Origin of the sequence: Myceligenerans salitolerans (assembly GCF_017349295.1) — a bacterium.
GTDB classification, from domain to species: domain Bacteria; phylum Actinomycetota; class Actinomycetes; order Actinomycetales; family Cellulomonadaceae; genus Myceligenerans; species Myceligenerans salitolerans.
The window spans coordinates 1-56433 of the sequence record NZ_JAFMPK010000028.1; the positions used below are offsets into that span (position 1 = coordinate 1).

General features: G+C 71.7%; 52 protein-coding genes and 1 tRNA gene (1 of these 53 only partly in view). 25 read left to right on the top strand and 28 right to left on the bottom strand.

The window, feature by feature from the left end; translation table 11 throughout:
- The coding region (eda, locus tag J0911_RS07210; RefSeq protein ID WP_207274784.1) for a bifunctional 4-hydroxy-2-oxoglutarate aldolase/2-dehydro-3-deoxy-phosphogluconate aldolase at positions 1–621 on the top strand (621 nt) is incomplete at its 5' end.
- Positions 622–729: 108 nt separating this feature from the next.
- Positions 730–1836, top strand: a complete 1107-nt coding sequence (locus tag J0911_RS07215) for a sugar kinase (protein WP_207274452.1) — start codon at positions 730–732, stop codon at positions 1834–1836.
- Between the two features lie 141 nt (positions 1837–1977).
- Here J0911_RS07215 and J0911_RS07220 read toward each other — a convergent pair whose 3' ends face one another.
- The gene (locus tag J0911_RS07220) at positions 1978–3072 is read right to left on the bottom strand and encodes a TFIIB-type zinc ribbon-containing protein (protein ID WP_207274785.1); all 1095 of its coding nucleotides are present in this window, start codon (positions 3070–3072) and stop codon (positions 1978–1980) included.
- Positions 3073–3086: 14 nt separating this feature from the next.
- The gene (locus J0911_RS07225; protein WP_207274786.1) at positions 3087–4202 is read right to left on the bottom strand and encodes an SPFH domain-containing protein; all 1116 of its coding nucleotides are present in this window, start codon (positions 4200–4202) and stop codon (positions 3087–3089) included.
- Positions 4203–4366: 164 nt separating this feature from the next.
- Between J0911_RS07225 and J0911_RS20205 the strand changes: the two genes are divergently transcribed.
- The 4 genes from J0911_RS20205 (at position 4367) to J0911_RS07240 (ending at position 8938) form a co-directional block, all read left to right on the top strand.
- Complete coding sequence (locus tag J0911_RS20205) at positions 4367–5332, top strand: helicase domain-containing protein (RefSeq protein WP_242636418.1); 966 nt, start codon at positions 4367–4369, stop codon at positions 5330–5332.
- Entirely contained in the window at positions 5301–6380 is a 1080-nt protein-coding gene (locus tag J0911_RS20210; protein ID WP_242636419.1) for a helicase domain-containing protein, read from the top strand. The genes J0911_RS20205 and J0911_RS20210 overlap by 32 nt, the downstream gene beginning before the upstream one ends.
- 202 nt (positions 6381–6582) lie before the next feature.
- Positions 6583–7212 (top strand): hypothetical protein, encoded by a 630-nt coding sequence (locus J0911_RS07235; RefSeq protein WP_207274787.1) that lies wholly within the window; start codon positions 6583–6585, stop codon positions 7210–7212.
- Positions 7213–7342: 130 nt separating this feature from the next.
- Positions 7343–8938 (top strand): vWA domain-containing protein, encoded by a 1596-nt coding sequence (locus J0911_RS07240; RefSeq protein WP_207274788.1) that lies wholly within the window; start codon positions 7343–7345, stop codon positions 8936–8938.
- A 108-nt stretch (positions 8939–9046) separates the two neighbouring features.
- On the opposite strand, the gene J0911_RS07245 is transcribed toward J0911_RS07240, so the two are convergent.
- On the bottom strand, positions 9047–11104 hold the full coding sequence (locus J0911_RS07245; protein ID WP_207274789.1) for an anthranilate synthase family protein: 2058 nt from the start codon (positions 11102–11104) through the stop codon (positions 9047–9049).
- Positions 11105–11629: 525 nt separating this feature from the next.
- Here J0911_RS07245 and J0911_RS21030 point away from each other — a divergent pair.
- Entirely contained in the window at positions 11630–13285 is a 1656-nt protein-coding gene (locus J0911_RS21030) for a nucleoside/nucleotide kinase family protein (protein ID WP_307864959.1), read from the top strand.
- A 56-nt stretch (positions 13286–13341) separates the two neighbouring features.
- Here J0911_RS21030 and J0911_RS07260 read toward each other — a convergent pair whose 3' ends face one another.
- The 5 genes from J0911_RS07260 to J0911_RS07280 all read right to left on the bottom strand — a co-directional run bounded on the left by J0911_RS07260 (position 13342) and on the right by J0911_RS07280 (position 16951).
- On the bottom strand, positions 13342–14196 hold the full coding sequence (locus tag J0911_RS07260) for an anti-sigma factor family protein (protein ID WP_207274790.1): 855 nt from the start codon (positions 14194–14196) through the stop codon (positions 13342–13344).
- Positions 14193–14696, bottom strand: a complete 504-nt coding sequence (locus J0911_RS07265; RefSeq protein ID WP_207274791.1) for a sigma-70 family RNA polymerase sigma factor — start codon at positions 14694–14696, stop codon at positions 14193–14195. Before J0911_RS07265 ends, J0911_RS07260 begins: the two co-directional genes overlap by 4 nt.
- Before the next feature lie 87 nt (positions 14697–14783).
- A complete protein-coding gene (locus J0911_RS07270) occupies positions 14784–15467 on the bottom strand; it encodes a YceI family protein (RefSeq protein ID WP_307864960.1) in 684 nt (227 codons plus the stop codon).
- Between the two features lie 90 nt (positions 15468–15557).
- Positions 15558–16094 (bottom strand): Rv3235 family protein, encoded by a 537-nt coding sequence (locus tag J0911_RS07275; protein ID WP_207274793.1) that lies wholly within the window; start codon positions 16092–16094, stop codon positions 15558–15560.
- Positions 16091–16951, bottom strand: coding sequence for a LysM peptidoglycan-binding domain-containing protein (locus tag J0911_RS07280; RefSeq protein ID WP_207274794.1), 861 nt, complete (start codon positions 16949–16951; stop codon positions 16091–16093). The genes J0911_RS07275 and J0911_RS07280 overlap by 4 nt, the downstream gene beginning before the upstream one ends.
- A 142-nt stretch (positions 16952–17093) precedes the next feature.
- Here J0911_RS07280 and J0911_RS07285 point away from each other — a divergent pair, with 142 nt between their 5' ends.
- Positions 17094–17648 (top strand): hypothetical protein, encoded by a 555-nt coding sequence (locus tag J0911_RS07285; RefSeq protein ID WP_307864961.1) that lies wholly within the window; start codon positions 17094–17096, stop codon positions 17646–17648.
- 86 nt (positions 17649–17734) lie between these two features.
- Here the strand turns inward: J0911_RS07285 and J0911_RS07290 are convergent, their stop codons facing one another.
- Positions 17735–17944 (bottom strand): helix-turn-helix transcriptional regulator, encoded by a 210-nt coding sequence (locus J0911_RS07290; RefSeq protein ID WP_123815499.1) that lies wholly within the window; start codon positions 17942–17944, stop codon positions 17735–17737.
- 148 nt (positions 17945–18092) lie between these two features.
- Here J0911_RS07290 and J0911_RS07295 point away from each other — a divergent pair, with 148 nt between their 5' ends.
- Together J0911_RS07295 and J0911_RS07300 are read left to right on the top strand one after the other, a co-directional pair.
- A complete protein-coding gene (locus J0911_RS07295) occupies positions 18093–18782 on the top strand; it encodes a CpaB family protein (RefSeq protein WP_207274796.1) in 690 nt (229 codons plus the stop codon).
- A complete protein-coding gene (locus tag J0911_RS07300; protein WP_207274797.1) occupies positions 18779–20179 on the top strand; it encodes a CpaE/TadZ family protein in 1401 nt (466 codons plus the stop codon). Before J0911_RS07295 ends, J0911_RS07300 begins: the two co-directional genes overlap by 4 nt.
- A gap of 175 nt (positions 20180–20354) precedes the next feature.
- Here J0911_RS07300 and J0911_RS07305 read toward each other — a convergent pair whose 3' ends face one another.
- Positions 20355–20855, bottom strand: a complete 501-nt coding sequence (locus tag J0911_RS07305) for a DUF6912 family protein (RefSeq protein ID WP_207274798.1) — start codon at positions 20853–20855, stop codon at positions 20355–20357.
- Between the two features lie 31 nt (positions 20856–20886).
- Complete coding sequence (hisN, locus tag J0911_RS07310) at positions 20887–21672, bottom strand: histidinol-phosphatase (protein WP_307864974.1); 786 nt, start codon at positions 21670–21672, stop codon at positions 20887–20889.
- Between the two features lie 155 nt (positions 21673–21827).
- Here hisN and aroA point away from each other — a divergent pair, with 155 nt between their 5' ends.
- Positions 21828–23135, top strand: coding sequence for a 3-phosphoshikimate 1-carboxyvinyltransferase (aroA, locus tag J0911_RS07315; protein WP_207274800.1), 1308 nt, complete (start codon positions 21828–21830; stop codon positions 23133–23135).
- 16 nt (positions 23136–23151) lie between these two features.
- Positions 23152–24342: a ribosome small subunit-dependent GTPase A gene (gene rsgA, locus J0911_RS07320; RefSeq protein WP_207274801.1), complete on the top strand. Its 1191-nt coding sequence runs from the start codon at positions 23152–23154 to the stop codon at positions 24340–24342.
- Positions 24343–24362: 20 nt separating this feature from the next.
- Here rsgA and J0911_RS07325 read toward each other — a convergent pair whose 3' ends face one another.
- The 3 genes from J0911_RS07325 to J0911_RS07335 all read right to left on the bottom strand — a co-directional run bounded on the left by J0911_RS07325 (position 24363) and on the right by J0911_RS07335 (position 25941).
- A complete protein-coding gene (locus J0911_RS07325) occupies positions 24363–24845 on the bottom strand; it encodes a DoxX family membrane protein (protein WP_207274802.1) in 483 nt (160 codons plus the stop codon).
- Positions 24846–24940: 95 nt separating this feature from the next.
- Positions 24941–25198: a mycothiol system anti-sigma-R factor gene (gene rsrA / locus J0911_RS07330; RefSeq protein WP_307864962.1), complete on the bottom strand. Its 258-nt coding sequence runs from the start codon at positions 25196–25198 to the stop codon at positions 24941–24943.
- Between the two features lie 29 nt (positions 25199–25227).
- Positions 25228–25941 carry a sigma-70 family RNA polymerase sigma factor gene (locus J0911_RS07335; protein ID WP_278186761.1) on the bottom strand — a complete coding sequence of 238 codons (714 nt, stop codon included), beginning with the start codon at positions 25939–25941 and terminating at the stop codon, positions 25228–25230.
- A 166-nt stretch (positions 25942–26107) separates the two neighbouring features.
- Here J0911_RS07335 and J0911_RS07340 point away from each other — a divergent pair, with 166 nt between their 5' ends.
- Positions 26108–26662, top strand: a complete 555-nt coding sequence (locus tag J0911_RS07340; RefSeq protein WP_207274804.1) for a ferritin — start codon at positions 26108–26110, stop codon at positions 26660–26662.
- A 152-nt stretch (positions 26663–26814) separates the two neighbouring features.
- Here the strand turns inward: J0911_RS07340 and J0911_RS21275 are convergent, their stop codons facing one another.
- Positions 26815–26892: a 50S ribosomal protein bL37 gene (locus J0911_RS21275; protein ID WP_372433060.1), complete on the bottom strand. Its 78-nt coding sequence runs from the start codon at positions 26890–26892 to the stop codon at positions 26815–26817.
- A gap of 175 nt (positions 26893–27067) precedes the next feature.
- Between J0911_RS21275 and J0911_RS07345 the strand changes: the two genes are divergently transcribed.
- From J0911_RS07345 to J0911_RS07355, 3 genes are read left to right on the top strand one after another with little or no spacing between them, the layout of a single operon-like run.
- Entirely contained in the window at positions 27068–27955 is an 888-nt protein-coding gene (locus J0911_RS07345; protein ID WP_207274805.1) for a DUF4097 family beta strand repeat-containing protein, read from the top strand.
- Positions 27955–28692, top strand: a complete 738-nt coding sequence (locus J0911_RS07350; RefSeq protein ID WP_207274806.1) for a PadR family transcriptional regulator — start codon at positions 27955–27957, stop codon at positions 28690–28692. The genes J0911_RS07345 and J0911_RS07350 overlap by 1 nt, the downstream gene beginning before the upstream one ends.
- The gene (locus tag J0911_RS07355; RefSeq protein WP_207274807.1) at positions 28689–29492 is read left to right on the top strand and encodes a DUF4097 family beta strand repeat-containing protein; all 804 of its coding nucleotides are present in this window, start codon (positions 28689–28691) and stop codon (positions 29490–29492) included. The genes J0911_RS07350 and J0911_RS07355 overlap by 4 nt, the downstream gene beginning before the upstream one ends.
- A gap of 78 nt (positions 29493–29570) precedes the next feature.
- Here J0911_RS07355 and J0911_RS07360 read toward each other — a convergent pair whose 3' ends face one another.
- A complete protein-coding gene (locus J0911_RS07360) occupies positions 29571–30566 on the bottom strand; it encodes an aldo/keto reductase (RefSeq protein WP_207274808.1) in 996 nt (331 codons plus the stop codon).
- Between the two features lie 175 nt (positions 30567–30741).
- Here J0911_RS07360 and J0911_RS07365 point away from each other — a divergent pair, with 175 nt between their 5' ends.
- Together J0911_RS07365 and J0911_RS07370 are read left to right on the top strand one after the other, a co-directional pair.
- The gene (locus J0911_RS07365; protein WP_207274809.1) at positions 30742–31680 is read left to right on the top strand and encodes an aldose 1-epimerase family protein; all 939 of its coding nucleotides are present in this window, start codon (positions 30742–30744) and stop codon (positions 31678–31680) included.
- 264 nt (positions 31681–31944) lie between these two features.
- On the top strand, positions 31945–32547 hold the full coding sequence (locus J0911_RS07370; protein WP_307864963.1) for a GDSL-type esterase/lipase family protein: 603 nt from the start codon (positions 31945–31947) through the stop codon (positions 32545–32547).
- A gap of 57 nt (positions 32548–32604) precedes the next feature.
- Here J0911_RS07370 and J0911_RS07375 read toward each other — a convergent pair whose 3' ends face one another.
- From J0911_RS07375 to J0911_RS07385, 3 genes are all read right to left on the bottom strand, one after another.
- Entirely contained in the window at positions 32605–36351 is a 3747-nt protein-coding gene (locus tag J0911_RS07375; protein WP_307864964.1) for a multifunctional oxoglutarate decarboxylase/oxoglutarate dehydrogenase thiamine pyrophosphate-binding subunit/dihydrolipoyllysine-residue succinyltransferase subunit, read from the bottom strand.
- A gap of 433 nt (positions 36352–36784) precedes the next feature.
- Positions 36785–37930, bottom strand: a complete 1146-nt coding sequence (locus tag J0911_RS07380; protein ID WP_207274810.1) for a sensor histidine kinase — start codon at positions 37928–37930, stop codon at positions 36785–36787.
- Positions 37931–37934: 4 nt separating this feature from the next.
- Positions 37935–38708, bottom strand: a complete 774-nt coding sequence (locus J0911_RS07385) for a response regulator transcription factor (protein ID WP_242636420.1) — start codon at positions 38706–38708, stop codon at positions 37935–37937.
- A 186-nt stretch (positions 38709–38894) separates the two neighbouring features.
- Between J0911_RS07385 and J0911_RS07390 the strand changes: the two genes are divergently transcribed.
- From J0911_RS07390 to J0911_RS07400, 3 genes are all read left to right on the top strand, one after another.
- Entirely contained in the window at positions 38895–40307 is a 1413-nt protein-coding gene (locus J0911_RS07390; protein WP_207274811.1) for a hemolysin family protein, read from the top strand.
- On the top strand, positions 40304–41386 hold the full coding sequence (locus tag J0911_RS07395; protein ID WP_207274812.1) for a hemolysin family protein: 1083 nt from the start codon (positions 40304–40306) through the stop codon (positions 41384–41386). Before J0911_RS07390 ends, J0911_RS07395 begins: the two co-directional genes overlap by 4 nt.
- 146 nt (positions 41387–41532) lie before the next feature.
- Entirely contained in the window at positions 41533–42399 is an 867-nt protein-coding gene (locus J0911_RS07400; protein WP_207274813.1) for a D-alanyl-D-alanine carboxypeptidase family protein, read from the top strand.
- Between the two features lie 29 nt (positions 42400–42428).
- On the opposite strand, the gene J0911_RS07405 is transcribed toward J0911_RS07400, so the two are convergent.
- The 5 genes from J0911_RS07405 to J0911_RS07425 all read right to left on the bottom strand — a co-directional run bounded on the left by J0911_RS07405 (position 42429) and on the right by J0911_RS07425 (position 46001).
- On the bottom strand, positions 42429–43094 hold the full coding sequence (locus tag J0911_RS07405; protein WP_207274814.1) for a CYTH domain-containing protein: 666 nt from the start codon (positions 43092–43094) through the stop codon (positions 42429–42431).
- Positions 43095–43207: 113 nt separating this feature from the next.
- Positions 43208–43804: an STM3941 family protein gene (locus tag J0911_RS07410; protein WP_207274815.1), complete on the bottom strand. Its 597-nt coding sequence runs from the start codon at positions 43802–43804 to the stop codon at positions 43208–43210.
- 165 nt (positions 43805–43969) lie between these two features.
- Positions 43970–44042, bottom strand: a tRNA-Arg gene (locus J0911_RS07415).
- 178 nt (positions 44043–44220) lie between these two features.
- A complete protein-coding gene (locus tag J0911_RS07420) occupies positions 44221–45447 on the bottom strand; it encodes a hypothetical protein (RefSeq protein WP_207274816.1) in 1227 nt (408 codons plus the stop codon).
- Complete coding sequence (locus J0911_RS07425) at positions 45444–46001, bottom strand: SigE family RNA polymerase sigma factor (protein ID WP_307864965.1); 558 nt, start codon at positions 45999–46001, stop codon at positions 45444–45446. The genes J0911_RS07420 and J0911_RS07425 overlap by 4 nt, the downstream gene beginning before the upstream one ends.
- 235 nt (positions 46002–46236) lie before the next feature.
- Here J0911_RS07425 and argS point away from each other — a divergent pair, with 235 nt between their 5' ends.
- Together argS and lysA are read left to right on the top strand one after the other, a co-directional pair.
- Positions 46237–47898, top strand: a complete 1662-nt coding sequence (gene argS / locus J0911_RS07430) for an arginine--tRNA ligase (RefSeq protein ID WP_207274818.1) — start codon at positions 46237–46239, stop codon at positions 47896–47898.
- A gap of 68 nt (positions 47899–47966) precedes the next feature.
- Complete coding sequence (gene lysA, locus J0911_RS07435; protein ID WP_307864966.1) at positions 47967–49310, top strand: diaminopimelate decarboxylase; 1344 nt, start codon at positions 47967–47969, stop codon at positions 49308–49310.
- A gap of 84 nt (positions 49311–49394) precedes the next feature.
- Here the strand turns inward: lysA and J0911_RS07440 are convergent, their stop codons facing one another.
- Together J0911_RS07440 and J0911_RS07445 are read right to left on the bottom strand one after the other, a co-directional pair.
- Positions 49395–50630 carry a sulfotransferase family protein gene (locus J0911_RS07440; RefSeq protein WP_207274820.1) on the bottom strand — a complete coding sequence of 412 codons (1236 nt, stop codon included), beginning with the start codon at positions 50628–50630 and terminating at the stop codon, positions 49395–49397.
- 113 nt (positions 50631–50743) lie between these two features.
- The gene (locus tag J0911_RS07445) at positions 50744–51502 is read right to left on the bottom strand and encodes a TetR/AcrR family transcriptional regulator (protein WP_207274821.1); all 759 of its coding nucleotides are present in this window, start codon (positions 51500–51502) and stop codon (positions 50744–50746) included.
- 182 nt (positions 51503–51684) lie between these two features.
- Here J0911_RS07445 and J0911_RS07450 point away from each other — a divergent pair, with 182 nt between their 5' ends.
- Entirely contained in the window at positions 51685–52611 is a 927-nt protein-coding gene (locus J0911_RS07450; RefSeq protein ID WP_207274822.1) for an NAD-dependent epimerase/dehydratase family protein, read from the top strand.
- Between the two features lie 273 nt (positions 52612–52884).
- Here the strand turns inward: J0911_RS07450 and aceB are convergent, their stop codons facing one another.
- Complete coding sequence (gene aceB / locus J0911_RS07455) at positions 52885–54564, bottom strand: malate synthase A (protein ID WP_242636434.1); 1680 nt, start codon at positions 54562–54564, stop codon at positions 52885–52887.
- 215 nt (positions 54565–54779) lie between these two features.
- Positions 54780–56156 (bottom strand): isocitrate lyase, encoded by a 1377-nt coding sequence (aceA, locus tag J0911_RS07460; protein WP_242636421.1) that lies wholly within the window; start codon positions 56154–56156, stop codon positions 54780–54782.
- Positions 56157–56299: 143 nt separating this feature from the next.
- Between aceA and J0911_RS07465 the strand changes: the two genes are divergently transcribed.
- Positions 56300–56433, top strand: partial view of a helix-turn-helix domain-containing protein gene (locus J0911_RS07465; RefSeq protein WP_207274824.1) — the start only. Its footprint extends 1360 nt past the window's final position; only the first 134 of its 1494 coding nucleotides appear in the window; the start codon lies at positions 56300–56302; its stop codon lies beyond the right edge, outside the window.

The window sequence follows — 56433 nt, forward strand, 5'->3', positions numbered from 1 at the left end:
CGTCTCGGGCGCGCGGGGGTGGTTCCTGTTGTTGTTGTCGATGATGTCGGGCAGGGGCTTGGTGTGGCGGGGGCGTTGGATGAGGGTGGTTTGCCGGTGGCTGAGGTTACTTTTCGTAGGGCTGGTGCGGGGGCTGTCATCGAGGCGATCGTTGACCGGCATCCGGGCATGTTGGTGGGTGCTGGGACGGTGGTGGATGCGCGTCAGGTGGACGAGGCGGTGGCGGCTGGTGCTTCGTTCGTGGTGTCGCCGGGGTTGAGTGTGTCGGTGGTCCGTGCGGCGCAGGAGGCGGGTGTGCCGGTTGTGCCGGGTGTGGCCACGGCGTCGGAGGTGATGGCCGCGCTGGAGCTTGGTATCTCGACCGTCAAGTTGTTCCCGGCCGGTGTCGTGGGTGGGCCTGCCGTGATCAAGGCGCTGTCGGGGCCGTTCGGGCAGGTGCGGTTCGTGCCGACCGGTGGGGTGGGTGCCGGGAACCTGCCGGACTACCTCGGTCTGCCGTCGGTGCTGGCGGTGGGTGGGTCGTGGATGGTGGACAGGGGCTTGGTGGTGGCGGGTGATTTCGCGGAGATCACTCGTCGTACGGCGCGGGCTGTGTCGATCGTGGCGGGGTCGCGTGCCTGAGGTGTCGTGCCTGTGTCCTGTTGCTCCTGGCGTGCCTGTGCCTGGCGTGTCTGGTGTGTCTGGCGGTGTCCGGTGGCCTTGGTGGCCTTGTTCTCGTGAAGGAGTTCGATGATGAATGCTTCGTTGTCTGTCCGTCCCGCGGCCGAGTGCCGGTATGACGTTGTCGCGCTCGGGGAGGTCATGCTTCGTCTGGATCCGGGTGAGCGGCGTGTGCGTAACGCGCGCCGGTTCGATGTGTGGGAGGGGGGTGGTGAGTACAACGTGGCTCGGGGGTTGCGGCGGTGTTTCGGGTTGCGGGGCGCGATCGTGACGGCGTTGGCGGACAACGATGTGGGCCGGCTGGTGGAGGATCTGATGCTGGGGGGCGGGTTGGACACGTCGTGGGTGCGGTGGCGGGAGTTCGACGGGATCGGGCGGCGGGTGCGTAACGGGTTGAACTTCACCGAGCGGGGGTTCGGGGTGCGTGGGGCGTTGGGGGTGAGTGACCGGGGGCATACCGCGGTCTCGCAGATGCGGCCGGAGGATGTGGACTGGGAGGCGTTGTTCTCCTCGGGGGTGCGGTGGCTGCACACGGGTGGGATCTTCGCGGCGTTGTCGGAGTCGGCCGCGGATGTGGCCGAGGCGGCGATGGCGGCCGCCCGCCGCCACGGCACGGTCGTGTCCTATGACCTGAACTATCGGCCTTCGTTGTGGAAGGGGATCGGTGGGGTGGCCCGGGCGCGGGAGGTCAACCGCAGGCTGGCGCGGCATGTGGATGTGATGATCGGGAACGAGGAGGACTTCACGGCCTGTCTCGGGTTCGAGGTGGAGGGCGTGTCGCAGGATCTGACGGATCTGGACACGGGCGCGTTCCGGGCCATGATCGAGCGGGCCTCGGGCGAGTACGACAACTTCCAGGTCGTGGCGACCACGTTGCGGGGGGTGCGGACCGCGACGGTGAACGACTGGGGTGCGATCGCGTGGTCGCGTCTCGAGGGGTTCGCCGAGGCGACCCACCGGCCGGGTCTGGAGATCTTCGACCGGGTGGGTGGGGGTGACTCGTTCGCCTCGGGGCTGGCGTACGGGCTGATGGAACTGGACACCCTGGAACAGGCCGTCCAGTACGGCGCCGCGCACGGCGCCCTGGCCATGACCACTCCCGGAGACACCACCACCGCCACCCTGCCCGAAGTCACCAAACTCGCCCGCGGCGGCAGCGCCCGCGTCGACCGCTGACGCCGACGGCGAGCCGCGGAGGCTGTGTCGGCAGGTTGTCGAGCGGTCGGTCCTTTGTCAATGCGGTCGGTCCCTCAGGGAGCCGACCGCATTGACAAAGGACCGACCACTCGACGTCGGACCCGACGCCGCCGCCGGTGGTCAGCCCGAGCCGTTGAGATGGACCAGCACGACCACCGCGGCCACCACCGCCAGCGCCGCCGCCACCGCGCCGGCGATCTTCCACGCCGACCACGGACGCTCGCCGATGACCTCGCTGGTGCGGGCATTGATCAGGACCTGGTACGCCTTGCCGCCGTACAGGTACGTCGCGATCCAGACCGGCAGGAGCAGCAGCTTGAACGTGACGGCGGAGTACCGCGTGTCCATGTGGTGCACACGCTGCTCGTCGCCGCCGATGTCCTGCTCGCAGTCGCCGGTGATCACGCGTGCCATCTTCTGCTTCGCGACCTCGAGCCCGGCTCCGGGCTCGACGTCGTACCGCAGCGTCTCGTGCCCGGCGAGGAAGTCCGGCCGGTACGGCTCGGCGTCGGCGAGCGGCCACGGATCGAGCTTGGCCAGATGCTGCGGCATGACGCGGCCGGTCCCGGCGATCAGGACGTCGTCGAAGAACCGCGCGACCCGACCGCTCGCGTGGTACCAGCGGGTGCGGCGTTCCTGCCGGGTGGTGGTGCGGCCCTCCGAGTCCGTGCTCGTCACGGTCTCCCAGTAGTGCTCGCCGCGCTGGCCGGCGTAGTCGGTGGTGGTCTGTGCGTCGTAGGTCCAGTGGGGGAGGTACACGCTGTGCGCCCGCTCGACGGCGGTCACCTTCTTCAGGGCCGACGGCGCGAACCAGCGCGTGCGTGCCCAGCGTCGCAGCGCCGTCGTCATCGACGGGCGGTCCACGGCGAACGGCAGGACCGCCTCGGGTGTGACGAGGCCCAGGCCCTCGACCTCCGCGACCATCGCCGACCCGCAGAACCCGCAGTCCTGTGACAGCTTGTCACTCGTCGTGACCGCACCGCAGGTGCCGCACTCGTAGTCGTGGGAGTCGGGCGGGAGCTCGCGGTCCGACGCCAGAAGTGTCGCGAAGTCGTGCTCGCGCACGACGCGGTCCGTGGTCGCGACCTCTTGCGTGTGCCCGCAGTAGGGGCAGGTCAGCGCGCCCGTCCCCGCCGCATACCGGACACTCGCCCCGCACTGTGCGCACGGGTAGTCCCGGTGGGCCGGCGCGGACGGGTTCGTGGTCTCCGTCATGTCCGCCCGCGCCCTCAGCTCTGCTCCGGCAGCGGCGGGGGCGTGGCGCGCAGGTGCCGTGCGACGTCGGGCACGTCCGACGCCGGCACCCAGCCCGGCATGCCGTCCCGCCACACGAGAGTGCCGGGCGTGAGCGTGCCGGAGGATGCCTGGGCTGCCAGGCCGGCGTCGTCGAACGGGCCGGTCTGGTGGCCGTTCGAGCCGAGGAACCACTGGGTGCCCCCGGGCAGGGGTGGCGGGGTGCCGGGCCGCACGGGAGCGGGCTGTGCGGCGGGCGCCGTCGCGCCGGTGACGATGCTCCCGGTGGCCTGCCCCAGTCCCATGCCGACGACGGCCGCGGCGCCACCACCCGGGTTCTCGGCCGCGGCCTCGAGGGCCTCGGCGGCCTGGAACTTCGTGTACCGGTCGAGGTCGCCGACGATCCCCATCGAGGTGCGCTTGTCGAGCTTCTCCTCGACCTCGGGCGGCAGCGAGATGTTCTCGATGACGAACCTGGGGACCGAGATGCCGAGCTCCGGTCCGAGCTCGCCGGACAGCGTGGCGGCGAGCCGGTCGCCGAGCTCACCCTGGTGGGCCGCGAGATCCAGGACGGGGACGCCCGCGGTCGCCAGGGCGGTGCCGAGGCGGCTGACGACGTTCTGCCGCAGGTACTCGTGCACCTCGTCGGTGCGGAACTGCGGGTCGGTACCGACGAGTTCGCGCAGCAGGAGCGCCGGATCCGTCACTCGGGCGGTGAACGCGCCGAACGCACGCAGCCGCACGGCGCCGAACTCTGCGTCGCGCACGATCACCGGGTTCTTGGTGCCCCACTTGAGGTCCGTGAACTGCCGCGTGCTGACGAAGTACACCTCGGCCTTGAACGGCGACTCGAACCCGTGCCTCCAGCCCTTGAGGGTGCTGAGGATCGGCAGGTTCGCGGTCTGCAGCGTGTACATCCCGGGACCGAAGACGTCGGCGATCTGCCCCTCGTTGACGAACACCGCGGTCTGGGACTCCCGCACCGTGAGCCGTGCCCCGTTCTTGATCTCGTTGTCGTGGCGCGGGAAGCGCCACACGATGGTGTCGCGCGAGTCGTCGGTCCATTCGACGATGTCGATGAACTCGTCCTTGAATCTGTCCAGCAGGGACATCCGGGTGTTCCTCTCTGCACCGGGGTGGGCCGCCGCCCATCCAAGCGACACTTGCCGACCGCTGCAAGGAAATGAACCCGTGACCGCTCCGGTGGGCGCGGGGGAGCCCGGAACAATCGGCACACCCGGGTCGTTGTGTCCAGGCCGCCGACCAGAGGAGACCCGTGCCCCGGACCGCCGCGCCGCACGATGCCCGGACCGCCCAGACCGCCGTCGAACAGGAACGCGTCAGCGGCATGTACGCGCTGCTCGACGAGCAGGCCGTGACAGCCGGACGGGAACTGGCCCGCGTTCTGCGCGAGCGCCCGTCCGGCGCCGCCGAGGCCGCCGAGCGCGAGATCACGGCGTCCCGGCTGCGTGCCCGCATCCATGCGCTCGAGTCCGCCGCCCATGCCCTGTGCTTCGGCCGGATCGACCGCGCGGACGGCACGTGGGTGCACGTGGGGCGTATCGGCCTGCGGTCCGGTGCCTCCGACGAGCCGCTCCTGGTCGACTGGCGGGCCGATGCCGCCCGGCCTTTCTACGCCGCCACCGCGCTCGCTCCCGAAGGGCTGCGCCGGCGCCGTCATCTCAGGACCGACGGCCGCACCGTGACCGAGGTGAGCGACGAGATCCTGGACGGCTCCGAGCCCGGCCCCGACGACGTCGTCGGCGACGGGCCACTCGTCGAGGCGCTCACCGCCCGCCGCACCGGGCACATGCGTGCCGCGGTGTCCACGTTGCAGTCCGAGCAGGACCGGGTCGTGCGGTCGCCGCACCGGGGCGTCACCGTGGTGCAGGGCGGTCCCGGCACGGGCAAGACCGTGGTCGCCCTGCACCGAGCCGCCTATGTGCTCTACGCGCACGAGCGCGCGGCGGCGGAAGGCGTGCTGGTCCTCGGTTCCCGCGTCCGACGAGGACGCACGCGCCAAGGGCGAGGCCCGGATGGCCGTCGCGCTGGCCGAGGCGGTCCGACGGCGGCAGGCTCCCGGCGGGCCTCTGCGCACCCCGGGAGACCTGCCCGACCTCCCCGCCGGCGAGGTCGCGGCGGCCCGGGCTCGCGCCGTCGGCGACGGCTCGGCGCACAACCCGGCACGCGAGGTGTTCAAGGAACATGTGGTGGACGCGCTCACCGACGCCCTCGAACGTGAGGCGGTGACGGCCCTGGAACGTGTCGACCGTGAGGTCGCCGAGTCCATGGGCCGCGATGTCGCGTCGCTGGACCGGTCCGTGGCGGCCGATCTGACGAACCTCGGGTACGACGGCGCCGTCGGTGACGCCCATGACGAGTTCGACCCGGATACGGTGCGCGCCGAACTCGCCGCGGACCGCGGTCTCGACCGTGCGGTGGACACGTTGTGGCCGCGGCTGGACGCCGAAGACCTGGTTCGGGAGGTGCTTGCGGCGGGCCGGGCGCACGGTACGGGAGCGGCTCCGGGGCGCGCCTGGCGGCCGGACCCGGGGACGGGCGGGTGGACGGACGCGGACGTGCCGTTGCTCGACGAGGCGTCGGCGCTCGTCGACGGACCACCGGAGCGGACGTTCGGGCACGTCGTGGTGGACGAGGCGCAGGAGCTCACGCCCATGCAGTGGCGAATGGTGGCACGCCGCTGCCCGTCGCGGTCGATGACCGTGGTGGGCGACTTCGCCCAGGCCGGTCAGGTCTCGACGGTGCGGAGCTGGGACGAGGCTCTGACGGGGATCGCCGACGGCCGCACGCAGACCTGGACGCTCACGGTCTCCTACCGGACCACGGCCGAGATCCTCGGGGCGACGCGGGGTTTGCTCGCGCGCATCGCGCCCGACCAGGAGCTGAGCACCGCGGTGCGACACGGTGCGGCGCCGCGCACGCTGCTCCTGCCCGGGGGGCCCGGGCCCGTCGCGGCCGGTGATGCCGTCGTGGCCGCGGACGTGGCCCGCGTCGTGTCCGACGAGACCACGGCTCACCCCGGCGCGCAGGTCGCCGTGATCTGCGCCGAGCGGCGTGTCGCCGGTCTGGCGCGCGCCGTGGGGGAGGAGGCGCAGGTGCTTCCGGCGTCGGCGGTGCGCGGGCTGGAGTTCGACGCGGTGGTCGTCGTGGCACCCGATGAGATCGTCGCGGCCCGGCCCGGCGGGGAGCGCGATCTGTACGTCGCGCTGACCCGCCCGACGCACCGGCTGGTCGTGGCCGAGAAGTCCGGTGAACGGGCGGCTTGGTAAATGCATTTCACGAGGTCAGCGCCCATTTTCACGACTGTGATGGGCGGCTTTCCACAGATCACGGTCTGAGCGCGCGAGGGTGCTCCGGCCGCCCTAGTCTCAGGGAGTCGGCTCACCTCCTGGCATCTCAGGGCTGTCATGTCAAGGGGGCGCGGCCAGGAACGCACCATTCGCCGTCGGTTTCGTTCTCAGGGGGAGACGAATGACTTTGCAGACCGCCGTTCTGGAGCCTTCCGGTACCGAGACGCCATCGGAATCCATCGAGGCCGGCTCCGTCGCCGGTAGCGGTCCCGCCGACGTCGTCCCGGTCAGCCGTGGCGGCACTGCCGTCGGCCGGGTGCTGAGGCGATGCGCGGCCGCGGCCACGGTCCTCGCGATCGTGACGGCCGTGCTCGTCGGCTGGGTGAGCCAGGCCCGCGCGACGACCACCGACCGCCTGGAGGTGCTCAACGCCCGGATCGACGAGCGCGTCGTCGCCGGCCGGGCCACGGCGGAGCGCCTGGCCACGGTGATCGTCGTGGCGCGCAACGTCCGGTCGAACGCCACGCACGCCGATCCCGACGCTCGCGCCACGCTCGACGCCGCGATCCGGTCCGCGGAAGGCATCGTCGGTCAGCGGGTCACGACGCAGGAGCCGGACACGGTGCCCCAGGCCGAGATGCTGGTGCAGCAGGCCGCGCTCATGGAGCAGGCGCTCGCACTGGCGACGACCGACCTGCGAGCCGCCGTCGACGAGGTCCGCGTCAGCCGGGACGGCGTCCGGCCGGCGGCGTCCGGCCCGTCGGGCGAGCAGGATGAGGCCGGCATCCTCATGGCCGTTGCACGACCGTGACGCGGTAGGTGCAACGTCGTCGGAGGCCGTGACACAGACGGTGCGGGACCGAGACCGGTTCGTGCTGGTGAGGCCTCTGCCGCCGTCCGGACACCGGGCCCGCCCAGACCTCCGGACGAGAGGAAGTGTCATGCACCGCACCATCCACCCCCGGACCGCTGCCGCGTTGGCCACGACGGCCGTCGTCGCCGTGGTCCTGACAGCTTGCGGCGGTCAGGGCGACAGCCTCGTCGACGGCGGTGCGGAAGCCGCCGACGCCCAGCTGTACTCCGAGGGCGACGTTCCGCCGCACGCCGAGCCCCTGGCGCCCGACGACCGGCGGGGCGCGCCCCCGGAGGCCCAGGAGGAGTACGACGACGCTGTCGAGCAGCCGTTCCAGGACGTCACCACGAGCCCGCTGTCGACCTTCTCCGCCGACGTGGACACGGCGTCGTACAGCAACCTGCGCCGGCAGATCACCCAGGGGCAGGTGCCCGAGGGTGTGCGCATCGAGGAGCTCGTCAACTACTTCGACTACGAGCACCCCGCGCCCGGGCCGGACGACGACCAGCCGTTCGCGGTGACGACACAGGTGGCCGAGGCGCCATGGGCCCCGGATCACGACCTCGCGATGATCGGCGTCCAGGCGACGGAAGCCGTACCGACGCACGAGGGCAACAACATCGTGTTCCTCCTGGACGTGTCCGGCTCGATGGACGAGCCGAACAAGCTGCCCCTGCTGGCCGAGTCCTTCTCGCTGCTCGCGTCGAAGCTGGGCCCGGACGACGTCGTCTCGATCGTCACCTACGCGGGTGACAACCGGGTGCTTCTCGACTCGGTGCCGGGCTCCGAGGAGGGCGTCATCACGGACGCCCTGCGATCCCTGTCCGCGGGCGGGTCCACCGGGGGCGCCGCGGGGTTGGAGACGGCCTACGCGCTGGCCGGGAAGAACTATATCGACGGCGGCAACAACCGGGTCATCCTGGCGACGGACGGCGACTTCAACGTCGGTCCGTCGACGCCGGAGCAGCTGACGGAGCAGATCGAGGAGGCGCGTGAGTCCGGCGTCTACATCTCGGTGCTGGGCTTCGGGATGCACAACCTCAAGGACGACACGATGGAGGCGATCGCCGACCAGGGCAACGGCAACTACGCCTACATCGACACGATCGACGAGGCGCGCAAGGTGCTCGTGGACGAGTTCGACTCGACGATGTTCGTGGTCGCCCAGGACCTGAAGGTGCAGGTGGAACTCAACCCGGCGGTGGTGTCCGAGTACCGGCTCATCGGCTACGACAACCGCCGTCTGGACGACGAGGACTTCGCCGACGACGCCGTGGACGCCGGCGACGTCGGCGCCGGCCACTCGGTGACGGCCTTCTACGAGATCGTCCCGGCTTCCGAGGGTGCCGTCGACGACGGGCTGAGGTATCAGGACGCACGGGCGACGGGCTCGGACGACTTCATGACCGTGCACGTGCGGTGGAAGGAGCCCGGGGAGTCCCGGAGCACCGAGCAGGAGTACCCGGTGGGGGCCGGCGCGTTCACGGACGTGCCGTCCACGGACTTCCGGTTCGCCGCCGCGGTCGTCGAGGCGGGCCTCGTCGCCCGTGGTTCGCAGTACGCGGCGGGTGCGAGCCTGGAGTCCGCCCGCTCCCGTGCGGCCGGGGCCCTCGGCGCGGATCCCTACGGCCTCCGTGGCGAGTTCGTGTCGCTCCTGGACCGGTACCGGGAGCTGACCGCCTGACCGGGCCTCACCGGCGGCGCCGCGCGATCCGACGTCGTCCGCACGGCAGGGCCGCGAGGCGGTGCCCCGCGGCGGGCACCGGCTCGCGGCTCGAGTCGGACGGAGCGGTCAGGGCGCCAGGGTCGGTTCCGCCGGGACGCCCAGCGCGTGACGGGTCAGGGAGTCCAGGACGGTCAGGCCGTCGGCCGAGAGCACTGATTCCAGGTGGCCCTGCACGGAGGCGACCGCGGGGCCGCGGAGGGCCGTGAGCACGCCGTCCGCGTCGACCGACGGCTCCAGGGCGAGCCGTGCCACCGGGTTGTCGGCGTCGGCCGCGGCGATGGTGGTGAGCCGTGCCCCGAAGGTGTTGTAGTAGCCGACGGCGGCCGTGGTCCCGAACACGTCGGCGTCGAGCCGGATCCCCTGGCGTGGCGCGGACAGCCGGCGGAGGGGGAAGCCCGCGAGCTCGGCCAGCACCTGGTGGCTCAGGCAGACGGCGAGCAACGGCCGACCCGCGGTGACGCGTTCGTGGATCCGCCGGGTGATGGCGGCGATGCGGGGGTCCCCGTGGTCGCGAGGGTCGCCGGGGCCGGGGCCGAGGACGACCAGGTCGTCGCCGAGCACGTCGTCGACGGCGTCCCAGCGGACCACGCGGGCGTGCATGCCCAGGTGGCGGAACTGGTGGGCGAGCATGGTCGTGAACTGGTCCTCGTGGTCGATCACGAGGACGTCCTGCCCGCTCAGCGGTGAGGCCCCGGCCGGGTGGGGACCAGCGGCCGGGTGAGCGGTCACCGCGCCCTCCGGGGAGCCGGCCGGGCCGGTCGACGGGTCGCCGGCCGTCCCGGCACGAGCCGTCTCCTGCGGGCGGACCCAGAACTCGGCGAGCTGGCGGTTGCGGGCGGTGAGCGCCTCGGCGACTCCGGGCTGCGCGTTCAGGTCGACGACGGCGTCGGGCCCCGCGCCGCGCGGTACCAACCCCAGGGAGGCCAGTACGCCCGCGGCCTTCGCCCGGGTCTCCGCGACCTCGTTCTCCGGGACGGAATGGCGCACGAGAGTTGCTCCCGCCGGGACGGAGACCCGCCCCTCGTCGTGGAGGTACGCGGTGCGGATGAGGATGGGGGCGTCGAGCGAGTAGGTCGCGGACCCGGCCGCCGGCGCGTGGCCGGGTTCGAACAGGGCGAGGAACCCCGAGTAGTAGCCCCGGGGCCGGGTCTCGTGCCGGGAGATGACCGTGCACGCGTTCTCCATGGGAGATCCGGTCACGGTGGGCGCGAACATCGTCAGGCGGAGCGCCTCGCGTGGGTCGAGTGCGGTGCGGCCCTCCAGCAGGTACTCGGTGTGGCTGAGCCGGGCCATCTGCTTGAGGTAGGGGCCGACGATGCGCCCGCCGTCCGGGCAGATGACGCTCATCATCTTCATCTCCTCGTCGACGACCATGAAGAGCTCTTCGTTCTCCTTGGTGTCGCGCAGGAACTCGAGGACGCCGTCGCGCGTGGGCCCCGTCGCGGGGTGACGGTAGGTGCCGCTGATCGGGTTCATCCGGGCCACGCCGTCGTGCACCGTGAGGTGCCGCTCGGGCGTCGCGCCCGCGAGGGACAGCGGCCCGGCGGCCGAGGGCGCCGCGTCCGCCGGGGCCGGGGCGTGCACCGCGAAGGTCCAGTAGGAGCCGACCTCGTGCGTGAGGAGCGCGCGGAACCACGAGGCCAGGGCGGCGACCGGCGGCGCGTCGGTGCGAGCCTCGAAACTGCGCATCATGACGAAGTTGGCCCCTGCCCCGCGTCCGATCTCGTCGTCGATCACGCGGCGCGCGATGTGCGCGTACTCGTCGTCGGGGATGTCGAACCCGAGCGGCTCGGCGGCCACGGGCTCGGGCGGCAGGGCGGCCACGGCATCGGGCAGCGGGACGAGCTCCGCGTCGCGCACGACGAGGCAGCGCAGCGGCGCGCCGTCGTCGTGAACGGTGAAGCCCCGTTCGCGGGCCTGCCGGAACGGGACGACCGCGAGCACCGGCGCGCCGTCGAGCGGGACGTCCCGCAGGAGGTCGGCGTCGATCACCTCGCCGACCAGGACCTCGACCTCCGTGCCGCCGTGGCGGCGCAGGAGCGCGAAGGGCAGGGACCCGTCGGAGGCGAGCACCTGGTCGAGGAGCGGATGCCGGCTGGCGGAGGAAGCGGAGTTGCGGGACATCTGTGACCTCTCGGTTCGGGGTGCCGGCCCGGGACCGTGAGTCGTGCGGGAACACGAGACGACCGCCCCGGGGGAGGCGGTCGTGGACGTGTGGATGGATGCGTCGCGAGCCCGCCTAGTCGGCGGGCCACCAGTCAAGGCAGGTCAGGTGCGGCGTCATGCCGGGAACCGTAACCGGGTGCGCCGGGCGGTGTCCACAGGGAGTCCGACGAGCGAGACGAGCTGCGACGTACGACGGCGTCCCGGCGAGGGGACGGCGGCGGAGGGCGACCGGCGGTGCAGGTCGAGCCGGGCACCCGGCGAGCGCGCGTCCCGGCGCCGGCCTGATGGGAGTTCGGCGAGCGGAGTTGCGGCCCGCCGGTGAGGCCGTTTCCGCGATGAATGGAGGTTTTCCATGTCAAATGGCTTGGTAGGATCTCTTATCAAGTGGAAGAGAGCCTTCCGTTTGCTGATGAGCAGCCATGTCCGGATTGCCAATCGTGTCTTCGACGCCTGAGATGCCGGAGTGTGTCGTAGCCTCATCCCATGGCAAGAGAGACCCCGTATCAGCCGGGCCGGGAAATTTTGACCTGCTGGTTCGCCGGTCTCGCCACGCTGGACGTGATTCACCGCGCGGCACGGCCTGAGCGAGACCAGAAGGTGACCGCCGTCCGCCAGGACGTCGCCGCAGGCGGCCCGGCCGCGAACGCGGCGGTCACGGCCGCCGCCCTGGGTGTGCGGCCCGTCCTGGTCACCGCGCTCGGAACCAGCGCCGTCGGTACGGCCGCGCGTGCCGAGCTGGAGCGGCACGGGGTCGAGGTGCACGATGTCGCGCGGACCGGCCACGACCTCGCGGTCTCGGCGGTGCTGGTCGACGACGCCACGGGGGAGCGGTCGGTGGTCTCCGCCGACGGCGCGTTGACGCGGGTTCCGGGACCGCACCGGGAGGACCTGGCGGCCCTGCCCGCTCCCGACGTCGTGCTGCTCGACGGGCACCATCCCGAGATCGCGCGGGGCGTGCTCGCGCATGTCCGCTCCCTGCGCCGGCGGCCGCTGATCGTGCTCGACGCGGGCAGATGGCGTCCGGTGTTCGCCGACCTGCTGCCCGAGGCGGACGTCATCGCCTGCTCGGCGGCGTTCCGTGTTCCCGAGGGGCGCGAGGACTGGTACGCGGGCCTGGACGGGGCGACCGTGGTGACGCATGGGCCGGCGCCGGTCGACTGGCGGACGGCCGATGCCCGCGGAACGGTCGAGGTACCCGCCGTGCGTGCCGTCGACACGCTCGGTGCCGGGGATGCCTTTCACGGCGCACTCACGGTCGCGCTGGCCATGGGCGCCGAACTGCCCGAGGCCTGTGCGGAGGCGGTGCGCGTGGCCTCGTTGCGGGTGCAGCACCTGGGGCCTCGGGAATGGATGGAGCATCTGGAACGCGTCGTGCCGCCGTCCGACGTGGCCGAGGCGGCATCGGAGCCGGTGGCGCAGGCTGCCGTCGAGGATCAGCCGGCGGACGATCGCGTCACCGGCGACCACGAGCCCGCGACGGCGTGGTCCGCGGACGCCACCGCTCCCGCCGTCCCCGCGGAACTCGTCGACCGGGCTCGCCGTCTCGCGGACGACCCCACCCGGGCGGGCCGGGCCATCCTGGGTCTCACCGGACCACCGGGGGCCGGCAAGTCGACCCTCGCCGCGGGGCTCGCGGCGGCGCTCGGGCCGGACCTGGCAGTGGTGGTCGGGATGGACGGGTTCCACCTCGCGAACGCCGTGCTGGAGGCGCGCGGGAGCCGGGAACGCAAGGGCGCGATCGACACGTTCGACGACGCGGGCTACGCCGACCTGCTCGCGCGCATCGCCGCGGCACACCCTCACGGGGCTGCGGTCCTCGCTCCCGAGTTCCGGCGTGAGCTCGAGGAGCCGATCGCGGGCGCGGTGGTCGTGCCTCCGGACGTGCCGCTCGTGATCACCGAGGGGAACTACCTCCTGGCGGAGACGGGCAGGTGGCCGTGCGCGCGAGAGCACATGACCGAGGTCTGGTACGTCGACGTGCCGGACGACATCCGGTTGGAGCGCCTCACGGCACGGCACCACGCGCACGGGAAGACGCGCGAGGCGGCGCGGGCCTGGGCCTACGGCTCGGACCAGCGCAACGCCGAGCTCGTCGCGACGACACGCGACGGCGCCGACCTGCACGTCACGTTCGAGTGATCCACCGGCACGCGGCGGTCCGCCGCCGCGGCGCCGGTGGACGAAGAACGGCGTGGTCACAGCGTCCCTGCCGCGAGCGCCTCCTCCTGACCGCCCAGGGAGATCTCGATCCGGTCCATCTCGCTCAGGGGCACCGCGGAGGAGGCGTCCAGGCCCGTCGTGGTGCCTCCGGACCAGACCCAGGTCGCCGCGACGGTGCGGGCGCCGTCGCGGCCGACGACGACGAGTTCGTAGGTGATCGGTTCACGCGGTTCGTAGTTCGGTTCGTGGTCGGGGCCGGGTGGCTGCTCCGGTTCCGGTTCGGGCGGGTAGTGGCAGGACCACTGGAACTTCGTGCCCCAGGTGGTCGGTGTGACGACCACCTCGGCGCGCATGTCCGCGGTGCCGACGGGGCGCAGCTCGATGGTGCGGGCGTTCGTGGTGGGGACGGCGGGGTGTGTCGTGACCGAGGCGCCGAGGGGACCGCCGAGGGGATCGGAGAGGCTCGGATCGGCCAGTACGGAGCCGCTGACGGCGGCCGCCGCCACGAGTGCCGATGCGGCGACCGCTGTCAGTGTGCGACGCCGCCGGCGCGAGCGGCGTACCGCGCGGGCGAGGCGTTCGACCGGGAGGGCGGGTACCGGGGGGCCTCCGGTGCGGGTGGCCGGAGTGCTGTCGGGCGGGTCGGTGCTGCCGGGCGGGTCGGTGCTGCCGGGTGGGTCGGTGGCGAGCGACTCGGCGTGTGCCGGAGGCACGGTGCTCAGCAGGCCGGGCATGCCGGCGAGTTCCGTCACGGCGGTGCGGCAGGTGTCGCACTCGGTCAGGTGCCGCTCGTAGGTGCGACGGTCGGTCGGGCTCAGGGCGCCGAGCACGTAGGCCGCGTCCCAGTCGGCGTAGCGGTCGCCGCCGTTCCTGTCTGCCGGCCCCATCATGAGGTGACTCCTTTCTCCTGCAGTGCCAGGCGCAGGGCGCGTAACCCGTAGTGCAGGCGTGACTTCACCGTCCCGGGCGGGATGCCGTGTTCCGTGGCGAGTTCGGCCACCGAGCGGCCGCGGTAGTACGCGCCTACCACGACCGCTCGGTGGTCCGGGGAGAGCGCCAGCAGGGCGTCGGCGACGAGCCAGGAGTCGAGTACCGCGTGGGTTCTGTCGTGTTCCTGGCGGTCGGGCACGGAGGCGGTGCTGTGCTCGCGGTTGCGGCGTGCGCTGCGGAGGTGGTCGACGACCAGGTTCCGCGCGACCGTGAAGAGCCAGGAGCGCACGGACTCCTCGGACCGTTCGAGGACCTCGGGGTGCCGCCACGCGCGCAGCAGTGTCTCCTGCACGACGTCGCGAGCCTCCTCCTCGTCGCCCGTGCGGCGCACGACGTACCGGTACAGGGCGTCGGCGTGTGAGTCGTGTACCGCTTCGAGGAGCTCGTCCTCAGCGCCCACGGGCAGGTCCTCTCGTGGTCACGGTCGGTGTGGTCCTCCGCATCGATGCCGCCGGGTGTCTTTCGGTGTGGTGGCCGGCTCCTGCTCCTACTCCTGGGTCTCGAGCTGGAGCGAGAACTCGATGACGCCCTCGTCCTCGACGGAGACGAACCCCAGGTCGGGTGCCTCGACGCCGAAGTCGGTGAACGTGATCGGTACGCTTCCGATGACCTGGACGGGACCGCCGCCGGCCGCGTCTCCGGCGACCTCCGCCTCGACGGTGGCCGGCCGGGTGACGCCGTGGAGGGTGAGGTTACCCGTCAGTGCCACGGACGTGGCTCCGGTCTCGAGTTCGGCGGGATCGGTCAGTTCGAAGACGGCGGTCGGGTAGGTGTCCACCTCCATCGCCTGGTCCCGGAAGTACTCGTCGCGTCGTGCCTCGTCGGTCGCCACGCTGGTGACGTCGACCTCGACATCCGCCGCCGTGATGGCGCCGTCCGCGACGGTCACGGAACCGGTGACGTCCTCCGTCCGTCCGGTGACCGTGACGTCCGCGCCCTGGAGCACCTCGTCGACGCGATAGCCGGCGAACGAGCCCTCGCCGACGGTCCAGGTGCCCTCGACCGCCTCGGTGTCCGAGAGCGGTGCCATCGACGCCTGGAGCGTCGGCTCGTCGTCCGCCGCTTCGTTCGCCCGGTCGGCGTACAGGCCGGGCCCGTAGATCCCCGCCACCACACCCACCGCGACCACTGCCGCGCCGACGCCGATCGCTACCTTCATCCCTGTGCGCACGCTCGGACCCTTTCGCTCCTGGGCCGGCCCCATACCGGCCCTCGTCCTTGACTACGGGTGACGGGGCTCGACGGTTCAACCTGATCTGCCTCAGCCCAGTTCCAGGCAGGTCACCTTCCACGTGCCGCGTCTGCCTTCCAGCCGGACCGCCGCGGCGCGTACCCGCTCGCCGTCGTGCAGCACGACCGTGGCCTCGGCGGACGCGGCGCCGAGCCGGACGAGGCGTACCCGCCGGACACCGACCCGGGGCGAGGCGGACCGGGGACGTCGTGACCGGGTGCCGCTCAACAGGCGTTCCCGTGCCACGAGCTGGTCGTAGACCTGCGCCGAGGTCCATCGGGCGAGTTGGTTGGCGGGACGTTCTCCGCGCAGGACCTCGATCGCGGCGCGTGCGACACGGCAGACGAGCGCCGTGGGGTCGGGCAACTCGGGCTGGGGTTCCGGTGTCCGGTTGTCGTCGATCTGACTCAGCAGCTCGGTGGCGCGAGCGACGCTCGGGTCGGAGCCACCGAGCTGTACCTTGCGCAGGCTGCGACGTGGTTCCGGTGCGGCAGGTTCGACGGGAGGTCGAGGCCGCGGTACGGCGCGCGTGCGTACCGGCCTCGGCGGCTCGGCCACGGCGGTCACGGCGTGGCTCCGACGGGTGACGTGTCGGGGGCATGGAGCACCGTTCCCGGCCTGATGAGGTCCGGATCGGAGCCGATCGCGTCGCGGTTCACGGTGTGCCACGCGTCGACCTCGTCGGCGATGCGGGCGGCGTCGGGTGGCTCGGTGCCCGGCACCGGGTCGTCCGGCTCGAGGTGACCGGCGGCGATGGACCACAGGGTGTCGCCGTGGCGCACGATCACCGGCACGTCGTGCTCGCGTGGGCCGCCGTCGCGCAGCTTGCGGTCGACATGGGGCACGCGCTCCGGGTCCGGGATGCCGGAGCTGCCCGCGTCCGTGTCGCGGAAGCCCGGGGCGAGCGCACCCGGTCCTGCGAGACGGGCCGCAGGCGCGGCGATGTCGCCCCCGACGAGCCCGTCCTCCGACGTCGGGTGCCAGCCGAGATCGAGTACCACGTCCGGCCGCGCGGCTACCGGGTCCGTCTCGGGTCCGGGACCCGTCGTCGCGAACGCCGCCGGCGCGGTGAGACCGATCCCCACGCCGGCCGTCGCGACCACGCCGGCCAGCCGACGCACGAGACGTGGCGCGCAGCGGGAGAGGAAGATCCGTCCCGCGCGCCAGTCCCGCCCGGCCCGGCGAACGACCGTGAGCAGCAGACCGACGACGGCTCCGAACGCGATCCACCCGGCGCAGACCGTCGCCCCGGCCTCGACCACCAGCTCGACCCCCTGGTCGATCGTGGCCACGCCCTCCTGCCACACCTGTGAGGCGCGAGCCGCCAACGCTGTCGCGGCGGCCATCGCTCCGAGCGCGATCGCCGCCAGCGCGATCGGGCTCGTGCCCGGTCCTGACCGTGCACCGTCTCCTGTCAAAGCCATGAAGTACCCCCTGTCGCCCAGAGCATGCATCAAACAGTATATGAGGACGCTCTAAGTGTGTTTTGATGCTGGTATTCAACAGCAGGGCGGTTCTGGCGTCCACCGGTGGCCGGGGAGGCTGTGGATGACGGAGAGTGGTTGTGTGGACGCATCAGATACGCGCTGGTCGAACCTGGCCGCAGACCTCGACGCCCTCGCCGAGGCGCAGGAGGCTGCCGAGACGGATGCCGTGGTCGCCGAGCTGACCCGTGCGGAACACGCGGCGACCGGGCTGGCGAGCCGCCTGAGGGCCGCGATCGGCGTGGCGGTGGCAGTCGATCTCCCGGACGGCGAGCCGGTGCGCGGTGTGGTCGGTGACGCGGCCGGGACGTGGCTTCTCCTGGAGGCGGCGGCCCGGAGCCCCGAACGCCACCTGGTTCCCCTGGCGGCCATCGACGGTGTCTCGGGCCTGGGAGCGGGGTCGGTTCCCGCACCCCGTAGAGAGATCGCGATGACGACTCTGCTGCGCGACCTGCAGCGTGATCGCCGGACACTGCTGGTCCGGACGCGTGGGCAGGTGTACCGGGGGCGTATCGCCCGGGTCGGCGCCGACCATCTCGATCTCGACGTTCTGGACGGTCGCCACCGTGAGCAGCGGGTGGTCCCGTTCGCCGCGCTTCTCTGCGTGAGCGATGCGCCACCCGGCATGGGGCCCTGAGGTTCCGGGAGCCCGCCCGTACGACGGGAGGCGGCTCATCCCGATGGGATGGGCCGCCTCGCGGTGTTCCTGATGTCGGCTGAAGCTCAGCCCTCACCGGCCTTGAGGCGCTCACGGCTCTTGGCGTACTGCCGCTCGATGTAGGACTCGAGCTCGGCCGCCTCGATGCGCCAGACCTTCTTCGGACCCACCTGGATCGCGGGCAGATCACCCGTGCGGACGAGTGCGTAGCCCTGCGCCATGGAGATGTTCAAGGTCTCGACGACGTCAGCCAGAGAGAGAAACCGCTTATCCATGACACCACTATGGCACAGGTCCCGGACAGGAGCGCGGAAATTCACAGTTATCCACAGGAAGAGTTCATCGGATGCCAGATCCCAAAGGTTCGCTCACCATGTCTGGGGGACGTTCACCGCCGGGGACCCGTACATCGAGAGGGACTACATGATCGACGCACCAGCTGTACCGAGAGAGAGCCGAGTCGCCGTCAGGCTGCGTCCGCCCGGCTGGCGAGATCCACGGTTGCTGGCGGGGATCGTGCTCGTCGCGGTCTCCGTCGCTCTCGGCTCCTGGCTGGTCGCGTCCGCGGGCCGCACAGTACCCCTGTTCGTCGCCGACGGCGCGCTGACACCCGGCGAGCCCGTGACGAGGGATGCGCTCCGCGTCGTCGATGTCCGGCTGACCTCAGGGTCGGACCGGTATCTTCGCGCGGACGAGGACCTGCCGTCCGGGCTCGTCGCGCAGCGCGTGGTGGCCGACGGTGAACTCGTCCCACGGTCAGGTCTCGGGGACGGCAGCACGATGCGCTCGGTGGCGCTGCCGATCTCGGGCGGGGTGTCCGAGCGGATCAGGCCGGGCGCCGTCGCCGACCTCTGGTTCGTGCCCGACGGCGCGCCCGGGGTGGTCCCCGGGGGTTCGCAGGAGGCGCCGCGGGACGGTGCCGGCGCACGGCCCCAGGCACTCGCCGAGGGCGTCGTCGTCGAACAGGTCGAGGTGGCCGACGGGGCACTCGTGGTGGCCGGTTCCTCGACGCTGCACGTCCTGGTGGAGGAAGACACACTGCCGCGGGTGCTCGCGGCACTCGTCGAGCCGGGGAGACTCGCCGTCGTGCCGGTCGGGGGTGCGGTCCGGTGACCGGTCCGAGCGTCGTCCCGGTACTGTGCGCGGTGCTGGGGCCGGCGGAGGCGGACGTCGTGCGGAGCCTCGGTACGTCCGGCACGGGAACCACGGTGACGCGCCGCTGCGCCGATCTGCCGGAGCTGCTCGCCTCGGCCGAGGCGGGATCGGGTAGAGCCGCGGTCGTCTCGGCGACGCTCCCCGGTCTCGGGCGGGACGCGGTGGCGCGGATGCACGAGGCCGGCGTGCGCGTGATCGCCCTCGACGAGGCTCCCGAACCCAGTACCGACAGGCTTGCGGCGATCGGCGTCGACGGCGTGGCGCGCTCGGTGGAGGATCTCGTGTCCGTCGTCCGCGACGAGACCGCCCTGTCACCCGCGGCCGCGCGGGGCAAGGCCGCGAGCTCGGCCGGGGCGGGGAAGGGGAGGATCGTCGCGGTCTGGGGTCCGGTCGGAGCGCCCGGGCGGACCACGACCGCCATCGAGCTGGCCGTCGCGCTGGCCGCCGGCCCGCCGGTCACGGCCCGGCCCGGGGGAGTGGGCCGGAGCGCCCTTCCAGGACGGCGCGGCCTGTTCGGGCGAGCCGGCCGCCGTGGGCCCGGCCGAGGCGACGGGCTCCGCACGCCGCGCGGTGGCGCCCGGGAGCAGGTGGTGCTCGCCGACGCCGACACGTACGGGCCCTGCGTCGCGCCCCGCCTCGGGATGCTCGACGACTCGTCGGGACTGGCCGGTGCGGTTCGCGCGGTCGGTACGGGACCACTCGACGTCGAGACGCTCGCCCGTCACGCTCCCGTGGCTCTCCCGGGCGTTCGCGTTCTCGGCGGGATCGGACGTCCCGGACGCTGGGCGGAGCTGTCCGGCGCAGGGCTCGACGCGGTGTGGGAGTGCCTTCGCGACCTGGCGGACTGGACCGTGATCGACACCGGGCCGATCCTGGAGACGGACGAGGTCCTCTCGTACGACACGCGTGCGCCGCAGCGCAACGCAGCCACCCTCGGTGCTCTCGCCGCTGCCGACGTCGTGGTCGTCGTGGGCAGCGGGGACCCGATCGGCCTGCAGCGTCTCGTTCGTGGACTCGACGACCTGGCGGCCGTTCCCCACCCGGTCACGCCGGACCGGCTCGTCGTGGTGAACCGGCTCCGCGCCGCTGCGGTCGGGGCCAACCCGCGCAGCTCGGTGCGATCCGCGCTGACCAGGTTCGCCGGGGTCGACGCTCACCTGGTCCCCGATGACCCCGCCGGCCTGGACGCAGGCCTCCTGAGCGGCCGGGCTCTCTTCGAGTGCGCGCCGGGATCACCCGCCCGAGCGGCGTTCGGGCATCTCGCGGAGCAGGTGCGGCAGCTCGTTCATGTCCGCACCACGCCGCATGCCGACCGATCCCCGTGGGTCGGCGTGACCGGGTCGAGCCGTGCGTAGGGACCCGTCGGCACTACCCACCCGGGAACTCCGCCGTCCGGTGACTCCGCCGTCCGGTGACTCCGCCGTCCGGTGACTCCGCCGTCCGGTGGCACCGCCCTGCCAGTGACTCCGCCGCCCGGTGGCGCCGCCCCGCCGGTCCGAGCGATCACTGGGAAGTCCTCCGGCGCGGTCGTCACCGGGGGATGGTGCCCACCTCCGACCAGTCGTACCAGAGCAGATCGCGATCGGTGACGCTCTGCACGGCGTCGGCGAGCGCGTCGTCGTCGTCGGCCTCGGCGGCGGACCGGACGGCCGCCACGTCCACGGCGGCGCCTGGTTCGTCGGCGTGCACGCACACGATGGGCACCTCGGGGACGGAACCCGCCAGGCGGAGGGCGGAGGCGCCGGCATCCGCATCCTCGGTGGGCCCGAGGAGGTCGTCGGGCACCTCCAGGGTCACCACGGCCCGGAGCGGGGGCGCGTCGGGTCGCGAGGCCAGCAGCCCGAGCGACGCCGCGGCGGCGTCCAGGAATGCCGCGTACTCCAAGCCCTCGGCGTCCTCGTCGGGGAGCTCGGCGACGAGCCCACTCGTGACGCCGTGCACGAGGCGTGGTGTCGGTGACCAGCGGGCCGAGGCGCCGCCGGGCTCCACGGCGTCGAGCTCGTCGAGGGTGGCAGGCACGTAGATGCGCATGGGAAGAGTGTGCCTGCTCGGTGGGGCGGACTCACCCCAGCAGGCCGAGCACCTCGTCGTGCAACAGGCCGTTCGTCGCGAGACCGTTGTGTCCCCACGGCCCTCGCTTCCCGTCAAGCGACGTGAACCGGCCGCCCGCCTCCTCGACGATCGGCACGAGCGCCGCCATGTCGTACACCTCCAGCTCCGGCTCCGGTGCGATGTCCACGGCGCCCTCCGCCACCAGCATGTACGACCAGAAGTCGCCGTAGCCGCGGGTGCGGTAGCAGCGGCGGGTCAGGTCGAGGAACGCGTCCAGCTTGTTCCGCTGCTCCCAGCCGGTGAGCGATGCGAAGCTGAGCGAGGCGTCGCTCAGCGCGCGCACGCCCGACACGCTCATCCGGGTCGCCGCGTGCAGGCCCTTGCCCGTCCACGCGCCGGACCCTCGTGCCGCCCACCACCGGCGCCCGAGAGCGGGCGCGCTCACCAGGCCCACGACGACGTCCTCTCCGTCGGCCAATGCGATGAGCGTCGCCCACACGGGGACGCCGCGCACGAAGTTCTTCGTGCCGTCGATCGGGTCGACGATCCAGCGGCGTGCGCCGCTGCCCGCCGCTCCGTACTCCTCGCCGACGATGGCGTCCCGGGTGCGAGCCCGCTGCAGCTGCGCCCGGATCATCTCCTCGGCGGCCCGGTCGGCGTCGGAGACCGGCGTGTTGTCCGGTTTGGTCTCGACGTGCAGGTCGAGGGAGCGAAAGCGCGACATGGTGTGCGCATCCACCTGGTCGGCGATGACGTGGGCAAGGCGCAGGTCATCGTCATAGCTGGTCTTGGTCACGGCGGCCACGCCCGCCACCGTAGCGCTAAATCCGTATTCCACGCCGAGATGCCGCGCCGCGCGGACTCGCGGGTGTTCCCGGGCCTGCGCAGCCGACGTCATCGACCGAGCGGAACGATCCGGCCCGCGCTGACCGCCTCCGATAACCTCGGGGCATGACCGATGCCCCCACCGCACCGACCTGGGCCGCCCCGACCGCCGTCGGACCACTGGACGCGACCGTCGAGGTGCCGGGCAGCAAGTCCCTGACGAACCGCCTGCTGGTCCTCGCCGCGCTCGCCGACGGCCCCGGCACGCTGCGCGGCGCGCTGCGCAGCCGCGACGCCGACCTCATGATCGGCGGCCTGCGCGCCCTCGGTGCGGACGTCGTCGAGGGTGGCGACCCCGGTACCCTCCGTGTGACTCCCGGACGAACCCCTGTGCCCGGCGCCGAGATCGACTGCGGTCTCGCCGGCACCGTGATGCGCTTCCTGCCGTCCGTGGCGGCCCTCGCCGCGGGGCCGGTCCGCTTCGACGGCGATCCCGCCGCGCGCGTCCGCCCCATGGGCCCTGTCCTCACCGCCCTGCACGCCCTGGGCGTCACCGTGGCCGGGCCCGACGGCGGGATCCCGCAGCACCTCCCGTTCACGATCACCGGAACCGGCTCCGTCCGAGGCGGCTCGGTGGACGTCGACGCGTCGGCGTCCTCACAGTTCGTGTCGGGCCTGCTCCTCGCGGCACCGCGGTACGAGCAGGGCCTGACCCTGCGCCACATCGGCACCACGCTGCCGAGCCTGCCGCACATCGAGATGACCGTCGCCACTCTCCGCGACGTCGGGGTCACGGTCGACGACACCCGCGACGGGATGTGGCGTGTCGAGCCCGGACCGATCACGGCCCGCGACGTGCGCGTCGAGCCCGACCTGTCCAACGCCGCCCCGTTCCTTGCCGCCGCCCTGGTCGCGGGCGGCACCGTGCGCGTTCCGGGCTGGCCGGCCGAGACCACCCAGCCCGGCGCCCTGCTGCCCGACCTCCTCACTCGCATGGGCGGACGTGCGGAGATCTCCGGCGACGTCCTCTCGGTGACCGGCACGGGCGAGGTGCACGGCATCGACCTCGACCTGCGCGCCGCGGGCGAGCTCGCGCCGACGTTCGCCGTGCTGGCGGCGCTGGCGGACTCGCCCACGCGCCTGCGCGGTATCGCGCACCTGCGGGGGCACGAGACGGACCGGCTCGCTGCCCTGGCCCGTGAGATCACTCGTCTGGGCGGTCAGGCGGAGGAGACCCGTGACGGCCTGGTCATCACGCCGCGCCCCCTCCAGGCCGGGACGTTCCACACCTACGAGGACCACCGTATGGCCACGTCGGGCGCCCTGATCGGGCTGCGTGTGCCCGGCGTCGAGGTGGAGGACATCGCCACGACGGGCAAGACGATGCCGGAGTTCCCCGCCATGTGGCAGGGCATGCTCGGAGCGGACGCATGACGGGAGCCCGGCGCTGATGGCCCGCCGCGGTGCGCGTGACGAGTCGGAGTTCCGGTCCCGGCCGTCCAAGCGCGGCTCGCGGCCCCGCACCAAGCTCCGGCCGAGTCACGAGGACGCCGTCACGGCCATGGTCACGGGAGTGGACCGCGGCCGGTACACGCTCCTCGTACCGGACGGCGAGACGCCCGACGACGGTCGTGGTGCCCAGGTCGCGGACGGCGAGGGCTCGGGGGCGGTCCCGTCGTCCTCCGGGACGACCGTGCTGGCGATGAAGGCGCGCGAGCTCGTGCGCACACGGGTGGTCGTGGGCGACCAGGTCGACGTCGTCGGCGATGTCACCGGTGAGGACGGAACGCTGGCGCGTATCGTGCGGATCGCCGAGCGCAGCTCGGTGCTGCGCCGCACCGCGGACGACGACGACCCCTACGAGCGCATCGTCGTCGCGAACGCCGACCGGCTCGTGATCGTCACCGCGCTGGCGGACCCGCCGCCGCGGACCGGGATGATCGACCGTTGCGTGGTCGCCGCCTACGACGCGGGGATGGACGTGCTGCTCTGCCTCACCAAGGCGGACCTGGCCTCGCCGGACGAACTACGCGGCCTGTACGAACCGCTGGGCGTGCAGGTGGTGGTCACCCGGGCGGCGAGGGACGGTGGCGAGACCGCCCCCGCGCGCGGGCGGGCGGAGGAGCGGCTCCCGCTGGACCCGGCATCCGTCGAGGAAGTGCGGGGACTGCTCCGCGGGCGGATCTCCGTGCTGGTCGGCCACTCGGGCGTGGGCAAGTCGACGCTGATCAACGCTCTTGTCCCCACGGCGGGGCGTGCCACCGGAGGCGTTAACGACGTGACGGGCCGCGGCCGGCACACCTCGACGTCGGCCGTGGCTCTCGCGCTGCCGACCGGGCCGGACGCCGACGGTGCGGACGTCGACCACGACGGCTGGGTGATCGACACCCCGGGCGTGCGGTCCTTCGGGCTGGCGCACGTCGAGGTCGGGCACCTGCTGCACGCGTTCGACGACCTCGACGAGGCCGCGTCCGAATGCCCGCGCGGCTGCACCCACCAGGCGGACGCCCCGGACTGCGCCCTGGACGACTGGGTGGTGGCCGCGTCCGACGACGAGACCCGCGCGACGCGTGCCCTGAGGCTCGCCTCGTTCCGCCGGCTCCTGGCCAGCCGTACCGGCACGGTGCCCAGGGAGGGCTGAGCGCGGCCGCGTGGACCGGGTCAGCCTTCCTTCGCGGCTGCCTTCGCCGCCCGGGCGGTCGCGCGGGCGGCACGGGCCTGCTGCACCCGCCAGCCCAGACTCGGACGCCCCTCGGTGTCGGCCCCCGCGATCAGGGCGGCGCCGATGGCGCCGAGGTTGCCCACGAAGCGTTGGGCGCGCGCCTCACGGTCGCCGTCGGACGAGCCGAACGGCTGGTTCACGACCGCGAGCGGCACGGTCAGGAGGGCGAGCGCGACCGCCGCCGTGCGCGGTGCCTTGCCGAGCGCGAGCATCCCGCCCGCGGCCGCGACAGCCACGCCGTGCGCCCGCACGAGGGTTGTCACCTGCTTCTCGCTCAGCGGTTCGGCGCCGAGCGCCGTCGTCACGAGACCGGAGCCCTGTCTCGCCGCCTGGACGTGCTCGGCGGGCTTGCGCGCCGCCTGAACGCCCGACGCGACGAACCAGGAAGCCAGCAGGGGTCGAGCGATGTGTCGCAGCACCATGCGGTCCACCCTGTCAAAGGTCGGCCGTTCCGTCCACGCCAGGCGGCCGACGGTGTGTCGTGTGTCGTGTGTCGTGCCTCGGTCGCCGTCGGCGCTCAGCGCGTCTCGATCCGGATCTGCTCGTGGATCCTCAGCCGGAGGGTCTCCGGTGCCCGCTCCGCGCAGGACCGCTTCACGAGCTGCTTGACCAGATCCTCGACGCTCAGTTCCGCCAGGCACGGCGAGCAGTGCGCGACGTGCGCGCGCATCCGCTGCTCGTCCTCGGGCATCATCTCCGAATCCAGGTACTCGTACAGATGCTGGAGGGCGTGCTCGCACTCGGAGCCGGGGGTGTCGTGCGGGATCGGTTCCACGACCGGTTGGTCGCCCCGCTCTTGGTCCTTCACTTCGCGCCTCCGGGTGCCTCTGTCTTCACGAGTCCACGTTCCACCGCGTAGTCGGCGAGGAGCTCACGCAACTGCCGGCGGCCACGGTGCAGCCGCGACATCACCGTGCCGATCGGTGTTCCCATGATCTCCGCGATCTCCTTGTAGGGGAAGCCCTCCACGTCGGCGTAGTACACGACCATGCGCCGGTCCTCCGGCAGCTCGGCGAGGGCACGCTTCACGTCGCTGTCCGGCAGGCGGTCCAGCGCCTCGACCTCCGCCGAGCGCAGCCCCTGCGAGGTGTGCGAGGCGGCACGAGCGATCTGCCAGTCCTCGATCTCCTCCGCCTGCGACTGCTGTGGCTGCCGCTGCTTCTTGCGGTAGCTGTTGATGAACGTGTTCGTCAGGATCCGGTACAACCAGGCCTTGAGGTTGGTCCCCGGGCGGTACTGATGGAACGCCGCGAACGCCTTGGCGAACGTCTCCTGCACCAGGTCCTCCGCGTCGGCGGGGTTGCGGGTCATACGCAACGCGGCCGAGTAGAGCTGGTCGAGGTACTGCAGCGCGTCACGTTCGAAGCGCGCCGCACGCGCCGCGTCGTCCTCCCCGTCGGGAGTGCGGTTCGATGCCTCGTCGGGCATGGCTGTCTGCGGGTGATCCGTCATCAACGTCGAGCCTAGTTGGGTCACGCGATCCTTTCCTGTGGCGTCCGTCTCGTCGAGCCGCACCAGGACGCGCCGGGACCGCTCGGGCGCGCCGAGGAAGCCGGGAGCGGGGCGAGGCGGGCCGACGACGTCGGACACCGCGACAGGCGCATTCGGTGCGGTGGGACACGAGATCACGACTGCAGGAACGACCACCCGGGCTCATCCATTCCCACCGGGATACGTTGGGACCATGACTTCCACCACCGACGCCCCGCAGAACTCGGAGTTCTGGCGGCTGCTCGGCGAGCAGATCGGCCACGAGCTCTCCGCGCACCAGCAGTACATCGCCATCGCCGTCTGGTTCGACGGACACGACCTTCCGCAGCTCGCCGCCCACTTCTACCGGCAGGCGGTCGAGGAGCGGAACCACGCCATGATGATCGTGCAGTACCACCTGGACCGCGACGTGCCGGTCACGATCCCGGGCACCGGTGCCGTGCGCAACGACTTCGCCGACGTCACCGAACCACTACAGCTCGCGCTCGACCAGGAACGACAGGTCACGACGCAGATCGAGGAGATCTTCCGCGCCGCGCGGGCCGAGGCCGACATGCTCGGCGAACAGTTCCTGCTCTGGTTCCTCAAGGAGCAGGTCGAGGAGGTCGCCAGCGCGAACACACTGCTCACCGTCGCCCAGCGGGCCGAGGACAACCTGTTCGACCTGGAGAACTTCGTGGCGCGCGAGACCATCGGCGACGCCGGCGCGTCCCCTGACGCGCCGGAGGCGGCCGGCGGAGCGCTCTGACCCCGCAGGCACCACGAGCGCGCACATGACGAAGGGCCGGAACCTCGGGTTCCGGCCCTCTCGTGTCTCGCGCCGGTAGGTTTCGGGCCTTTCCGGCGCGTGCCTCGGCCCGGGGAGGGAACGCCCCGCGCGTCGGCCGTCCGCTCGGCGGCTCAGCCGCCGTTGGGGCGCTTGCCGTGGTTGGCGGACTTCTTCTTGCGGTCCTTGCGCTTGCGGCCACGCTTGCTCATAGCTGTCTCCTGACGGAAGGCGGATTGACTCGCCCCATGATCCCACGACAGGGCCCTTGCCCGCCGCGCGAACGCGATATATCGTGAGTGGCAACAACGCGATATATCGTGTTCCGACCGGACGGTGGCCGGGACGCACGACCCGTCGAAGTCCCGGAAGCGTCAGGAGGCAGGTATGACCGAGCAGAGCTGGACCGTCACAGGTCCGCAGACCATCGAGCTGGGCGGGGTCACCGCGGTGCACGCACATCTCGTCGACGGGCGGCTGGACGTCGTCGCGCGCGAGGACGCCGTCACCCGCGTGGAGGTGTACTCCGTCGACGGCCGCGCCATCGAGGTGACGTTCCGCGACGGGCAGCTCGTCGTCGGGCACGAGCCGAACACGTCGGGCGGCCTGGCCGGCTTCCTCAAGAGGTGGACGGATTTCGGAGGCAGCGCCCGCGCCGACATCCACATCGCCGTCCCCGCCCGCGTCGACACGAGGATCGGCACGGTCCGCGCGGAGGCGCTGGTGTCCGGCACCGAGGGCGAGGCCAAGATCTCCACGGCGTCGGGCAGCCTGCTCGTGTCGCGCACCAGCGGGCCGCTGACGCTGACCAACGTGTCGGGGGAAGCGACCGTCCGCGACCACGAGGGCCCGATCACCAGTACCACCGTCTCGGGCGACGTCGTGCTGAGCGGTGCCGTGGAGCACGTCACCTCGAGCACCGTGTCCGGTGACGTGACCATGGATCTGACCACCCAGCCCGACTGGATCAAGACGAATTCGGTCTCCGGCGACCTGCTGGTGCGCCTCCCGGACGCGGCCGGGGTCGAGGCGCACGCGTCGGCGATCAGCGGGCGCGTCACGGTCGGCGGCATGCAGGTCGGCGGGCGCGGCGGGGCCGTCGTCCGCCCGGCTCGTGCCGAGCGCACCCACCTGCGGGTCTCCACGGTCTCGGGGGACGTCACCGTCCTCGGCGCGTCCCGGCATGTGCCCGACGACGCTCCGGGGCCGGAAGGTCCCGGCGTGCACGGTGCCGGGGCGTCCGGCGCCGTGCCGGGCGTTTCCTGGATCGTCTGATGCCTCCCGTCTTCGCCCACGGCGAGCTGCGCCTGTACCTCCTGGCACTGCTCGTCGAGGGCGCCCGGCACGGCTACGAGCTCATGACCGAGCTCGCGGACCGCTTCGGCGGGACGTACAAGCCGAGCGCGGGAACGATCTACCCGCGCCTCGCGCGGCTGGAGGAGGAGGGACTCGTCCGTCGTGTCCCGGCGGGCGAGGCCGCCGGCCGCAAGGCGCCGTACGAGCTGACACCGGCGGGCCGCGCCGAGGTGGAGGCCCGCTGGTCCGACGTCGTCCGCCTCGAGTCCTCGGTGGCCGAGACCGTGCGGTCCCGGGCCGACGAACTCCGCGCCGACATCCAGGAGGCGATGCGTGGGGTGCGGGCGGAGCTCGCGGCGGCCGCCGCCGAGGTGCGGGCGCGGCCACGCGCCGCGCCGCACGCGGCCCCGGACCAGGGACGGGCGACGTCCAACGCGCTCCGGCACGAGGCGGAGGCGGCCCTGCAGCAGTTCCGTCGCGAGGTGCTCGCGGACCTGCGGGAGGCCGATGCCGCCGGTGCCGTGAGCCCTGTCACGGTCCAGACGCTGCGTACCGTCCTCGACGGCGCACGGGCCGCTGTGGCGGCCACTCTGCCCTCTGGCCCGAAATCGACCAGAATGACCCGAGGGCGCCCCGCGCCACCGACCGACCAGCCCCCGACCAGCACACCGACCGACGATCCCGCCACGACCCGCAGCCGAACGAACGGAGCATGACCATGACCACCGAGTCCTGGAGCGTCGCCGCCCCGCAGACCATCGAGGTCGCCGACACCACTTCCCTGACCGTCCGCCTGACCAACGGCCGGGCGGAGATCGTCGCCGACGCCGACCGGGCGTCCGGCGCGACCATCGAGGTGCTGGAGGTCTCCTCCCGGCCGTTGCAGGTCCTCGCCGAGCACGGAACCCTCCGCGTCGCCTACGACTTCCCGGGGATCGAGGGATTCGTGGACCGTTTCCGCGGTCTGCGTGACCAGGACACCGCCGTCGTGCGGATCACCGTGCCGGCGGCAGCGGAGGTCGACGTCGCGACCGTCGGCGCGGAGGCGAGCGTGACCGGCAGCCGGGCACGGGTGAACGTCAGGAGCGTCACCGGTGCGGTCGCCGTGACGGGGACGTCGGGGCCGCTGTCCGTGAAATCGGTGTCCGGAGCCATCGTCGTGAGCGAGCACACGGGAGACGTCACCGTGAACCAGGCGTCCGGTCCCGCGACCGTCTCCGGCGGTCTCGGCCGGGTGACGGTGAACGGCGTGTCGGGTCCGGTGGACGTGGCGTCGTCGGGCACCACGCCGCTGGTCTCCGCGAAGACGGTGGCCGGTGCCGTGACGATCAGGCTGGATGCCGGCACCCCGGTGAACCTCCGGGCGCGCAGCGTCACCGGCAAGGTTACGCTCGACGGCGAGCCGCTCACCTCCACGGCCCAGCGCACGGTCGTCGTCGACCACCCGGAAGCCGGTGCCACCTGCTATCTGTCGACGAACACGGTCTCCGGCACGACGGCCGTCGTCCGGGCCTGACCACGCCCGGCGGTTCCCACGGTCCAAACCCCTGGTGAGGCGGGTGACGCCGCTCGCCTCACCAGGAGGTCTCGCGGGTCACCATTTGTCGGCGACGTGCTCCTTGATGAGTTCCTCGTAGATCTCTCGCACTCCGGACGTGAAGAGGGGGCCGAGGGTCGTCGCGTCGCCCGCCGCGGCGTTCGCGCGTGCCTGGTCGGCGTTGCGCGCGCCCGGGATCACCGTGGACACGCCCGGCCGCTGCCACACCCAGGCGATCGCGGCCTGGGCCGGGGTGAGGCTGCCGTCGAAGCACGTGGCCGTCAGCTCGGTGAACCGGCCGGCTGCTTCCAGGCCCACCTCGTAGGGCACGCCAGAGAACGTTTCCCCCACGTCGAAGGCGCCGCCCTCACGGTTGAAGTTGCGGTGGTCGTTCTCGGCGAAGGTGGTGTCCGCGGAGTACTTGCCGGACAGCAGGCCCGATGCCAGCGGCACGCGGGCGATGATGCCGACGCCCGCCTCGGACGCCGCGGGCAGGACCTCGTCCAGCGGCTTGAGCCGGAAGGCGTTCAGGATGATCTGCACGGTGGCGACACCGGGGCGCGAGATCGCGGTGAGCGCCTCTGCCGTGGTCTCGACGCTCACGCCGTAGTTGGCCATGACGCCCTCCTCCACGAGGGTGTCGAGCGCGTCGTACACCTCGTCGGTGGAGTACACGGCCGTGGGCGGGCAGTGGAGCTGGACGAGGTCGAGCCGTTCCACGCCGAGGTTCCTGCGGGAGCGGTCCGCCCACTCGCGGAAGTTGGCGAGCACGTAGTTCTCCGGCACCTGGTCCGTCCGGCGTCCCATCTTGGTCGCCACGGTGATGCCGGCGTCCGCGTGGTCCTTCAGGAAGGCGCCGATCATCTGCTCGCTGCGCCCGTCGCCGTACACGTCGGCCGTGTCGTAGAACGTCACACCCGCCTCGAGGGAGGCTTCCAGGGCGTCACGGGCGTCCGTCTCGGAGACGTCGCCCCAGTCGGCCCCGAGCTGCCAGGTGCCCAGGCCAACGACCGACACGAGGCGGCCCGACCGTCCGAGTACCTGCTGTTCCATTGATCCTCCTGCTCATGTCGCGGGCGCCCAGGCACCCGCGTGGCCCGCCCTCGGGCCGTGTGGGGAACGCGGCGCACTCCGGGGGGCGCGCGCCACGTCGGTTGTTCTCTGTCCCACGCTATCCGCACGACACGGAAACTTCCCGGTTCCATGCAGCCTCTAAGGTGTGAGGGTGATGACAGACCCACAGACGGTACCCGCGCCGTCCGGCACACAACACAGCATTTCGTACGGCGAACAGCACGTCACCGTCACCGAGGTGGGCGCGGCCCTGCGCGAGTACACGGTGGGTGGCCGCGACGTCGTCGTCCCGTTCGGGGTCGACGAGGTCAATCCGGTGTTCAACGGTGCCGTCCTGCTCCCGTGGCCCAACCGGCTGCGCGACGGCGTCTACGAGCTCGACGGGGTCCGCTACACGCTGCCCGTGACCGAGCCGGCTCGCGGTACCGCGCTGCACGGTCTCGTCGCCTGGGAGCGGTGGGCACTCGTCGACCGCACGGACGTGTCCGTCACGCTCGGTCTCGACGTCGTCCCGCAGCCCGGATACCCCTTCCAGCTCAGTGCGCAGATCACGTACGCCCTGTCCGACGGCGGCCTGACCGTGACGCTGACCACGACGAACGTCGGCACCGGTACGGCGCCCTACGGCGCGGGCTTCCACCCGTGGTTGTCCACGGGCGGTGCGGACCTCGACGACTGCACCGTCCGGCTCGACGCCGCCACCAGGATCACGACGGACGCCCGTCTGCTGCCCACCGGCAAGGAGCCGGTCGCCGGCCCGTTCGACATGCGGGAGCCCGTCACCATGGCGGGTCGTGACCTGGACGACGCGTTCGTCGATGTGCTGCGGGACGATGACGGCCTGTCGTGGATCCGGCTCACCGGGACGGACGGCCGCACGGCCGCACTGTGGATGGACGGGTCGATGGACGTCTGGCAGGCGTGCACCGGCGACCACGTCGGGGAGGAGAACCACAGGATGGGTCTCGCGGCAGAGCCGATGACCTGCTATGCCGACGCCTTCCTCACGGGCGACCGGCTCGTCCGACTCGCCGCGGGCGACACGCATCGCGTGCGGTGGGGTGTCACGCTGCTGGACGAGCGGCGCGCCTGAGCGGGAAATCCCAGGTGGTCCATCCCGGTTGACCGACAATGGAGCCGGCCGGGACGACGTGCGAACCGGTCCACTGGCGCGACGAAGGGCGAAGTGCGGGGTGGGGCCGAGGAACGAGGCTCCCGCCCGGTACGGAGTCCGAGGAGCGTCACGATCAACACTGGCGCGACGAAGGGCGAAGTGCGGGGTGGGGCCGAGGAACGAGGCATCCGCGGAGCGCAGCCCGTGAAGCGGCAGGATGAGTGCTGAAGCAAGGAGAGGTCCGTGCAGGAACGCCAGGTGCGCATCTGTGTCGTCGGCGACGAGCTGGCCACCGGTGTCGGTGACGCGAGAGCGCTCGGCTGGACCGGTCGTGTCGTGGCGCGGACGAGCTTCGGCCGGCCCGCGATGATGTTCACCCTGGCCATTCCGGGCGAGACGTCGACGCAGCTCGGCGCCCGGTGGGAGGCCGAGACCGCGGCGCGCTTCGGCCCCGAGCACGAGGTGGACAACCGGCTCGTGGTCGCGCTGGGCCGCCATGACGTCGCCGCGGGCCTGTCGGTTGCGCGCTCGCGCCTGAACCTGGCGAACATCCTCGACGTCGCGGAGGCGAACCGGACGCCCGCGTTCGTCGTCGGCCCGCCGCCCGGCACGCCCGACCAGGGTGATCGGATCGCCGAGCTGTCCGACGCGTTCGCCGATGTCGCGAGCCGGCGCCGCGTGCCCTACGTGGACACGTACACGCCGCTCGCCTCCCACGAGCAGTGGCTGGCCGACCTGGCGCAGAACGGGACGACGTATCCGGGTCAGGCCGGCTACGGGCTCATGGCCTGGCTCGTGCTCCACACGGGCTGGCACTCGTGGCTGGGGCTTCCGCAGGACGACTGACGGCGACACGAGGAAGCCCACCGCCCGGACGAGCGGTGGGCTTCCTCGTGTCGCGGATCAGCGGGCGAAGGCCTGCTCGATGAGGTGCTTCTGCTGTGCCTGGTGGAGCTTGGCCGTGCCGGCCGCCGTGGAGGCGGATGCGTCGCGGCTGATCACCTTGACGTACGGCAGGTCCGTCGGCAGGGCCAGGTGGATGTACGACCACGCACCCTGGTTCTGCGGCTCGTCCTGCACCCAGACGATCTCGGCGCCCGGGTACTTCGCGATCTCCGCGCGGATCTGCTCCTCCGGGAACGGGTAGAGCTGCTCCAGACGGACGATCGCCACGCCCTCGTCCCCACGCTTGGCGCGCTCGGCGATCAGGTCGTAGTACACCCGGCCGGTGCACAGGATCAGCCGGCCCACCTTCGCCGGGTCGGCCGCGGTGTCGCCGAGCACCGGCTGGAACGTGCCGGACGTGAAGTCCTCGACGGCCGACGCCGCCGCCTTGAGCCGCAGCAGCTGCTTCGGCGTGAACACCACCAGCGGGCGGCGCGGGCGGGCGTAGGCCTGGCGGCGCAGCAGATGGAAGTACGACGCCGGAGTGCTGGGCTGCGCGATCGTCATGTTGTTCTCCGCGCCGAGCTGCAGGAAGCGCTCGATGCGGGCCGACGAGTGGTCCGGCCCCTGCCCCTCGTAACCGTGCGGGAGCAGCATGACCGCCGACGACGACTGGCCCCACTTCTGCTCCGCGGACGAGATGAACTCGTCGATCACGGTCTGGGCGCCGTTGACGAAGTCGCCGAACTGCGCCTCCCAGAGCACCAGCGCGTCGGGACGCTCCACCGAGTAGCCGTACTCGAACCCGAGGGCCGCGTACTCGCTGAGGGAGGAGTCGTACACCCAGAACTTCGCCTGGTCGGGCGTCAGGTACAGCAGGGGCGTCCACTCGGCGCCGGTCTCGCGGTCGTGCAGCACGGCGTGGCGCTGCACGAACGTGCCCCGGCGGGAGTCCTGGCCGGCGAGCCGTACCGGCGTGCCCTCGATGAGCAGCGAGCCGAACGCCACGAGCTCGCCGAAGCCCCAGTCGATGCCGCCGTCCTTGGACATGATCTCGCGCGTCTCGAGCAGCTTGGCCAGCTTCGGGTGGACGTTGAAGCCCTCCGGCGGCGCGGTGTGCACCGAGCCGATGCGCTGCAGCACGTCGTGGCTGATCGCCGTCTGCCAGCCGACCATCGTCCCGGCGTCCTCGAGCTGTGCCTCGGGGCGCTCCAGACCTGCGACGAGCTCGGACTGGGGCGCCGGCGTGAAGTCGGCCTTGGTCTCGGTGAAGACCCGCTCGAGCTGCTTCTGGTAGTCCTGCAGCGCGGCCTCGGCCTCCTCGACCGTGATGTCGCCCCGGGCGACGAGGTTCTCCGTGTACAGCTTGCGCACGGAGCGCTTCGCCTCGATGAGGTTGTACATCATGGGCTGCGTCATCGAGGGGTCGTCGCCCTCGTTGTGACCGCGGCGGCGGTAGCAGATCAGGTCGACGATGACGTCCTGGCCGAACTGCTCACGGAACGCGAAGGCGAGTTCCGCGACGCGGACGACGGCCTCGGGGTCGTCGCCGTTCACGTGGAAGACCGGGACCTGGTAGCCCTTCGCGACGTCGGTGGCGTACGTGGTCGACCGGGACGACTGCGGACCGGTGGTGAAGCCCACCTGGTTGTTCACGATGACGTGAATGGTGCCGCCCGTGCGGTACCCGCGCAGCTGGGCGAGGTTGAGCACCTCGGGCACCACGCCCTGACCGGCGAACGCGGCGTCGCCGTGCACCAGGATCGGCAGCACGGAGAAGCCGTCGGCGCCCAGGTCGATGCGGTCCTGCTTGGCGCGGACGATGCCCTCGAGCACCGGGTCCACCGCCTCCAGGTGCGATGGGTTGGCGGCCAGGTACACCTTGGTGGTCGCCCCCGACTCGGCGGTGAACGTGCCCTCGGTGCCCAGGTGGTACTTCACATCGCCCGAGCCCTGCACGGACTTCGGGTCGATCTGGCCCTCGAACTCCTTGAAGATCTGGGCGTAGCTCTTGCCGGCGATGTTCGCCAGCACGTTCAGGCGACCGCGGTGGGCCATGCCGAGCCCGACCTCGTCCAGCCCGCCCTCGGCGGCCCGGGACAGGATCGCGTCGAGCAGCGGGATGAGCGACTCGCCGCCCTCCAGCGAGAAGCGCTTCTGGCCGACGTACTTGGTCTGCAGGAACGTCTCGAACGCCTCCGCGGAGTTCAGCCGGCGCAGGATGCGCAGCTGGTCCTCGCGCGGGGTCTTGGCGTAGCCCGACTCCAGCCGTTCCTGGAGCCACTTGCGCTGCGCCACGTCGGCGATGTGCATGTACTCCACGCCGATGGAGCGGCAGTAGGAGTCGCGCAGCAGGCCGAGGATGTCGCGCAGCTTCATCTTGGGCTTCGGGCCGAAACCGGCCGTGGGGAAGACTCGGTCCAGGTCCCACAGCGTCATGCCGTGGTTCTGGATGTCGAGGTCCGGGTGCTTGCGCTGGCGGTAGGCGAGCGGGTCGGTGTCCGCCATGAGGTGCCCGCGGGAGCGGAACGCCTGGATGATCTCGGCGACCTTGGCCGGCTTGGCGGCCTCGACGTCGGCGTCGACGGTGTTGTCGCGCACCCAGCGCACCGGCTCGTAGGGGACGCGGAGTGCCGCGAAGACGCGGTCGTAGAAGCCGTCGAGGCCGAGGAGCTTCTCCGAGATGATCTTGAGGAACTCGCCGGACTGCGCGCCCTGGATGATGCGGTGGTCGTACGTCGAGGTGATCGTCATCACCTTGGAGATGCCCATGCGGGCGAGCTGTTCGTCCGACGCCCCCGCGAACTCGGCGGGGTAGTCCATGGCGCCGACGCCGACGATGGTGCCCTGGCCCTGCATGAGCCGCGGCACGGAGTGCACCGTCCCGATGCCGCCCGGGTTGGTCAGCGAGATCGTGGTGCCCTGGAAGTCCGGGACACCGAGCTTGCCGCCACGCGCCTTGCGGACGAGGTCCTCGTACGCGGCGACGAACTCCGCGAAGTCGAGCTCCTCGGCCTTCTTGATGCTGGGGACCAGGAGCTGGCGGGAGCCGTCGGGCTTGGCCAGGTCGATGGCGAGACCGAAGCCGACGTGGGCGGGCTGGTTGACGCCCGGCTTGCCGTCGACCAGCTCGTAGTGCGCGTTCATCACCGGCATGTCGCTCAGTGCCTCGACGAGCGCGTACCCGATCAGGTGGGTGAACGAGACCTTGCCGCCGCGTCCCCGCTTGAGGTGGTTGTTGATGACGATGCGGTTGTCCACCATGAGCTTGGCGGGTACCGCTCGCACCGACGTCGCCGTCGGGACCTCGAGGGAGGACTCCATGTTGGTCACGACGCGCGCGGCGGGGCCACGCAGCTTCTGCACGTCGTCGACGGCGTCGTCGTGGTGGGGCTTGGGCTGCAGCAGCGACTGGCCGTAGTCCTGGACCGCCGGGGTGGCGACGGGGGGTGCCGCCGCGGTGACCTTGGGGTCCGCCGGAATGACCTTCTCGGCGGGCTGCTGCGCCGCCTCGGCCGCGGCCGTGCCCTGGCTGCCCGACGGCGTCTTCGCCGGTGCGGGCTCAGTCTGTGCGGTGTCGGACGGCGCGGCATCGGCCGGCGCCGCGGACTGTGTGTCCGCCGCCTTGCGCGTGCTGTCCGGCGACGGCGTGTAGTCCTCGAAGAACTCCCACCACGCGGGGTCGACGGCGTTCTTGTCCTTCAGATATTGCTGGTAGAGCTCGTCGACGAGCCATTCATTGGCTCCGAACGACGAGCTCGCCACGCTGATCGACTCTGAACCAGCTTTAGGGGACACGCGCGGATCGCCCACCTTCACCCATAGATTCTGCGCTCTGTGAGGGTGCCGGCGCTGACCGGTCACGGCCTCAGTCCGACGGTTTCGGACAGCACAAGGGTATGCCTTACGAGCCCGGAAACGGGTGTGACGTCTGTGGGTTCACACGCCGGACGGGCGGTCATCGCCGATGCTTCGTCATGAACTCTGCTGCGCAGGCAAAAAGCGGGCAACATTCGTTCTCGAACCCGTCAACGCCACGTTTCCGCCGTGCGATGAGTGAAGACAATCCCTGGTTCGTGTGATGGAAATCACGGTCCGATGGGGTTGTCCTCCGCGTCCCATGTCTCTACGCGTTCCCCTTCGGGCGTGCACATCCGGGTGGTGCCGGCTCCCCGGCGTCACCATGCCTCTCCACTTCCTACTGGGCGCCCAGGCGCTCGGCGGCGACACCCGGCGCCGGATGCGCGCGCGCCGGGAGGGTGACCCGCATGGTCGCTCCCTCGGTGGAGTCGGCCACCTCGACGTGCCCGCCGTGCAATTCCACCGCCCAGCGGACGATGGCCAGGCCGATCCCCGTACCGCCGCTCGCCGGAGGCGTGACGCCCCCGGTGACGGGAGCGCCCTCCGTGCCGCTGCCCGCGCCCGCCGACGTCGGACTCGACGCCGTGCCGCGCGCGAACCGCTGGAAGATGCGTTCCCGGTCCTCCGGGGCGATACCCGGTCCCTGGTCGCTGATCTCCAGCACGACGGTCTCGCCGACCGGATAGGCGTCCATGCGGATGTCGCCGTCCCTCGGCGAGTGTCGGATCGCGTTCTGCAGCAGGTTGGTCAGGACCTGGTGCAGCCGCTCACGATCCGCCTCGATGGTGAGGTTCGGCGGCGTCACGTCGATGATGTAGTGCAGGTCCTTGGCGGCGTCCACCATCTGGAGGCCGTCCGCGCACTCCTCCATCAGGTCGCCGACGTCGAACTCCGACACGGACAGTGCCGACGCCCCGGCCTCGAGGCGCGACAGGTCCAGCAAGTAGGTGACGAGGCGTGTCAGCCGCTCCGTCTGCGCGTGGGCCTGCTCGAGCATGGCCGGCGTCGCGGGGACGACCCCGTCGACCATGTTCTCGAGCTGTGCCTGCAGCGCGGCCACGGGCGTGCGTAGCTCGTGCGACACGTTGGCGATGAGGTCGCGCCGTGTCTGTTCCACGGACGCCAGGTCCTCGGACATCTGGTTGAACGCGGCGGCGAGCTGGCCGACCTCGTCGTGGCTCGTCGCGCGCACGCGCGTGGTGTAGTCGCCGTCGGCCATCGCCTGCACGGCGTGCGTCATCTCGCGCAGCGGCGAGGTCATCCCCCGCGCCAGGAACTGGGTCAGGACCAGCGACAGGAGGATCGCCACGGGGAACGTGCGGCTCGGGCCCATCTCGAGCTGCAGGCCGACCCAGGTGATCATGACCGCGAGGGTCACCGTCGCGGCGACGAGGATGCCGAGCTTGATCTTGATGGAACTCAGGGGGTCCAGCGGGCGGACGTCGCGCAGGGTCCGCGCGACGCCGGGCAGCCTGCGACTCATCGCGTCACGCCGTCGGCGGTTCGAACGCGTACCCCACGCCGTGGACGGTCCGGATCAGGTCCGAACCCAGCTTCCTGCGCAGCGCCTTGATGTGGGAGTCGACGGTGCGGGTACCGCTCGCGTCCGCCCAGTCCCAGACCTCCGCCAGCAGCCGCTCGCGGGTGAGCACCGTCTTGGGGGAGGAGGCGAGCATGACGAGCAGCTCGAACTCGGTGGGAGTCAGGTGGATCTCCTCGTTGCCCCGGTAGACCCTGCGCTGGGCGCGGTCGACCGTGACGTCCCCCATCGCCATCGGCGGCTCCGACGGCGTGGAGGCGGCCGCCTGGGCGGCGCGGTCCACCCGCCGCAGCAGGGCCTTGAGCCGGGCCACGAGTTCACGCATGGAGAAGGGCTTGGTCATGTAGTCGTCCGCGCCGACACCCAGCCCCACGAGCATGTCCGTCTCGTCGTCGCGGGCCGTGAGCATGAGGATCGGCACCGGCTGCTCGGCCTGGATCCGCCGCGTCACCTCGAGCCCGTCGATCCCCGGCAGCATCACGTCGAGCACGATGGCGTCGGGACGCAGCCGCATGGCGGCGTCCACCCCCGACAGGCCGTCCCGCGCGACCTCGACCCGCCAGCCCTCGGCCGACAACCGCTGGGCGATCGCCGTGGCGATGGTCGGCTCGTCCTCCACGACGAGGATCGTGGCGCTCTGCTGGCCAGTACCGGTGGCGCCCGACGGGACGGGGTCGGGGCGGGCGGGGCTGCCCGGCTGCTGCGGCGTACCTGAAGACATGGGTCCATCTTGCACCCCCCAGCCTGAAAGGAAGCTGAACCCGGGCCGGAAGCCGCCCGGTCGTGTCACGAGCGCACGTGTTGCGCACGAGATCTCGGCACCTTGCGCACGGGATCTCGTCAGCGTCCCCCACCGGCGCTACGATCGGCTCACCATGATCGAACCGCGCCATCCCCGGAGCCCTCGATGACCGCCGACTGGATCATGGTCGCCGTCGGAGTGCTCCTCACCGCAGGAACCGCGATCTTCGTCGCAGGCGAGTTCTCTCTGGTCACCCTCGACCCCGCCGTCATCGGCGACGACGAGGAGGGTGACAGACCCGGCTCCTCCGCCGGCACCACCGCCCCCTCCCGCCCGGGACGCCGCGACCGCGCCGTCCGCACAGCGCTGAAGAGCCTCTCCACCGAACTCAGCTCCGCCCAGGTCGGCATCACCGTCACCACGATCCTGCTCGGCTACACGGCCCAGCCCGCCCTGGTGAACCTGCTGACCGCGGCGTTCGGGAACTTTCCCCTGTCCGGTGCCGTCGGCCTCGCCCTCGCGACCGTGCTCGCCCTGATCCTCGTGAACGGCTTCTCCATGCTGTTCGGCGAGCTCATCCCCAAGAACTTCGCCCTGTCGGTGCCACTCGGCTCCGCGCGCCTCGTCATCCCGCTGCAGCGCGTGTTCACCGTGCTCTTCAAGCCCGTGATCCTGCTGCTCAACGGCTCCGCCAACGCGCTGCTGCGCCGCGTCGGCGTCGAACCGCGCGAGGAGCTGTCCGGTGCCAGGTCCGCCACCGAGCTCGCCTCCCTGGTTCGTCGTTCGGCGGCCGAGGGCACGCTCGGGAAGTCCGTCGCGCAGCTCCTCACCAACTCGATCGAGCTCCATGAGCTGAGCGCCAACGACGTCATGACCGACCGCATGCGGATGATCGTGGTCGAACGGGACGCCACCGCCGCCGACGTCGTCCGGCTCGCCATGAACACCGGGCACTCGCGGTTCCCCGTGATCGGACAGGACCGGGACGACGTCATCGGCCTGGTGAACCTGCGGCGCGCCGTCGGTGTACCGCACGACCGACGGGCCGAGGTCCCGGCCACCGCGTTGATGGTCGACGCCCCGCGCGTGCCCGAGACCGTCGGGCTCGGGCCGCTGCTGGTCGAGCTGCGCGACCTCGGCCTGCAGATGGCCGTCGTGGTCGACGAGTACGGGGGGACCTCGGGAGTGGTCACCCTGGAGGACGTCGTCGAGGAACTGGTGGGAGAGGTCGCCGACGAGCACGACCGGCGCCGCGCCGGCGTCGTGCGCGCTCCGGGCGGCGAATGGGTGGTGCCCGCGGTCCTGCGGCCCGACGAGCTGCAGGAGAACACTCGCGTCGTCGTCCCCGACGGGGCCGCGTACGAGACGCTCGGCGGGCTCGTCATGGCCGAGCTCGGGCGCGTGCCCCGGGTCGGCGACGAGGTCACGGTGTCCGGCACCGTGCTCCGCGTCGAGGCGATGGACGGCAGACGCGTCGAGCGGCTCCGGGTGCGCCCCGCGCCCCCGGGCCCGGAGGCCGCCACGGTGGCCGACGTCGCCTCCGGGCAGCACCGTGTCACGAAGGAGGCACGCGGATGAGTACCACCACCGCGATCGTCGTCGCACTCGTGCTCCTGGCGGGCAATGCCTTCTTCGTCGGGGCGGAGTTCGCCGTGCTGTCGGCGAAGCGGTCCCAGATCGAGCCGCTCGCCGCGGCGGGCAACCGCCGTGCGCAGACCGTGCTCTGGGCCATGGAGCACGTGTCCCTCATGCTGGCGTGCGCGCAGCTCGGTGTGACCGTGTGCTCCACGGGACTCGGCATGGTGGCCGAGCCCGCGCTCGCCCACATGCTCGAGGTGCCGCTGCACGCGCTCGGCGCCGAGGCGCTGGCCCATCCCATCGCCATGGCGGCGGCGCTCGCGATCGTCGTCTACCTGCACGTGGTCCTCGGTGAGATGGTGCCGAAGAACCTGGCCGTGTCCACACCGGAAGGCGCGGTGCTGTGGTTCGGGCCGCCGCTGGTGGTCCTCGCCCGGGTGGTGCGGCCGGTGATCGTGGCGCTGAACTGGCTCGCCAACCATGCCGTCCGCCTGACGGGCGTCGAGCCGCGCGACGAGGTGGCGTCCGCGTTCACGGCGGAGGAGGTGCAGTCGATCGTCGAGCACTCCCAGGCCGAAGGCGTGCTCAAGGACGACCTGGGCCTCCTGTCCGGCGCGCTCGAGTTCTCCGAGAAGACGGCCGTCGACGTGATGGTTCCCGTGGGCTCGCTGGTGACGCTGACGGAGGGCGTGACACCCGACGACGTCGAGCGGCTCGTGGCGGAGCACGGCTTCTCACGGTTCCCGGTGCTGGCGGCCCCGGCTTCCGAGGGCGACGGTGCCGACGGCCTGGACGGTCGCGCGGCCGACGAGCGCCTGATCGGGTACCTGCACCTCAAGGACGTGCTGTATGCGACGGGTACGGCGCGGACCGAGCCCGTGGCGCTCTGGCGGGTGCGTGCGCTGGCGAGCGTGCGGCCCGGTGACGAGGTGGAGGACGCGCTGCGCGTGATGCAGCGTTCGGGCGCGCATCTGGCCCGGGTGGTCGGGGAGGGTGGCGAGCTGCGGGGAGTCGTGTTCCTGGAGGACATCCTCGAGGAACTGGTCGGCGAGGTCCGGGACGCGATGCAGCGCCGGTGAACTTCGGGCGGGTCGAGCGGGTGAGAACGGCATTTCGTGTATGCGCGTCCTGCCCCGGCTTGGCACCGATGCGAGCTACGGCTATGGTCGAGGCCGGATGACGACGGGGCCGCGTTGGGGGGTGCGGCAGCGAACTCGGAGGAGCAGTGGAGCCAGCGGTCGGCCCAGGCGCAGCGCCTGCGTACCCCACCCGCCGTGCCCGGCGCGAAGCCCTGGAGCGCAGCCAGGCTGCCCGCCGTGGCGGCCGACCGGTCCGCGGCGGCCGTGCCCGCCGCGAGGACCCGGCAGCCGGTGCGCGCACCGCACCCGCGCAGAAGTTCCTTTCCCGCACCGCGGTGCTCGGCACCCTCGCGGCCGCCACGATCGGGGTCCCGCTCGGCCAGCAGGCCGAACGGAGCGGTGAGTCGCCCTTCGAGGTCGCGGCCGATCCCACCGGACCTTCCCCGCTCGACCTGGTGACCGATCCCGCCACGGCGCCGCGCGCGTCGGAGAACGTCATGGCCGCGCCGAGGATCGAACGCGCCGAGACCCAGGCGGTCAGTCGTGACGCGGATCGCAGTCCGCTGCCCGGCTGCGACTACAACGCGCCGGTCGAGGGCGGCAACGGCCTCCTCTCCGACCATTCGCTGTGCGAGTTGTGGCAGGAGGACGAGCGGCTGAGGCCTGACGCCGCGGTCGCCCTGTCCGCGCTCAACGGGGCGTTCCGTGCCCAGTTCGGGCGGGACATGTGCCTGGTGGCCAGCTATCGGGACCTCGACACCCAGTACGCGGTGAAGGCGCAGCTCGGCTACTGGGCGGCGTCGCCGGGTACGTCGAACCACGGGTGGGGGCTGGCGATCGACATCTGCAAGCAGGAGACCAGCAACAGCGAGATCTACTCGTGGCTCTGGGCGAACGCACCCGCCTACGGCTGGCAGAACCCGGCGTGGGCGCAGGTGGGCGGGGAGAAGTACGAACCCTGGCACTGGGAGTACGTCGACGGCGTGCGGGAACTCGGGCTCTGGAACGGCTGAGCGGCGTCGCGGCGGCTGAGCCGGGCCGGTCAGCCTGTGCCGAGGCGTGAGTTGGGGCCGAAGTCCTGGCGAAAGCGCGGGCCCTCGGCGGCGAGTTCCGCGTCGAACGCCGCCGACCACGAGTCGTACGGCCGGACGGCGAGCGAGTCGTTCGAGAAGCGGGCGTCGTCCGTGATCTCGGTGATGCAGAAGTCCGGGATCTCGAGCCCGGTGACCGGGCGGGAGCGTTCGCACTCCGCGATGACCAGCGGATGGTTCGCGCCACCGAACACGTCGATCGACCAGCCGTCCGCTCCGAGCCACGCGGCATAGCGGGTCTTGACCACGGGATGTCCGCCGCGCCGGACCAGCTCCACGGCGATGCTCGGATCCACGGGGCGCTCGGCCTCGTAACGGGTCCCGCCGACGGCCGGTCCCTTGACCGTCACGGCGGCGAAGTCGATCTCGCCGGCGTGGTCCCCCAGCACGGTGGCCGGGTCCCCGCCTCGTTCCTGTGGTACCTCGACGTCGCTCGCCTGGACGCGGACGCGGAGCGCGTAGCCGTCGTCGGCCACGAAGTAGGACTGGACGATGAGTGCCGGCGCGTCCCGGAGCGTGCGGGGGAAGTCCCGCACGAAGAACCGCCGCTCGAACTCGAAGTCGCTGTAACCGGTGTCCGGGCCGACGTCGTGGCCGGCCTTGTCGACGTCGCTCATGGCAGGTCCCCTGTCGCCCGTGTCAGGTGCTGTGAGGAAGTCTACACAAGCAGGGGAAATCGTTGTCCAACCAGGTCCGTCATGCCTCGTTCCGGCGTCCGGCGTCCGGCGACCTACCTGGCGACGTGCGGCGTCAGGGCCGCCTTGATCTGTTCGGCGGAGGCGTCGATGCTGCCCGGTTTCAGGACGACGGGGGTCCCGGCGAGCCGCTGGTTCGTCGCCGCGGCCAGCCGGCGGACGGCGGTCCGCTGGCGTTCGGCGACGGCCTCGGGGTCGACGACGTCGACGGCGACCACCGCGCGGCCTGCGAGGCTCGCGTCCCGGATCCCGGTGACCTCGGACCACTCCACGCGTTCGGCACCGAGGTTGGGCAGCCAGTCGGTGAAACCGTCGTCGTCGACGATCAGCACCGGCCAGCGCGCCACGAGCATGCGACGTACCGCGATCAGCCCGGCGCCCAGCGCCATGAGGGTGCCGACCGCGCCCGTCGTGGTCACGACGAGCGCCGTGGGTGAGGGCTCGGCCTGCGCCGAGCCGAACCCGACGACGGCGGCAGCGCCGCAGACGACCGTCAGCACGAGCGCGGCGACCGCCAACGTGGTCACGTGCCCGCGTGACGGGAAGAACTCGACGACGTCGCCGGTGGTGAACGAGGTGGATGCCGTGGGGGTGCTTGCCGTGGCCTGGTCAGGTGCCATCGCGTCGGACATGTGGCGGACGATACCGGCAACCCGGTCATCGGTGTAAAACCGATCCGCCGACGTCTCCAACCGGCTACGTGGGACGGGAAGTCTGGCGGGGAGTACCGTCGTCGCCGTGGACGCCGAACGGCCCCTGACCGCCGTGCGGGCTGGTCAGAGGCCGTTTTTCTCGGGTGCGCCTGAAGGGATTCGAACCCCCGACCTTCTGCTCCGGAGGCAGACGCTCTATCCACTGAGCTACAGGCGCGGGACCGTGGATCGGGAGCGATGAATCGCTTCCGTAACGGCCGGAACGAGACTACCAGGTGACGGGCCGGGGGCGTGCATCGATAACTGTGACGAGCGTCAGCGGCGAGGCGGAATCCTGCAGCGCCCCGACGGCGGTCCCGGGAGCCGAGGAGTGCCTCCCGCCCGCCGCCGGTGGGTCATGGGTGCACACGGACCGTGCCTGCGATCTGGCGGAGCAGGCCGGCTCCGTCCTCGTCGTTCACCAGGGCCATGGAGATGGTGACGATCTCGCCGGAACTGAGTCGCACGTCCACCTGCCCGTCGATCACGGGCTGCTCGGACCATGGGTAGCGGGAGAGCTCCGATCTCACGAGGATCGCCTGCGCGCCGGACGTCTCGACGCGGTGCTGCGCCCGGTCGGTGGTCATCGGCCCCGGGGAGTCCAGCCTCCCGAAGGAGACGAACTCACCTGGAGGCCGGGACGCCGCGCCGTCGGAGACGTGCCAGTCACCCGGCACCGACAGGGTGACGGAGCCGTCACGCACCGTCCGCCAGCCGTCGGGGATCTCCTGGTCGGCATGCCGCCAGCGAGGGACCTCGGTCAGCGGCGTGGAACGGTGTGCCTTCTCGGTGAAGGTGAGGGTGCCGAGCAGCTTCACCAGGGTGTCCTGGTCGTCCAGCGCGTCGAGGCCCGTCGCGACGACGACGTAACCCCTGCCGCCGGCCGCGCGGACCTGGACCTCGGCCGAGTCGAGCGACATGCCGTCGTGGAACCAGCCCTGGAGGGATGCCAGGGCGAGATCCGACCCGTTCACGGGGAAGAGCGCTCTTGCTTCCTGCGTGAGCGCGTCACCCTGTGGCGGGTTCTCCGGCGTGAAGCTCTCGACCAAAGCCGACTCGGCCGCGATCACGCGGGCTCCGCCGGGGCCGGTGAAGCGGACCGTCCCGTCCTGCTCCCAGAGGTGTGCGTAGCGGCGGGCGTGGATCGGCTCCCCGGGATACGGCTTCTCCGGTACCTCGCTCCATCCGTCCGGCACCGCGAACCGCAGCCCGTTCACCTCGTGGGACACCCAGCCCTCGGGCACGACACCAGGCTGGACCCCGTCGAGCGTGGGAAGCCGGACCATCGTCGGGTCGTTCGCGAACGGGCCCGTTGTCGGCCTGTCCTCCGGCGTCGGGCTCACGGAAGGAGCGGGGTCCGCAGGGGCCGGCGTCGTCGCGGACGTCCCGTACCACCATGCGCCACCGGCTATCACGGCGGCCGCGAGGACGCCGCCCCCCGCCTGGAGCGCACGTCGTGTCCGGCCTCTCCGCACCGCCGTACGGGCCAGTGCGCGTGCGTCGAGATCGAGGGGCTGGGTCTGGGCGGCCGAGGCCCGGAGAAGGTCGACCAGAACGTCGTCGGAGTGCATCTGAGAGGTCATCGTGCCGTCCCCTTCCGCTGGGTCGTGCTCTCCGGGGAGGACTCGTCGCCGAGCACCGTGCGCAGGCGCGCCAGACCGCGGGACGCGGCGGACTTGACCGAGCCCGCGGACACGCCGAGCTCGGCTGCCGTGTCCGCTTCGCTGAGGTCGTACAGGTAGCGCAGCACGATCACGCGTCGCTGCGCGGGCGGCAGGGTCCGCAGCGCCCGGACCAGCTGGTCGCGGTGCAGCACCCCCGAGGTCTGGTCAGAGATCTGCGCATCCCACAGCTCGGCTGGGTCGGCCGGCGTCTCCCGGCGCCGCTTGCGCCAGCCGTCGATCCGCGCGTTCACGACGATCCGCCGCGCGTATGCCTCCGGGTTGCCGTCGGCCACGCGCCCCCAGGCGAGATAGGTGCGCTCCAGAGCCTGCTGGACGAGGTCGCGGGCGCGGTGCTCGTCGCCGGTGAGCAGGAACGCGAGACGGGACAGCGCCGGCGTCGTGCGCTCGGCGAAGGCCGTGAAGCGTGCCGCCTTACCGCCCGTCGTGCGGACGGCGACACGGGATGACGTCACGGCAGCGGTCTGGGGACTCATCCGGTGCACCGCCTGATTGTCGGGTGATCCATGGAGGGTAGACGGGTGGGCCCGTGGAAAGGTTGTCACGGTTCGAGGCCGGGTGTGCACGACGGCCACGCGCTCGCACCGTCCGTCGCTCGGTGTCCGGCCGGTACCGCACGTGACGGGCCGCGTGTTACCAGGCTGTGGAAACCGCGGGCCGCCCGCCGTGGCCCGCCCGTAGAATCGTCGGGTGACCCCCACCGAACTCTCCGGAGCACTCAGCGCTGCCCTTGCCGCGGCTGTGGCCGACGGCACCCTCCAGCTTCCCGCCGACGCGATCCCCGCGTCGGTGCATGTGGAGCGTCCCAGGCAGCGAGAGCACGGCGACTGGGCCACGAACGTCGCACTCCAGCTCGCCAAGAAGGCCGGTACCACGCCCCGGACCCTCGCGGAGGACCTGGCGGCTCGGCTGGGAGAGACCCGTGGCATCAAGTCGGTCGACGTCGCCGGCCCGGGCTTCCTCAACATCACGCTCGATGCCGGCGCCGCCGGCGAGCTGGCTCGCACCATCGTCGAGGCCGGCAGCGAGTACGGCCGGACGGGCACCCTCGCCGGCCAGGTCATCGACCTGGAGTACATCAGCGCCAACCCCACCGGCCCTCTGCACATCGGCCACACCCGCTGGGCGGCACTCGGTGACGCGATGGCCCGGATCCTGCGGGCCGCCGGCGCGGACGTCACCGCCGAGTACTACATCAACGACGCCGGTGCGCAGATGGACCGCTTCGGCGGCTCGATCCTGGCCCGCGCCACCGGAGGGGAGATCCCCGAGGGCGGCTACCACGGCGAGTACGTCAAAGAACTCGCGGTGAAGGTGCTGGAGAGGCGGCCGGACCTGCCGGAGCTTCCCCAGGACGAGGCGATCGCCGTGGCACGCGAGGAGGGCTACCAGCTCCAGCTCGCCGAGATCCGCGAGGTCCTGGAAGGCTTCGGCGTGCACTTCGACGTGTGGTTCTCCGAGCGGAGCCTGCACGAGTCCGGTGCCGTCGAGCAGGCGGTCGACCGGCTGCGCGAGCAGGGCCACGTGTTCGACTCCGACGGTGCCGTCTGGCTGCGCACCACCGATTTCACGGACGACAAGGACCGTGTGCTCATCCGCGCGAACGGTGAGCCCACGTACTTCGCCGCCGACGCCGCCTACTACCTGTCGAAGAAGGACCGCGGCTTCCCCGGCAAGATCTATCTGCTCGGCGCCGACCATCACGGCTACATCAACCGCCTCAAGGCCATCGCCGCCTGCGCGGGTGACGACCCGCAGCAGAACATCGAGGTGCTGATCGGCCAGCTCGTGAACGTCGGCGGGGCCAAGCTCTCCAAGCGGGCCGGAAACATCATCGAACTGCGGGATCTCGTCGAGTGGATCGGGCGCGACGCGGTGCGCTACTCGCTCTCGCGCTACCCGGCGGACACACCGCTGGAGCTGCAGGGCGAGGACATGCTCAAGCAGACCAACGACAACCCGGTGTTCTACGTGCAGTACGCGCACTCGCGGACGTGTGCGGTCGACCGGAACGCGGCCGAGCGCGGGGTGCGGCTGGAGGATGCGTTCGACCCGTCGCTGCTGAACCACGAGTCGGAGAGCGCGCTGCTGGGCCGGCTCACCGAGTACCCGCGGATCGTCGCCCAGGCGGCCGAGCTGCGTGAGCCGCACCGGGTGGCCCGCTACCTCGAGGCGCTCGCCGGCGACTACCACTCCTGGTACAACGACGACGCCAAGCTGCGCGCCAACCCGTACCCCGACGAGGACGTGACCGACGCGCACCGAACCCGCCTCTGGCTGAACGACGCCGTCCGTACCGTCCTGGCCAACGGGCTGGACCTGCTGGGCGTGAGCGCTCCGGAGCGGATGTGACGGGGGCCGGGCAGGCTCGGCCGGCTGCGCTTCCGGCCGGCTCGGCGGGTACGCCGTGGTCGAGCGGCGTGCGCCGAGCCGACGACGGCGCGCTGGAGGTCGCGGGGGTCGGCGTCGCCGAACTGGCGGCCGACCACGGCACGCCGTCGTACATCGTGGACGAGGCGGACTTCCGCGCCCGCGCCCGCGCCTACCGGATCGCGTTCGAGGCGGCGTTCGCGGCGGTCGGTACCGGGGTGGACGTGTACTACGCGGGCAAGGCGCTGCTCACCGTGGCGGTCGCGCGGTGGGCGCGCGAGGAGGGCCTTCGGGTGGACACCGCGTCGGGCGGCGAACTCGCCGTCGCCCTGCGGGCCGGAGTGCCGGGCTCGGAGATCGGGCTCCATGGCAACAACAAGTCGGACACGGAGATCGGCCGCGCCTTCGACAACGGCGTGGGGCGCATCATCGTCGACTCTCTCGCCGAGATCGACCGCATCGCGGACCTGGCGGTGGAGCGTGGCGTCGTCGCGCCGGTCATGGTGCGGGTCACCACGGGCGTGCACGCGGGCGGGCACGAGTACATCTCGACCGCGCACGAGGACCAGAAGTTCGGGCTGTCGGTCAACCTGGCGTCCGCGGTCCCGGATGCCGACAGCCCTGCGATGACCGCGCTGCTGAGGATTCTGGAGCGGCCGAGCCTGAAGCTGCTCGGTATCCACTCCCACATCGGTTCCCAGATCCTCGATCCGGACGGGTTCGAGGCCGCGGCGGCTGCCGTGCTGGAACTGCGCGCCGCACTGGCCGCGCGGACCGGTGTGCTCGTCGAGGAGGTCGACCTGGGCGGCGGGTACGGCATCGCCTACCTGCCGGGTGAGGTGGCGTTGGATCCGGAGCGCGTCGCGAAGGACATCGCCTCCTCGGTGGCGGACGTCGCCGCGCGACTCGGCACACCGCTGCCGCGATTCTCGATCGAGCCGGGTCGGGCGATCGTCGGCCCGGCCGGCATGACGCTGTACTCCGTCGGCACGGTGAAGCCGGTCACGGTGGGCGGGGACGGGGAGGAACCGTTCACCCGGCTGTACGTCTCGGTCGACGGCGGCATGAGCGACAACATCCGGCCCGCGCTGTACGGGGCGGACTACCACGCCGAGATCGTCGGCAGGAGTTCGGACGCGGCACCGGTGCTGGCGCGTGTGGTCGGCAAGCACTGCGAGTCGGGCGACATCGTGGTCCATCAGGTGATGCTGCCCGGCGACGTGCGCGCCGGTGACCTGCTCGCGGTCGCGGCGACCGGCGCGTACGGCCGGTCGATGGCGTCGAACTACAACCTGCTTCTCCGGCCGCCGGTAGTGGCGGTGCGCGACGGGGCGTCCCGCGTCCTGGTCCGTCGTGAGACCGAGGAGGATCTGCTGGGCCTCGACCAGGGGTGACGCTTGCCCGGAGCCGGAGCCGGAGCCGGAGCCGGAGCCGGAGCCGGGCGGCCGGGAGCTCGCCCGGCGAGCCGGCGGGAGACCCTACAGCTCGGCCCCGGGCTTCAGGTCGAGCACGTCGATGTGGTGGAGAAGACTGATGTAGTCCCCGAAGGACTCGGCGACCCGGGCCGGTGAGAGCCCGTACCGCGTGATGTCGTACCGGTGCGGGCGAGCGCCCGCGGGCCGGGCGATCACCCGGTCGAGACGCTCCGCGTCACTCGCCGTCCACGTCGCACCGAGTTGTGCGTACAGCTGGGGCACCTCGGTGTGCGGCGCGGCGCTCATCTTGTGGTACGGCACGTCGATGATGGCCGACGGCGGGAGCGTGAGCCGCGCCTCCAGGGCGCTGGTGAGCCACGACGACATCCAGTTCGTGACCACCCGGCCCACCTCCAGCGGGTCCGGGTCGTGCTGGTACATCGCCCACCCCGTCTCCACCAGGCTGCACGCGGACGCGACGACGGATGCCGGGTCCCGATGCGTCCACACGAACGTGGCGTCCGGGAAGACCTGTCGGATGGTCGTCATGTCGGCCAGGTGTCCGGGGTACTTCAGGATCCAGCGCCGGCGCTCCCGCCCGTGCTGCAGCACCTGCAGCGCCTGCTTCAGGAACTGGTAGTCGCCGGTCAGCTCGGCCGCGGAACGCCTCCCGTACCAGTCGAGGTAGGAGGGCAACGCGCCGTACATCCCCGCGTAGAACGTCCCGTGCGGCAGCAGCCAGAACGTCTCCTCCGGCATGGTGGCGCCGGTCGGATGCATGTTCTTCATCTGTGGCGCGAGCAGTGCTCCGGCGACCTTGCTGCCTCGGTCCAACGCCTTGATCGTGCGCTCGGCGGCCTCCGGGTTCTCCAGGTCCGTGTAGGACATCTCCCACAGCAGCGGACCACGATGGGCGGGCGACGACGCCAGGACCCGGTGCGTGAGCGTGGTCGCCGTGCGGGGCAGTCCGAGCACGAACACCGGGTCCTCGATCGGCTCCTGCGCGATCCGGGGATTCTCCGCCACGAGCCGTTGGATCCGAAGCCTGTTGGTGTACCTGCCCTTGGCGTCGGTGAGCGCGAGGATCCAGCCCAGCGGTGTGATCCGTGGTTCGGCGGCAACGCTCCGGAGCAGGACGCGGAAGTCGTCCGCAGCCGCGGCGTCGGAGGCTTCAGCCGCCTCATCGACCTGTCCGACGGCGTCGGCCCATGCCCCGTCGGGATCGTCCTTTCCCTTCACCACGGGGCTGAGAACGGCGTTCAGGATCCTGGAGGCTCGGGTCGTACGGGTACGGCTCACGGCGGTTCCTTCCGTCAGGCTCGGATACCGGGCAACCCTGCCGGATGCATCGCCAGGTGTCCACGATGTCCGTCCCGGCACCGCCGCCGGGAACCCACGCACGTCGTACCCGGTCAGCCAGACCTGTCGGCGGAGCCTGCCTCCAGCGGGGCCGGAATGCCGAGGTCGCCGGCGAGCCGGACGGCGACCTCGTCGTACCAGCGACCGGTGTCGCCGACGCTGCCGACGAGGTGGCCGAAGAGTTCGAACGACACCGTGCCGAACAGTTGGCTCCAGGCCATGAGCGTGCGGACCACCGACTCGGTCTCCAGTCCTCCCGGGGCCAGACCGCGCTCGACGACGAACGTCCGGGCTCCGGCGACAAGGTCACCGACGCCGGCATCGGCTCCGGTGCCGCCGGGCGCGGGGACCGGTCGCGCACCCGCCGCGTACGCGTCCCCGACGATCCCCGCCAGCACCCGGATGACGCGAGTGGCCGGTTCCACCGTGTCCCGCGGAGCGGCGTAGCCGGGGATCGGCGTGCCGTACAGCAGCGCGAAGTCTCCCGGCCGTGCCACGCACCAGGCGCGCAGCGCCCGGCATGCGGCGAGCCATCGGCCGCCGGTGTCCTCGCGCGCGAGCCGGGCCTCGGCCTGCTCGACGGCGTCGCCGAGTTCCTCGTAGGAGTCGATGAGCAGTCTGGTCAGCAGCGCGTCGCGGCTCGGGAAGTAGCGGTAGACGGCGGAGGACACCATGCCGACGTCCCGGGCGACGGCGCGCAGGGAGAGCGCCGCCGGGCCGTCGGAACGGAGTCGTGCGCGGGCGGCGTCGAGAATCTGCCGCGTCAACGTCTCCCGTGCGAGAGCGCGGGCCGTACGGGGTGTGCTGCTCATCGGTTCAGGGTGCCAGGGGAGAGCGATGCGCGCAAAACAGATCACCGCTCTTGATTCAGAGCGGCGATCATGCCATGCTGCTCCCTGAGTGAGAGCGGTGCTCTCGCATCGCGGTCGGGAACCACGGGAGCTCCCACCGTGGCCGCCCTCCGACCGAACCGCCCATCGACGCAGGAGTTCCCATGAACAGCACCGATCGCCATCTCGTCGTCGGTGCCGGCCCGGTCGGCCGGCACGTCGCACAGCAACTCACCGCTCGCGGGTCGCGCGTCGTGGTGGCCACCCGGTCCGGCCGGGACACCGGCATCGCGGGCGTCGAGCACGTCGCCGTGGACGCCGCCGACACGGACGCGCTCAGCTCCGTCGCCGACGGGGCCGCCGTGCTCTACAACTGCGTCAACCCGGGCGACTACACCCAGTGGGACCGGGCCTGGCCGCCGCTGGCCGCGTCGCTCCTGACCGCTGTCGAGCGGACGGGCGCCGTGTACGCGATCACCGGCAACCTGTACCCGTACGGGCCGGTGGACGGCCCGATGACGGAGGACCTGCCGGACGCCGCGACCGACCACAAGGGGCGCCTGCGGGCACGGCTCTGGGCGGACGCACTGGCCGCGCATCGTGCCCGGCGGATCCGGGCGGTCGAGGTGCGCGGGTCCGACTACGTCGGGCCGGGCATCGGTGGAAACGGCCACATCTCCCGCGTCGTCCCGGCTGCCCTGCGGGGACGCACCGTGACGATGATGGGCCGTACCGACCAGCCGCACACGTTCACGGATGTCCGGGACGTCGCCCGCACGCTCGTCGCGGCCGCCGACGACCCGGAGGCGCACGGGCGTACCTGGCACGTACCGAGCAACGCCCCGCGCACCCAGCGTGAGGCGCTGACCGACGTGCTCGCGGCGGCCGGTCAACCGCCGGTGCGTGTCCGGGAGCTGCGCGGCCCCGCGCTGGCCCTGCTCGGCTCGGTGTCCCCGATGATGCGCGAGCTGCGCGAGCTGATCTACCAGTTCGAGCGCCCCTACGTGCTCGACGACTCCGCCGCCAGGAAGCGGTTCGGCATCGAGCCGACACCGTGGGACGAGGTGTGCCGCCGCACGACACATCAGTGAGAGCGGCGCGTCACCGGCTCGTGGCGGTGGCGCGCCGGCCGGGTCCGTCCCACCACGCCGGAAGAGAGGGCTTCCGGAAGCGAGACCTCACGGGCCGGCAGTACGCGACGCAGCCCCGGACGGTCTCGGGGAAGGGGTGAGACCGTCCGGGGCTGCGGCTCGGCACCCTCGCGGCCGGTGCCGTGACGGGCGGCGCGGGTGGCGCCGGTCCGTACGGCCCGTGCGACGCGTTCTGTCTGCCTCAGAAATCCAGAGGGTGCCGCCTGGTGAACCTCACGGCTGATCCACCGCGGAGCCCACCAGGAACTGGGAGTACGCGCCCACGGTGAGGAACGACGGGAAGTCGTCCCCCAGCGCCACGGCGCGGAAGACGGCCGCGGCGTCGTCGACGCGGTGGCCGCGTGGGCGGGGCAGGTCCGCGAGGACGTCGAGGACGAGAGCCTCCACCCGGTCGCGTGTGACGGCCCGGCCGTCGTCCGCGGTTCGCGTGCCCGCCGCGACCCACTGCCACACCTGCGAGCGCGAGATCTCGGCGGTGGCGGCGTCCTCCATGAGGCTGTCGAGCGCCGCCGCACCCGTTCCGCGCAACCAGGAGTCGATGTAGCGGATCGCGACCGACACGTTGGCGCGCAGGCCCTCGGACGTCACGGTAGCGCCCGCGCGCCGGACGGAGGCGATGTCGAGCAGCTCGTTCCGGCCCACCCGGACGTCGTCTCGCAGCCGCGCGACCTGGTTCGGCGCGGCGCCGAGCACGGCATCGAACTCCGCCTTGGCGACCGGGATCAGGTCCGGGTGAGCCACCCAGGAACCGTCGAAGCCGTCGCGGGCCTCGCGGCGCTTGTCGGCCGAGACCTTCTCGAACGCACGGCGGGTGACCTCGGGGTCGCGGCGGTCCGGGATGAACGCGCTCATCCCGCCGATCGCGTGTGCGCCCCGCTTGTGGCAGGTGGCGACGAGCAGTTCGGTGTAGGCGCGCATGAACGGCGCGGTCATCGTGACCTGGGCGCGGTCGGGCAGCACGTACGACTCCCCGCGCGAGCGGAAGCACTTGATTACGCTGAACAGGTAGTCCCAGCGGCCGGCGTTCAAGCCGGCGCAGTGGTCGCGCAGCTCGTGGAGGATCTCTTCCATCTCGAACGCGGCCGGCAGCGTCTCGACGAGGACCGTCGCCCGGATCGTGCCCCGCGGGATGCCGAGTGCCTCCTGGGCGACCTCGAACACCTCGTTCCACAGCCGGGCCTCGCGGTAGCTCTCCAGCTTGGGCAGGTAGAAGTAGGGGCCGCGGCCCCGCGTGACCAGTTCGGTGGCGTTGTGGAAGAAGTAGAGGCCGAAGTCCACCAGCGCGCCCGAGGTGCACGTGGTGATCCCGTCGGTCCCCGTGTAGCGCAGGTGCTTCTCGACCAGGTGCCAGCCCCTCGGGCGGAACACGATCGTGGGCAGGTCGGTGAGGTGCGACGACCGCAGGGTGTAGTGCTTCCCCGCGGCGCTGGTGTGCTCGAGGGTGCCGCGGATCGCGTCGTGCAGGGCGAGCTGGCCCTCGACGACGTTGCGCCAGGTGGGGGAGGAGGCGTCCTCCGCGTCGGCCAGCCAGACCCTGGCGCCCGAGTTGAGGGCGTTGATCGTCATCTTCGGGTCGGTCGGCCCGGTGATCTCGACGCGGCGGTCCTCCAGGCCCGGGGCGCCCGTCGAGCCGGCGACCCGCCACGCCGGGTCGTCGCGCACGGGCCGCGTCGCGGCGCGGAAGTCGGGGTCGACGCCGGAGGAGATCTCCTCGCGCCGGTGCTCGCGCTCGGCGAGCAGGCGGTGGCGGCGTGCTCCGAACCGGTCGTGCAGCAGCGCCAGGAAGCCGAGCGCCTCGGGGGTGAGGATCTCGTCGTACCGCTCGCCGAGCGTGCCGGTCACGCGCACGGTGCCCCGGGGAACGACGTCGAGGGCGCCAGACGTCGCGACCATCTGCGCAGTCGCGGTGCGCGGGGTGGGAGTGTCGATCGTGCTGGTCATCTCGGTCCTCCAGTGCGTGAGGGCGGGCGGTCGTGCGGGGTGCCGAGACAGTCGCCCGTCGCTCGGAGCGACTGCCTCGGCCGTTGTTGGGCTGGGGGTGCGTGACTGTCGGAGCTGTCTGCCGACGCTCGTCGGGCGCCGCTTCGGGCGGGGTGCCCTTCGTCGCGTCAGAACTGTGCCGACTCCGTGGAGCCCGCCATCGCCGTCGTGGCCGAGTCCGGGTTCAGGGCCGTGGAGACGCGGTCGAAGTAGCCGGTGCCGACCTCGCGCTGGTGCTTGGTGGCGGTGTAGCCCCGCTCCTCGGCGGCGAACTCGCGCTCCTGCAGCTCCACGTACGCGGTCATCTGCTCGCGGGCGTAGCCGTGCGCCAGGTCGAACATCGAGTAGTTCAGCGCGTGGAAGCCGGCCAGGGTGATGAACTGGAACGTGAAGCCCATCGCGCCCAGCTCGCGCTGGAACTTCGCGATCGTGTCGTCGTCGAGGTGCTTCTTCCAGTTGAACGACGGCGAGCAGTTGTAGCTCAGCATCTGGTCCGGGAAGTCCGACTTCACGGCCTCGGCGAACTTGCGCGCGAGTTCGAGGTCCGGCGTGCCGGTCTCCATCCAGATCAGGTCGGAGTACGGGGCGTACGCCTTGGCGCGGGCGATGCACGGCTCGATGCCGTTCGTCACCTCGTAGAAGCCCTCGGCGGTGCGCTCGCCGGTGATGAACGGGCGGTCCCGCTCGTCGACGTCGGAGGTGATGAGAGTCGCTGCCTCGGCGTCGGTGCGGGCGATCACCACGGACGGCACGTCGGCGACGTCGGCCGCGAGGCGTGCGGCGTTCAGCGTGCGGATGTGCTGCTGGGTCGGGATGAGCACCTTGCCCCCGAGGTGGCCGCACTTCTTCTCCGAGGCGAGCTGGTCCTCCCAGTGCACCCCGGCCGCGCCGGCGGTGATCATGGACTTCATCAGCTCGTACGCGTTGAGCGGGCCGCCGAACCCGGCCTCCGCGTCGGCGACGATCGGGGCGAGCCAGTCGCGCGTGGCCGTCCCGTTCTCGGCGACGTCGATCTGGTCGGCGCGCAGCAGCGCGTTGTTGATCCGGCGCACCACCGCCGGCACGGAGTTCGCCGGGTAGAGCGACTGGTCGGGGTAGGTCTGGCCCGCGAGGTTCGCGTCACCGGCGACCTGCCAGCCCGAGAGATAGATCGCCTGGAGGCCGGCCTTCACCTGCTGCACGGCCTGGTTGCCGGTGAGCGCCCCGAGCGCGTTGACGAAGTCCTCCTCGTGGAGCTGCTTCCACAGGCGTTCGGCACCCCGCCGGGCCAAAGTGTGCTCCTCACCGACGGACCCGCGCAGCGCGACGACGTCCTCGGCGGTGAAGGTCCGCTCGATGCCGGCCCAGCGCGGGTCGCTCGCCCAGCTCTCCTCCAGGGCCGCCGCGGTGGTCACCTGGTCGCCCGGGCGACTGGCGGCCGGCGACGCGGCGGGGGAGCCGTCGGCGGCCTGAGGGCTCGCGGCCCCCGGAAGACTGCGGCGGGTCACGATGGTCGGAGCGGTCATGGCGGATACCTCCTGGTTTGCGTTCTCCGCTGTGGGACTGATTCGACCTTCTGCCATCGGGACGCTCCAGATCTACTGCAACCCGGGAGAAATTTCGCCAAACTTCTGCTGGACGGAACGATCGCGCTGTGTCACCCTCAGGTATGCCCACGACGACGTCGAAACACGGAACCGCGCGAAATGCTCTCGCCGGCCCGCCGGATGCGGAGCCCGACGCACTCACGATCGGCCGCCAGGTCCGCTTCCTGCGCACCCGGCAGGGGATGAAGCTGGAGGA

Bases quoted from the DNA above. Each gene is read 5' to 3' on its own strand.
- J0911_RS07360 (WP_207274808.1), bottom strand. From the start codon at position 30,566: ATGGAACAGCAGGTACTCGGACGGTCGGGCCGCCTCGTGTCGGTCGTT.
- J0911_RS07390 (WP_207274811.1), top strand. From the start codon at position 38,895: ATGACCGCCGACTGGATCATGGTCGCCGTCGGAGTGCTCCTCACCGCA.
- J0911_RS07420 (WP_207274816.1), bottom strand. From the start codon at position 45,447: ATGACCTCTCAGATGCACTCCGACGACGTTCTGGTCGACCTTCTCCGG.
- J0911_RS07225 (WP_207274786.1), bottom strand. From the start codon at position 4,202: ATGTCCCTGCTGGACAGATTCAAGGACGAGTTCATCGACATCGTCGAA.
- J0911_RS07365 (WP_207274809.1), top strand. From the start codon at position 30,742: ATGACAGACCCACAGACGGTACCCGCGCCGTCCGGCACACAACACAGC.
- J0911_RS07410 (WP_207274815.1), bottom strand. From the start codon at position 43,804: ATGTCCGACGCGATGGCACCTGACCAGGCCACGGCAAGCACCCCCACG.
- J0911_RS07345 (WP_207274805.1), top strand. From the start codon at position 27,068: ATGACCGAGCAGAGCTGGACCGTCACAGGTCCGCAGACCATCGAGCTG.
- J0911_RS07240 (WP_207274788.1), top strand. From the start codon at position 7,343: ATGCACCGCACCATCCACCCCCGGACCGCTGCCGCGTTGGCCACGACG.
- aceA (WP_242636421.1), bottom strand. From the start codon at position 56,156: ATGACCGCTCCGACCATCGTGACCCGCCGCAGTCTTCCGGGGGCCGCG.
- J0911_RS07380 (WP_207274810.1), bottom strand. From the start codon at position 37,930: ATGAGTCGCAGGCTGCCCGGCGTCGCGCGGACCCTGCGCGACGTCCGC.
- J0911_RS07340 (WP_207274804.1), top strand. From the start codon at position 26,108: ATGACTTCCACCACCGACGCCCCGCAGAACTCGGAGTTCTGGCGGCTG.
- J0911_RS07355 (WP_207274807.1), top strand. From the start codon at position 28,689: ATGACCATGACCACCGAGTCCTGGAGCGTCGCCGCCCCGCAGACCATC.
- J0911_RS07245 (WP_207274789.1), bottom strand. From the start codon at position 11,104: ATGTCCCGCAACTCCGCTTCCTCCGCCAGCCGGCATCCGCTCCTCGAC.
- J0911_RS07235 (WP_207274787.1), top strand. From the start codon at position 6,583: ATGACTTTGCAGACCGCCGTTCTGGAGCCTTCCGGTACCGAGACGCCA.
- J0911_RS21030 (WP_307864959.1), top strand. From the start codon at position 11,630: ATGGCAAGAGAGACCCCGTATCAGCCGGGCCGGGAAATTTTGACCTGC.
- J0911_RS07325 (WP_207274802.1), bottom strand. From the start codon at position 24,845: ATGGTGCTGCGACACATCGCTCGACCCCTGCTGGCTTCCTGGTTCGTC.
- J0911_RS07215 (WP_207274452.1), top strand. From the start codon at position 730: ATGATGAATGCTTCGTTGTCTGTCCGTCCCGCGGCCGAGTGCCGGTAT.
- J0911_RS07450 (WP_207274822.1), top strand. From the start codon at position 51,685: ATGAACAGCACCGATCGCCATCTCGTCGTCGGTGCCGGCCCGGTCGGC.
- J0911_RS07445 (WP_207274821.1), bottom strand. From the start codon at position 51,502: ATGAGCAGCACACCCCGTACGGCCCGCGCTCTCGCACGGGAGACGTTG.
- J0911_RS07405 (WP_207274814.1), bottom strand. From the start codon at position 43,094: ATGAGCGACGTCGACAAGGCCGGCCACGACGTCGGCCCGGACACCGGT.
- rsgA (WP_207274801.1), top strand. From the start codon at position 23,152: ATGGCCCGCCGCGGTGCGCGTGACGAGTCGGAGTTCCGGTCCCGGCCG.
- J0911_RS07305 (WP_207274798.1), bottom strand. From the start codon at position 20,855: ATGCGCATCTACGTGCCTGCCACCCTCGACGAGCTCGACGCCGTGGAG.
- J0911_RS07260 (WP_207274790.1), bottom strand. From the start codon at position 14,196: ATGATGGGGCCGGCAGACAGGAACGGCGGCGACCGCTACGCCGACTGG.
- J0911_RS07395 (WP_207274812.1), top strand. From the start codon at position 40,304: ATGAGTACCACCACCGCGATCGTCGTCGCACTCGTGCTCCTGGCGGGC.
- J0911_RS07385 (WP_242636420.1), bottom strand. From the start codon at position 38,708: ATGTCTTCAGGTACGCCGCAGCAGCCGGGCAGCCCCGCCCGCCCCGAC.
- J0911_RS07280 (WP_207274794.1), bottom strand. From the start codon at position 16,951: ATGGCTTTGACAGGAGACGGTGCACGGTCAGGACCGGGCACGAGCCCG.
- J0911_RS21275 (WP_372433060.1), bottom strand. From the start codon at position 26,892: ATGAGCAAGCGTGGCCGCAAGCGCAAGGACCGCAAGAAGAAGTCCGCC.
- J0911_RS07295 (WP_207274796.1), top strand. From the start codon at position 18,093: ATGATCGACGCACCAGCTGTACCGAGAGAGAGCCGAGTCGCCGTCAGG.
- J0911_RS07290 (WP_123815499.1), bottom strand. From the start codon at position 17,944: ATGGATAAGCGGTTTCTCTCTCTGGCTGACGTCGTCGAGACCTTGAAC.
- aceB (WP_242636434.1), bottom strand. From the start codon at position 54,564: ATGGTCGCGACGTCTGGCGCCCTCGACGTCGTTCCCCGGGGCACCGTG.
- J0911_RS07220 (WP_207274785.1), bottom strand. From the start codon at position 3,072: ATGACGGAGACCACGAACCCGTCCGCGCCGGCCCACCGGGACTACCCG.
- aroA (WP_207274800.1), top strand. From the start codon at position 21,828: ATGACCGATGCCCCCACCGCACCGACCTGGGCCGCCCCGACCGCCGTC.
- J0911_RS07350 (WP_207274806.1), top strand. From the start codon at position 27,955: ATGCCTCCCGTCTTCGCCCACGGCGAGCTGCGCCTGTACCTCCTGGCA.